This window comes from Pseudomonas sp. GXM4 (assembly GCF_008923895.1).
In the GTDB taxonomy this organism is placed as follows: Bacteria; Pseudomonadota; Gammaproteobacteria; order Pseudomonadales; family Pseudomonadaceae; genus Aquipseudomonas; species Aquipseudomonas atacamensis.
Genome location: NZ_WBRZ01000014.1, coordinates 1 through 44,994 on the forward strand (window position 1 = coordinate 1; position 44,994 = coordinate 44,994).

Genomic DNA, 44,994 nt, shown 5'->3' on the forward strand with positions numbered 1-44,994 from the left:
CCATCCCTTCCAAATCCACAATCATCCCCCGCTGTCCACTGTCAGGTCTGACAGTGGACAGCGCGACCGAAAGCTTCCCAAATACCAGCACTGCGTTGATTTGCCGGTCTCTATCGACTGATCGCTTTACGCAAAAACAGCGTATTCGAGGAGCTGACCATGACTGAAGTCAAAGACACCGCCGTGCATAACCTGGACCCCACTTTCGGCCCCGACAAAAATGGCCTCACCTGGTTTGAACATCCCGATCAGGAAAACGGCTTCGCCAACGCAGTTACCGTCGCGGCGGACGGCAAGCTGCTGATCGCCGCCAGTGCGGGCAACAAGTTCGCCATTGTGCGGTTGAAGCCTGATGGCACACAGGACGCTTCGTTTGCCCGGGATGGCGTGGCGACCGGGGTTTTCGCGCAGGGCTATAAATCCACGGGTGGCAGCATCAGCATCCTCAAGAACAACAATCTGTTGCTTCAGGGTGCCTTTGTCCTACACGAATACGCACGACCACAGCGCTGCTTGGCGATGTTTCGCAATGACGGAACGCCCGAGAGCGGATTTGGCGACAACGGCGTGGTCATCGTCAGCCAGATTCCGTTGGCCGCCCTCGCGTCGTCCGAGGTAGCACCGGAGCAAAAACGCACTACGGCATCCGATTACAGTGGCCATGCCATTGAACTGGCCGACGGAAAACTGATGGTGCTGAGCAATCATCAATATTCCCCCAATGACCAATACGGTCTTTTGATCAGGCTGCATAGCGACGGGGCTCTGGACACTTCCTTTGGCCAAGGACAGGGTTACATCACGATTCGATACCTGGACAATTCCACGTGGGCTGGCTCACTGATCCGGCTGCAGGACGGCAAATTCGCCATCGCAGGTTACATTTCACGTGAAGACCGCTATCGCGCAATGATCGCCCTCTTCGACGCCGCAGGTAAGCCTGTCAGCAGCTTTGGCGATAACGGTTTTGCCCTGTTCGACCGCCTGGACAAGCTCAGTCAGATCAACCAACTGGTGGAAATGCCTGATGGCAACATCCTCGGCATCGGTAGCGCCACCTCGGAGGATCTTGTTCACCGGGGCGTGCTGGTTTGTGTCGACAGAAATGGCAAATACGCCAGCGACTTCAATGAAGGGAGGCCAGTCCTGACGTCTTATTCCGATGCGCCTTTCGGCATCCAATGGACTGCTGGCACGCTGCGAGAAGGCGTACGCATCGTGTTGCTTTCCAGCACCCACGGCGAAGAAGACTCCGAAATCGTCATTGCCCAGTTCAAATCGGACGGCGCTCCGGATCGCGGTTTTGCCGACGACGGTGTGCTGGTGATCAATCTGACCGACGTGCTCGACATGGCGGGAGGCCTTGCTATTCAGAACAATCAGATTGTCGTAACCGGAACATCCCTGCCCCGTGCCGACGGCGTTGGTAGCTTCGCCTTCCGCTGCGCCGATACGCTCTGAATGACAGACAAGAAAAAGCCCCGCCTCTTTCGAGAGCGGGGCTTTTTCACTCAGCCACTACTTACGCCAGTTCAAGCTCGGCATTCGCAGTGATCGCAGGCACGATCGCTTGCCCGCTCAACGCCAGATCAAGCAGTTCACGGTTGGCTACCGCGTACATGGCGTAGTCCGTACCGCTCGCAGCACGGATTTCCACCAGCATGGCGCGCCAGCGTTCGATCATGCTTTCGTGCTGGGCCATCCACAGCGCCAGGCGTGCTTCCACGTCCTGGGAACCGTCGCCCTGTTGCAGGACGGAGATGGTGATCGCCCGTTGCTGCCAGTCGACGTCATCACGGAACGCTTCACGGGCCAGAGCCTGCCAGTTGTTTTCCACCGGCAAGGCGCTGATCTGTTGCAGGTACCAGGTGATGTCCAGCGCAGAGCCCACGGCGAAGTAAGCCTTGGCCACTTCGGCCGGGTCCTGCCCGGTGACGTCGGCGGCCTCGATGATCGGCAGCAGCGTGTACAGGTGCGAGGTGCCCGCAACCATACGCGCCAGCAATTCCGGTACACCGGCTTCGACGTACGCCTGATAGCGCGACTGCCAGTTCTCGCGGATTTCGCCGCTGAGCAGTTCGTCGAGCTTCAGACCCAGCTCTTTCAGGTGCGGACCGAAGTGCGCGACGTCACGGGCAGCGTTCTGCTCGTTGCGGCGGGCACGCAGGAACCAGCGCGTGGCGCGACGGCCCAGACGCATCAGCTCGTCCATCAGCTCCAGCTGCACGTCAGCGGAAACCTGATAGTCCAGCGCTTCGATCTGACGGAACCAGTGCGGGAGGTGGAAGATGTCGCGCACGATCACGTAAGCGCCAGCCACGTTTGCCGGGCTCATGCCGGTCGACTCTTTGAGTCGTTGCACGAAGGTGATGCCCATGTGGTTGACCAGATCGTTGGCGATCTGGGTGCTGACGATCTCGCGCTTCAGACGGTGACGACGCATGGCTTCGGAGAACTTGCTGACCAAGGTCGGCGGGAACGCCGTTTCCATGTCGCGGGTCAGGTAATCGTCGTCCGGCACCAGCGAGCCCAGCAGCTGCTCTTTCAGGTCGATCTTGCTATAGGAAATCAGCACCGACAGCTCAGGACGGGTCAGGCCGTGGCCCTCAGCGACGCGCTCGGTCAGTTGCTCTTCGGTCGGCAGGAATTCGATGGCACGGTCCAGCTTGCCACGGCCTTCCAGATCGCTCATCAGACGCTTGTACTCAGCGATGCGCGCGTAGGCACGGCGCGCCGCCAGGGACAGGGCCTGAGTCTGCTTGTAGTTGTTGCCCAGCACCAGATTGCCAACTTCGTCGGTCATGCTCGCCAGCAACTGGTTGCGTTGCTTGTCGGTCATGTCACCGGCCTGAACCACTTCGTTCAGCAGGATCTTGATGTTCACTTCGTGGTCGGAGCAGTCCACGCCGCCGGCGTTGTCGATGAAGTCGGTGTTGGAACCGCCGCCATTCAAGCCGAATTCCACACGACCCAATTGGGTCATGCCGAGGTTACCGCCCTCGCCCACGACCTTGCAGCGCAGCTCGTTACCGTTGACGCGCAGTGCATCGTTGGCCTTGTCGCCGACATCGGCGTGGCTTTCGGTGCTGGCCTTGACGTAGGTGCCGATACCGCCGTTCCACAACAGATCCACCGGCGCCTTGAGCAAGGCGTTGAGCAGTTCGGTCGGGGTCAGCTTGTCAGCCTGGATGTCGAAGCGTTCTTTCATCTGCGGCGAGATCGCGATGCTCTTCGCGCTGCGCGAGAAGATACCGCCACCTTCGGACATGATGCTGGTGTCGTAATCGGTCCAGGCCGAACGCGGCAGGTCGAACAGACGCTGACGCTCGACGAAACTGGTCGCCGGGTTCGGGTTCGGGTCGATGAAGATGTGCATGTGGTTGAACGCGGCCACCAGTTGCAGCTTGTCGGACATCAACAGGCCGTTACCGAACACGTCGCCGGCCATGTCGCCGACGCCAACCACGGTGATGCTGTCTTCCTGAACATTGATGCCGCGTTCGCGGAAGTGGCGCTGCACGCCGACCCACGCGCCTTTGGCGGTGATGCCCATTTTCTTGTGGTCGTAACCGGCCGAACCACCGGATGCAAACGCGTCACCCAGCCAGAAGCCGTAATCGATGGCAATGCCGTTGGCGATGTCGGAGAACGTTGCAGTGCCCTTGTCCGCCGCGACCACCAGGTACGGGTCATCGTCGTCATGACGCACGACATTGACCGGCGGCACCAGTGCGCCGTCCTTCAGGTTGTCGGTGATGTCCAACAGACCGGAAATGAAGATGCGGTAGCAGGCGATGCCCTCGGCCGCGATCTCGTCACGGCTGCCGCCCAGTGGCAGACGACGCGGCAGGAAGCCGCCCTTCGCGCCCACTGGCACGATGACCGAGTTCTTCACTTGCTGGGCTTTTACCAAACCGAGCACTTCGGTACGGAAGTCTTCTTCACGGTCGGACCAGCGCAGACCACCACGGGCAACGTTGCCGAAGCGCAGGTGCACGCCTTCGACGCGTGGCGAGTAGACGAAGATTTCAAACTTCGGCACTGGCTTGGGCAGCTCAGGGATCGCGTGCGGGTTGAACTTGAAGCTGAAGTACGACTTGTTCTGGCCGATGGCGTCAGTCTGATAGAAGTTGGTGCGCAGGGTGGCTTTGATCAGGTCGAGGTAACGACGCAGGATGCGGTCTTCGTTGAGCACCTGAACATCGTCCAGTGCGGTCAGAATCGCTTGTTCCAGACGCAGTTGCTTGTCTTCCAGATCATCGCTGCCGAGCTTGCGCGCCAGGTAGAAACGGGTCTTGAACAACCGGGTCAGCTCGCGAGCGATGTCGGTGTGGTTGTTCAGGGTGCTGGCGATGTAACCCAGGTCGAAGCCCAGACGAATCTGCTTCAGGTAACGGGCGTAGGCACGCAGAAGTGCTACGTCGCGCCATGGCAGACCGGCGGTCAGCACCAGACGGTTGAACGCGTCGTTTTCGGCATCGCCGCGCACGATGTGCACGAACGCGTCCTGCAGCGTGTCGTTGAGTTGCTGGATGTCGAGGTCCAGACCTTCAGCGGCGGTGAAAGCGAAATCGTGAATCCAGAATTCGCGGCCGTTGGTGTGGCGCAGGCGATACGGGAATTCACCCAGTACGCGCAGGCCGAGATTTTCCAGAATCGGCAGGACGTCGGACAGCGCCAGCGGCGTGTCGGCGTGATACAGCTTGCAATGCAGCTCGCGCTGGCCGGAGACCTGACCGAGCGGCTGATAGAAGCTCATCACCAGCGGATTTTTTTCGTTGAGGCTCAGCAGGTGCTGCATGTCGACCACGGCCGAATGCGCAGCGAAACGCTCGCGGTAGCCGGCCGGGAAGCCTTTCGGGAAGTCGGCCAGCACGTTGGTGCCGTGGGCTTCGCCGAAGCTTTCGACGGTCAGTGCGGCGTAGTCGTCCTGCCAGCTGCGGCAGGCCTGGACCACTTCTTTTTCCAGCAGCAGCGGGTCGATGTCGAGGCGGTTCTTCGGATCGACGCGCAGAATCAGCTGCACGCGGGCCAGCACGGATTCCGAGAAGAAAGTCCAGAATTCGCAATCGGAAGCCTTCAGGCGCTCCATCAGCACTTGCTGGATCTTCTGGCGCACTTCGGTGGAATAGATGTCGCGCGGCACGTAGGCCAGGCAGTAGCAGAAGCGACCGTACGGGTCTTTGCGCAGGAACACGCGGATCTTGTTGCGTTCCTGGATCTGCACGATCGACATCACGGTGGTGAACAGTTCGTCGACCGGGGTCTGGAACAGGTCGTCACGCGGCAGCACTTCGAGGACCTGCGCCAGTTCCTTGCCCAGGTGAGCCTTGGACTGGAAGCCGGAGCGGCGCTCGATTTCTTCGACCTTGCGGCGGATGAACGGGATGACCCGCACGCTCTCGCCGTACACCGATGAGGTGTACAGGCCCATGAAGCGATGTTCCTTGATGACTTTGCCGTCGGCGTCGATTTCACGGATCGACACATAATCCGGGTAAGCCGGACGGTGTACGCGGCTCGGGTGCGCAGCCTTGGCGAACGACAGCAGGGTCGGTTCGCGCAGGTAGGAGACGGCGTAGTCTTCGATGCGCAGGTCTTCGTAGGTCAGGCCGGTGCGCAGCAGTTTGGTCAGGCCGAGGAAGGAGTTCCGGTCGTACTCGATGTGGCCGCCATCGGCCTGATCGGTAACCACAAACTCTTCGTAGCCGAGGAAGGTGAAGTGGTTGCCCACCAGCCATTCCAGGAAGCTCTTGATTTCGTTCTTTTCGTCGGCATCGACCGGATAGGCGCTGTTATCGAGCTGGGTGAGGATGTCCTGCACCTTGGCTTTCATCGGCTCGAAGTCAGCGACGGCTACGCGCACTTCACCGAGCACCTGCTCAAGCTCTTTGCTCAGCACATTCAGCTCGGCCGCGTTGGCGCAACGGTCGATTTCCAGGTACATCAGCGATTCGTGCAGCACGCCTTCGCCGGTGCTGCCTTTTGGCAGGACTTCCAGCAATTCGCCCTTGCTGCCACGACGTACGCTGAGCACGGTGGTCTGCAGGGTGTGAATGCTGTAGCCGCGACGGTTCAGCTCGGTGCGCACCGAGTCGACCAGAAATGGCAGGTCGTGGTGCAGCACTTCGACCGCGGTGTGGGTCGACTGCCAGCCGTGGCGTTCGTAATCGGGGTTGTAGACACGCACTTGCGGTTGCGCGTGATCGAAGCGCTCAAGCAGGCGCCACGCAGAAAGAGTACAGCCAGCGAGGTCGGAGAGACGACGTTGAGTCAGTTCGTCCAGGGAAATGATGCCGAAGAATTGTTCAGCGAACAGCGCCACTTGTGGCAGTGCCTGTTCACTGATGTGCTGCGCCAGTGCCGCTTGCAGTTGGTGCTGGAAGTCGGCTTTGCTGGCTGCGGTGAAGAACGCCATCTGTGGTACTCCGCTTAAGCTTGTTATTGATGGAAAGCGTCGCGTGCAACACCCCTTTCGGGGCTGGTGTCGCCCTGTTCCTGATTCTCGGGCAGAGGAAACAGGGAGACAGGTGGGTGAAGCTGGACGGGACACTCAGGTCACATTCACCTTCCATGAATGAGCATCTGCAAAAGCGACTGCCAGCACTGCCGGCAATGCCTTTACGGGTGCTCATCCGTTGCGCAGCTTAATGGGTGCGACAATGTGTCTGCTTGCGGTGCTGCGACATATTCGGTCATTGGCACGTAAATGCAGGGTTTGGCCTGCATCAACACTAGCAGGCGTGCGCCGAAATGCAGGTTCGAAACCCCGGTTTCACGGGACTTTCGTGCCAGGTCGGTCACCGAGGACGTTACATATCCGGAAACGAAAACGCCCAAGGCCCTGTTATCGACCCTGAGCGTGGCATCCGGTTCAGCGCCAGCGGTTGACGCGAATCAGTCCGGCAGTTCCTCAAAGGCTCTGAATTTGCTCACCGTGGCGCAGTCGTAGCACGTCGTCTGCAGGATCTGCTTGTCCATGCTGGCGTCAATGTTGCTCGAATCGCATTCGCGGCAGAACAGGCGCAGATGGCTGAGCAAGTCGCTGTCGAACGCCACGGCGGAAAAGAACTGCGGGACCAGTTCGTCACGCCAGTACATGCCCGGCGATTTGGAAAATCCGGCGCCGCTGTCCTTGAGCACCACGTCGTAGAGCAAGCGCTGCAAGGCCGTTTGCGGTACTCGCGCATCGCGATGGGCGTTCTTGCGCCAGTTGCGCGCGAGCGCGTCCTGCGCCGTGCTCAGCATGTTGCGCGGAATGGTGTTGGAGGCGTGACTGCGCCCTTTGGAATTGCCGGTGGCATAAAAGTGCGCGGCGTTTCGTACCGCCAAGCGGGCGAAGTAATACAACTGACTCACCGAGAAGTCCTGCAGCAACTGCCCGACCACCTCCTCGGCACGGGCCTCGGCCGTGAAGGCAAAATCTACTTCAGCGGCCAGCACACGGATGTATTGAATGGACGCTTCTCGGGCGAGACTGAAGACCAGCGAATAGATTTCGCTCTTCCAGGCGGCTTTGACGCTGCCCGACAACTCCTGATACAGCACCTGATACAAATTCTCGCGGGCACAGCGCGTTACGCCGTCGAGCGTGACGCTGGCCAGCCAGCGCACCGCGCTGTACTCGCGGATATTGCAGCCTTCGCTGCGATCGAAGGCGTTGATGTCGGAATCGGTGGAAACTGCCAGCACCCCGGCTTCGTGCAGGCCTTTGAGCAGCTCTTCACGGGCCTCGAACGTCAGGGCGAGCAGCTCTTCTCTGGATGGCGCATTCAACGGCGCAATCCATTCAACGGTCGCGCCGTAACCATCATCCAGCAAAGCGAGCAACGTCAGCTTCTGCACAAACCCCAGATTGGCGTAAGGCACTGCGGGGCATCGCGCGCCATATCGAGCTTCCAATTCCAGGCGATCACGCGTGGCCCGGGCGGCAAGCTGCTGCTGGCGCACCTTGAAACATTCTGTGCAGCTGCAAGTCATGTGGCGGGTATTGGTGCCGGGAAGGCTTTGCTGGTGCTCACAGCGTACGCATTTGAATGTACTGCGCAGCGAAAGCGGAGTACCCCTGGCGTGTCGGCGCACCCACATCGGCAGTTTGCAGTAAGGACAGCTGAGGTCGGCACTGATGACCGGGGGCAAAACCTTGAGCAGACTGCGCATCGTTGCAGGGATCTGAAATTCCTCCATCAGCGCGGCAGTTTTTTCGCCTTCGAGATAGCGCTTGTAGATTTCCTCGATCTGTTCATCGGACAGGTGGCGGATTTCTTCGGCGCGATCGAAATATTGGGTCATGGCAAAGTTCCCTTTTTGGGGTTGTCGTAACGCACTCCATTGCGCAAGAGCGCCGAAACTAACGGTAAAAAGGCCGCGATCACAAGCGAAAAATCGCAATTTCGGGTGGATTTTGCGCATCCGGTAATCGCCTTACGCTGGCGTCGGATTTTCCCTTCTCGCTACTCGGAACCGGGCGACAGAAATGTCCTGCTTTGCCACTTTTTACCGATGCAGGCAGCGCAAACCGGTTGAGACTGGCAAAATCGCGCCTTCGAACAGACTCACCGCCGCCACTGCCCAGGATTTCCCCCATGCAAATGACCACCGCCCTACTGATCGTCAACCCGTGCGACGACGAAGAAGACAACATGGCCATGCTGTGCTGCCACAGCGACAAGGGCGAGATGTTCCTGATGAGCCGTTATCCGGATGAGGATGAGCTGGAGATCACCCTGGATGGCGAGCCTTCGACGCTGGAGGGGGTGAAGGTCACGCTGACGTCGAACCTGCTGAAGATCGAAATCGCTGCGGCGGATGCCGATGCGTTGAATGGGGATGATGTGCTGGAGATCGCTTTCAACCCGGATATGGTGGATATGGAAGAGGTTGTTGAGACTTTGAAGAATATTCTCGATGGGACAGGAACTTTTGTAATTAATCTGGAATAACCAGTTCGGCTCGCATGACAAGATAAATGACGACGGCATTTGATCGCCTCTTATGCCATCGTCATTAATTGCACGCTAATTGACACCTCTACAAGTTCTAAACACCTGCAAACCATAATTCGCGCTAATTTTCCGCATAGAACGCCGCTGTGTTTAACAGCACGAAGTTCGATCCTACTACTCCTCAAGAAGCGCCCTACGCAATCATCGGAAGCCGTCTGATTGCGGGTTCAACTCTCCCTTGTTATTACTCGTTGCGCTTGCAAAAAAACATGCAAGCTCGGCGCGCAAAAAAATGCCGACAACGTGATATTCAATGGAGTCATATGTAATGGGTAGAAAATGTTCTGAAATAAACACCTTCGATGATTTGCCTTATGGCTCGGGCCACTTTGAAGGTTTCCTGGCGACGGAACTGGACTTCTTCGCCTCACTGACCCGCTGACTCGGCCTCCCGATCAGCCAATCCTGAAAATGCCGAAAGTCGATCTTTCGGCATTCAAGCCTACGAGGCTCACCATGTCAGAGCGTGAGATTTCATCCAGGGAAGCGTTTGTCCGAATAAACAATGTTATCCAGACACTGGGTTTGAGAGCGCGAGTGCGCTATGTCGATGACGGTAATCTGGTCGCTACTGCCGAAGCTTTGCAGATCATCATTATCAAAGACGAGTCAGAAGTTTATCTGGCAGTTGCATTCCCACGAACCGGCCCCGGCGACCGACATATATCCGCAATCGGCTCCGGCTGTTCTTTGGACATATTTATCGCCATCCAAAGAGCGGTAACGGAGCAATTCCAATCAAACGCCTTATACGACGCCAACGATGAAATCGCGGACCGAAAGGTACTTGATGTGCTTTGTCAATCCGAGAAACTGAAACAGCTGATAGACTTTGCACCTGTTAAAAACTTGAAACTCAATACCCTGGCGCCGCCAAAAAACCTGCTTGCACTCTCTGTTCCTGAACAACTTGCCTTGCTCCGAAAAAACCTGAGCGGTATGAACAAAGTCCTGTTTTTCAGAACAGTCATGGAGTATCCCGGGACCAACGTAGTTACCCAGACTTATATCCCGGGTCTCGAACGATTCAACATAATCAGAAATGGCCAACCCGTAGCTCCTCAGCACATTCTGCTCGGCACCAGGAGCTCGCCAACGGCGTGATCCAAAACGACCACAGGCACATACTCATGCAGACATTTATAAGAACAGCCTGCGAGAAACATCGACTCCTGCTGGTGATGACAATAGGCGCAACCATCACCCTGAAAATCCTGGCCCTGGCCCCTCCTTTGTTATTGGGCAAGATCGTCGATTCACTAAACGATGCCGATCACACAACGCTGCGTACGCTGCTTTATTTCACCGCAGCTTTTACGCTGGCCGGTTGCATTCAGTCGATGACCACCCCCCTGCAAACGCTGCTGCTCTCAAAGCTTGTCCAGCGAATTGTCATGGGTGCTTCCATCAATTGGATGGCGCGGTTGATGGGCAAGGACTTTTCCCAGTTCGGCACGTGGCGAATAGGACAGTTCATCAAGTCGGTCGAGCGCGGAATCACTGCCCACGAACAGTTGCTGATGTTCTTCGTCACTACGGGTTTTCCCCTGTGTCTGGAGTTTCTTATTGTGGCCGGCGCATTCTGGTATATGGGCGGAGCCTGGGTTTTCTGCGCGCTAGCTGGCCTCGGTGGCTGTTATCTCTACGCAACTCACCGGATCATTCGATGGCGCAGAAAACACATCGATGCTGTTAATGACCAGGAGGATGAGCTGAGTGCAACCTTGGTCAATACTTTGAGGGCTGGTAAATCGATAAAGCTGGAACGCGCCGAACGCACGGCCCTGCAACCCTTGAACCGAGCATTTGAGCGCTACGCCAACGCTGCTGTAACCGTAGCAGGCTCGGGCGGACTGTTGAGCGCGGCGAAGATTTTGTTTATCAGCCTGTCCACCGGCGGTTTGTTGGCTTGGGGAGTCATGGATCAGACGTCCGGACAAGCAAGTATCAGCGTCGGTCAGTTGGTGGCCATTTTCTCTATTGCTGGTACGTTCCTGTTGAATGTATCGGCACTGACCGAAGGCTATCGGGTGCTGGATCAATTCTCGGCTGATCAACGGCGACTCAAAGAATTACTTGCAACTGCTGACTTCGATAACGATCGCCGCCATTACTCTGATGCGTTGCATAACCTATCAACATTACGGCTCGAGCCCTGCGAGATCACCCATAACGGTGTTGCGCAGCTATCAATTGCCAGCCAGATCAGCTTCCGACAGGGCCAATCCGTCGCGATCATCGGGCCCAGCGGCGCTGGCAAATCGACGTTACTCGAAGCGCTGGCAGGACTGGATTTTTCGGTGCGGCCCCGGCTGTTCATCGACGAGCTGTGCATAGATCGCTTAAATGCTCGCGTTCATCTGGAAACGGTGCGTTACAGCCCCCAGTCTCCGCAGTTCCTGGAAGGAAGTTTTGAACAGTCCGTACTTTTCGGTGTTGAGCAGTCGAAAACATTGAACGAGGCAATTCAATCTCTCCAGCTTGATGAAATCATTGGCCGAGGTCACATCGCTGAAAACGCCACCAATATCTCCGGAGGTGAAGCGAAGCGGCTTTCGTTGCTGCGACTCCTGAATCGACCGGGCAAATTCAATCTGTTTGATGAGCCGAGTGCTTCGATTGAACCGAAACTCGCCACACCAGTGTGGGATTTGCTATTCAAGACATTCGCTGGACAGGGCTTTATATGTGTCACTCATGATGTTGAACATCTCCATCGTTTTGACCGCGTGCTCGTCATGCAGCGGGGCGCCATCGTTGATGAAGGCAACTGGTGCGAACTGCTTGAGCGCCCCGCCATCAAGGTCATATTGAACAGCTTGCACACGCAGACCTGAATCGTAGCAACGTCCAGAAACGGCCCTACACAGTGCAAACGGAGGCCGATACTGACAAATCGCGCAAATGCCGTTAGTCGCCGCCCCCCACGATGGATTAAAGTAACGCCCCCAGCCCCGGCGTTATCCGAACGCCCCGGCCACCCCCTTTCCAGGAACAGTCACCGATGGAACATCGTGAAGCGCTGCTGGCGCTGCGAACCTTTCTTTCAACGCAGATTCTCGGCCAGGAAAAACTCATCGAGCGATTGCTCATCGCCCTGCTCGCCGACGGCCATATGCTGGTCGAGGGCGCTCCCGGTCTGGCCAAGACCAAAGCGATCAAAGAACTCGCCGAGGGCATCGAAGCCCAGTTCCATCGAATTCAGTTCACCCCCGACCTGCTGCCGGCCGACATCACCGGCACCGAAATCTACCGTCCGGAAACCGGCAGCTTCGTGTTCCAGCAAGGGCCGATCTTTCACAACCTGGTGCTGGCCGACGAAATCAACCGTGCGCCGGCCAAGGTGCAATCGGCCCTGCTCGAAGCGATGGCCGAGCGTCAGGTCAGCGTCGGGCGCAGCACCTATGAGCTGTCGCCGCTGTTTCTGGTGATGGCCACGCAGAACCCGATCGAACAGGAAGGCACCTATCCGCTGCCAGAAGCCCAGCTCGACCGTTTCCTCATGCACGTCAAGATCGGCTTCCCCGACGCCGCTGTCGAACGGCGCATCCTGCAACAGGCGCGCGGCGAGGCGTTGAACGGCGAGACCAAGCCCGAGCGTCGGGTCAGCCAGCAGGCGATCTTCGCCGCGCGCAAGGAAATCCTCGGTTTGTACATGGCCGACGCAGTGGAGGAATACCTGGTGCAACTGGTCATGGCCACGCGCAACCCGGCCAAGTTCGACCCGGAAATGGCCGAGTGGATCGCCTACGGTGCCAGTCCGCGCGGTTCGATCGCCCTCGATCGCTGCGCCCGCGCCCACGCCTGGCTGGCCGGTCGCGACTTCGTCAGCCCGGAAGACATTCAGGCCGTGCTGTTCGACGTGTTGCGCCACCGCATCATTCTGTCGTTCGAAGCCGAAGCCGCTGGCATCGATCAGGATCGCGTGGTGCAGCGGATTCTCGACGTCGTCGCCGTCGCTTGACCCTCATGAACGCCGCCCTGCCCTCCGAACCCGGTATCCGCATCAGCCTCGCCGAGCTGATCGAGATGCGTCACCGCGTGCGCGAGGTGCAACTGTTTTCTACGCCGAGTCAGCGCAGCCCGCTGATCGGCCTGCATCATTCGAAATTCCGTGGCCGGGGCGTCGACTTCGATCAGGTGCGGGTGTATCAGGCCGGTGACGACGTGCGCACCATCGACTGGCGCGTCACCGCGCGCACGCAGGAGCCGCACACCAAGCTGTTCCATGAAGAACGCGAGCGGCCGATTTTTATCATGGTCGAGCAAAGCACGCGGCTGTTTTTCGGTTCGGGGCTGATGTTCAAATCGGTACTGGCGGCGCAGGTCGCGGCGCTGATCGGCTGGGCCGCGCTGGGGCACAACGACCGCGTCGGCGGGCTGGTGTTTGGCGATAACGAGCACTACGAAATCAAGCCTCGCCGCAGCAAGCAGAGCCTGCTGCAATTGCTCAACCGTCTGGTCAAGGTCAATCAGTCGCTGCACAGCGAGCGCGAGCCGGATCGCGATGCCTTCGGCGTGGCCCTGCGCCGCGCGAGGGAAGTGCTGCGCCCGGGCAGTCTGGCCATCGTCATTTGCGACGAACGCGCGCTGTCCGACAGCGCCGAACAACAACTGAGTTTGCTGGCGCGGCATTGTGATCTGCTGATGTTGCCGCTGTCCGATCCGCTGGATCATGCTCTGCCCGCCGCCGGCCTGCTGCGCTTTGCCGAGCGTGGCGCGCAGCTGGAAATCGACACGCTGAACTTCGACCTGCGCCAGACCTACCGCGCCCAGGCCGAAGCGCGCATAGCTCGCTGGGAATTGCTCGCACAAAAGCTGCGGGTGTTGCTGATGCCGTTGAGCACGCAGAGCGAAATGGTCGAGCAGATGCGCGAGTTCCTCAACCCGCAGCGTCCGGGGAAGGGTCGATGAACGGCCTCGAACAACTGCAACCGCTGATCTCGCCGCCGCCGATAGCCTTCTGGCCACCGGCGCCGGGCTGGTGGCTGCTGCTTCTGCTGTTGCCGTTGCTGGGTTTTGCCGTGTGGAAGCTGCGCCGTTTCATTCCGATGAAGAAACGCCCGGTGGTGCGCGCCGAGCAACCGCTGGACCCGGTACGCATCGCCGCGCTCGCCGAACTGGCGCAAATGCCCAAGCCTTACGATGGCGCTCCGGCCGGTGCCTGGCTGCAACAACTCAACGGCCTGCTCAAACGCCTGTGCCGCAACCACTATCCGTACAGCCAGAGCCACACCCTCAACGGGCGCAAATGGCTGGCCTTCCTCGATAACCGCTGCCCGGCTGCCGGCCTGACGCGCTGGATGGTGCTGGTCGAAGGCGCGTACAAGCCGGAATGCAAACTCGACGACAAAGCCATCGCCGGCCTGACCCAAGCGGTCGACACGTGGATTCGCAAACATGTTTGAGTTCGCCTGGCCGTGGATCTTCGTACTGTTGCCGCTGCCGTGGTTGATGCGCCTGGTCCTGCCGGTGGCCGACAGCGGCGAGCCGGCGCTCAAAGTCAGTTTCCTCGCCGACCTCGAAGGCCTCGCACGCCGCCGCGCCCGCGCCAACTTGCCGGCCTGGCGGCAGCAGGCGCCGTTTATCCTGTTGTGGCTGATTTTGCTGATCGCCGCCGCGCGCCCGCAATGGCTCGGCGAACCGCTGCCGATTGCCGCCAGTGGCCGTGATCTGCTGGTGGCGGTGGACGTGTCCGGTTCGATGGATTTTCCCGACATGCAGTGGCAGGACGAAGAAGTCAGTCGCCTGTCGCTGGTGCAGCACTTGCTCGGCGATTTCCTTGAAAGCCGCGACGGCGACCGCGTCGGCCTGATCCTGTTCGGCAGCCAGGCCTACCTGCAAGCGCCGCTGACCTTTGACCGGCGCACCGTTCGCGTGTGGCTCGACGAGGCGCGGATCGGCATCGCCGGCAAGAACACCGCGATCGGCGATGCCATCGGTCTGGCCCTGAAACGCTTGCGTCTGCGCCCGGCGCAAAGTCGCGTGCTGATTCTGGTCACCGACGGCGCCAACAACGGCGGCGAAATCAATCCGCTGACCGCCGCAAAACTGGCCGCCAGTGAAGGCGTCAGAATCTACCCGATCGGCATCGGCGCCAATCCCGAGGATAGCGGCTCGACCGGCCTGCTCGGGGTCAATCCGAGCCTTGATCTGGATGAGCCGGCGCTCAAGGCCATCGCCGAAATCACCGGCGGCCAGTACTTCCGCGCCCACGACGGCTTGGAGCTGCAAGCGATCAAGGACACCCTCGATCAGCTCGAACCGGTGACTCAGCAACCGACTCAGGCACGTCCGGCGCAAGCGTTGTATCACTGGCCGCTGGCGTTGGCGCTGTGGTTGAGCCTGTTGCTGGTCGTCCGCGAACTGTGGCCGGATAACCCGCTGCAACGCCTGTTTACCAAGCAACTGTATTTGCAAAGTCCACTGCCGGACTGGCGTGAGCGCTTGCAGCGTTTGCGCCTGCGGAGGCGCCGATGATCGCGCTCTGGCCGCACTGGTTCCGCCCTTGGTGGCTGCTGCTGTTGCCGCTGCTCGGCTGGCTGCTCTGGCAACTCTGGCACCGACAGAAACGTGCCGGTCGCTGGCAGATGATTCTGCCGCCGGCGTTCCATGCCGCGCTGCTCAGTGGCGGCAGCGGTCGGCAGAGCAAACTGCCGTGGATCGCCCTTGGCGTGGCGTGGTTGCTGACCATTCTGGCCTTGCTCGGACCGAGCTGGGAGCGCGTCGAACAGACCAGCCAGAAACCCGCCGATCCGCTGGTGGTGGTGCTCGAACTAACTCCGGAGATGCTCGCCACCGACTCGCCGCCGACGCGTCTCGAACAGGCGCGGCGCAAGCTGTTCGACCTGTTGCAGGCGCGCAGCGATGCGCAGACCGCCATCGTCGTTTATGCCGGCAGCGCGCACACGCTGGTGCCGCTGTCGGATGATCTGGCGACCAGTCGCAACCTGCTCGACGCGCTCAAGCCGTCGCTGATGCCGGAAGCCGGCCACCGCGCCGATCTGGCCGTGGGCAAGGCGCTGGCCTTGCTCAAGCAAGGTGCGCTGGGACAGGGACGGATTCTGCTGATCGGTTCGTCGCTCAATGAAGAAGAACGGCGCGGTATCCGCCGCGCGCTGAATGGCGAGTCGACGCAACTGCTGATGCTCGGCATCGGCACCGCCGAAGGTGCGCCGATTGCCCAGGAAGACGGCAGTTTCCTCAAGGACGAGCAAGGCGCGATCCGCGTGCCGCAACTCGACAGTCCCGGCCTGGCGACTTTCCTCAACAGCGTCGGCGGCGAGTATCACCCGGCGCGTCTCGACGAGGCTGATCTTGGCGCCCTCGGTTTGCTCAACGGCCCGCGCAGCCTGCGCGACGACGGCCAGACCGTGCGCCTCGATACGTGGGCCGATCAGGGCTATTGGCTGCTGTTGCCGCTGTTGTTGCTGGCTGCGTGTGCCGGGCGCCGTGGCTGGCTGTTCTGCCTGCCGCTGCTGTGGTGCCTGCCGCAACCGAGCTACGCTTTCGACTTCGAAGACTTGTGGCTGCGCCCCGATCAACAAGGTTTGCACCTGCTCAAGCAGAAACGCCCGGCCGAAGCCGCGCAGCATTTTGACGATCATCAATGGCAAGGGGTGGCGTTGTACGAGGCCGGCGACTACAGTGGCGCCGCTCAGCGCTTCGCCGAGGGCAGCGATGCCCGCGCCCACTACAATCGTGGCAACGCTTTGGCAAAAAGCGGCGAGCTGGAAGCGGCGATCGATGCCTACGAACAGGCGCTGGAACTGCAACCGGATCTGCGTCCGGCGCAGACCAACAAGGCGCTGGTGGAAAACCTGCTGAAGCAGAAAAACGCCCCGCCGCCGCCCGAGCCGGACAACCAGCCCAACGAACAAAGTCTGCCCGGCGATGAGCCTTCGCCCACCACCGCGCCCCCTCCGGCGGTGAGCAGTGAAACCCAGAGCGAGGCGCAACCGGCCGAGTCGGCCAGCGAACCGCCGCCGACCGCCCCGCCGCTGCCCGGCCCCAATGAAATCCCCGGCAGCAACGAGGAAGAGGAAACCGACACGGTGCCGACCCTGCGTCCGAGCGAGAACAACCTCGAAGGCGAGCAGCGTCAGGCGCTCGAACAATGGCTGGGCAAGATCCCGGACGACCCGGGCGAGCTGCTCAGGCGCAAATTCTGGTACGAACAGCAACAACATCAGGATCAGGAAAACAATCGATGACCCGCTTCACCGCTCTCTTGCTGCCCCTGCTGATCTGCACGGCCACCGCTCAGGCGGCCGAGCTGACCGCCAGCGTGGATCGCAGTCGCCTGAACTCCGGCGAGACGGTCGAGCTCACCCTCGAAACTGACGACGTCACCCAGTTCGGCAAGCCCGATCTGTCGGCGCTGGAAGCGTTGTTCGAAGTGCGCGGCACGCGCCAGGTCAACCAGCTCAACACCCTCAACGGCGACAACCGCGCGACCACACGCTGGATCATCACCCTGCTGCCGAAAGAGAACGGCAGCGTCGTGATTCCGCCGCTGCAACTGGGCGAAGCACAGAGCCAGCCGATCACCGTGCAGGTGATCGCCAGCGACAACCGCGAAGACAACAACAGCCTCGATCCGGTGTTCATCGAAGCCAGCCTCGACCAGACCAGCGTCTACGTGCAGGCCCAGGCCATCCTGACTTTGCGCATCTACCACTCGGTTTCGCTGTACGACGACAGCAGCCTGAGCCCGCTGCAAATCGCCGATGCGCGCATCGAACAACTTGGCGACACGCGCACCTACGAAAAAGACATCAATGGTCTGCGCCACGGCGTGATCGAGATGCGCTACGCGATCTATCCGCAACACAGCGGCCTGCTGACGATCGCCCCGCAGACATTCAGCGCCACGCTGGTCGATACCGCGCCATCGGCAGACGCCTCGGGGCCCAAGCCCGGCAAATTGATGCGCGTCAGCTCGGCGTCGATTCCGCTGACGGTCAAACCGAAACCGCTGACCTACCCGGTCGATGCACCCTGGCTGCCGGCGCGCAACCTCAGCCTCAGCGAAAGCTGGAGCCCGGAACCGGATCACACCCAGGTCGGTGATTCCCTGACCCGCAGCCTGACCCTGAAAGTCGAAGGCCTCGCCAGCTCGCAACTGCCGGCCCTGCCCGCCACCGACGTCAACGGCCTGCGTCGCTACCCCGATCAACCGGTGCTGAGCAACCAGAGCAGCGACCGCGGCATCATCGGCAGCCGCGAAGAACGCGAAGCCCTGGTGCCAAGCCGCAGCGGCGCGATCGACCTGCCAACCGTCGACGTAGTCTGGTGGAACACCTTCGAAGACCACCTCGAACACAGCAGCCTGCCCGCGCGCACGCTGCAAGTGGCGAACAACCCCAGCCTGCAAATCGACACCCCGGCCGGCACGCTGCAACCGAGTACGCCCGACAACGACACCCTGTGGTGGTGGAAACTCAGCACCCTGATCCTCGCCTGCACCACCCTGCTCGGCTTCGGCCTCTGGTGGCGCGCCCGCTGGCAACCGGCAATCCACCGCGCCGCCCAGACCGGCCCGAGCCCACGCACCCTGCTCGACGACATCAAACGCGCCAGCCAGGCCAACGACCCCCACGCCACCCGCCAGGCACTGGACGCCTGGGCGCGGCAGCAGCCGGAGACGCTGGCAGACATGGCCGCGCGGTTTGTGCCGTTGTCGGACGCGTTGGATGGGCTGAACGGCGCGCTGTACAGCGAGACCGGGCAGCATTGGCAGGGTGAGGATTTGTGGCGGGCGATTCGTACTATTCCCGCCGCCGAGCGCGTGCAGGATCCGGTGAGTGAGAGTGGGTTGCCGCCGCTTTATCCGAAGTAGATTTTGCTTTTAGATTGTGTCGCGAGTTTGATAATCGAATTTCATCTTTACTTGTTCGCCTTCGCGAGAAGACAGGACAAAGCATGTCCAAGGCTCGCCACGCGCGACTGCGTTCTCGTGCAGTTTTTCTACAAGCGCATAGACCTTCGAATGATTGAAATCAGTTTCAGCGTCCCAAATTTCGGAGCCATGTATTTCGACGGCGAGGTCGGACTCCATATAATTCCCTCCCCATTCGACACTGTACCGGAACGCGTCATAACCATGAACGACGCCTGATTCGATCAATTGGAAAATTTCCTGGACGATTTTAATGTCCTCAGTGGTCAATCTTCATTTCCCGTGGAAGAACCCATTTACCCTACTCCGTTGAGAAAGAAATAGATTGCGCACGGTTTCCATGTCCGCCTGAACGGCTTTCAGCTCCTCGCCATCGGCTCCCGCCTCAACCAGACTCTCTGGGCTGCACTGTTCGTACGTAAGGGTCAAAATATCCAACATGTCTGATGCGTAAAGGCTGTCCCCCAACTTCAAACCATGTCGGCTACCTTCCATATAAATGGCGGTTTGCAAAATTGCGTTCGGGCCGGGTGCGTCTTTGCGCATCAAGCGTTCCAGCTCATCCTGAGCATAGGCAAAAGCTTGCTCCGGACGAAACCCAAGCTCCTCCATCGCATGAAAATACAGCCCTTTGGCCATGGCGTTGGCCTGATTGAACAAGCTTTCAACCCGCATTTCTGTTCCCCCGGCGATTCCACCTGCTATCCAAAAATGAGGGCAGATTTATTTCCTTAAATAACTCTGCTCGCCATTTCCATGTCCCATATCCGACTTCTTTCGCATTTCTGCGCTTCTTCTAAAGAATGTCTAGCGAGTTGTCAGCTCCGTTGGCACCTCTATCGAATCAAACAAATAAACATCTTCAACTGAGCAGTCTGGATATATCCATTTCTCCCAATTCGAAATAACCCACTCCCTTGAAATTCCGTGTTCATCGGATGCGCAGCTTTCCAATGGCAAGTGCACCAATACCAAGCCTGATTTATTCCCGGAAGCCACCACCAGTGAATGGCCAAAGCTATCATCTGGTATATCGACCACCATGAAATCCACTATTGACTCATACGGCCAACTGGCAGGCACCCGAAAAACTTGCCCCCTGGCAATAACGGAATCTGAGCATTCGACAAGTTTGATACTATTCATCACTTCATCCTCAAATCATGTTTACCCGAGTCATCTTTAGATTTAGGAACAGGTATCAAATCAAACTGCACCTCTCCTTGATGTTTCCCTCGGCTATTCACCTGTTCCAACCTACCGTGCTGACTGTCAACTGCGTAAAAATATCCATCGGATCCAGCATAAACATCTCTGCCATTCAATTTCGTCAGGAAATTGTCTTTAGGCCAACCCAGGGAATCGGCTAACTCCCTTGCTCTGGTTTTTACAATTGCGACTCGTTCACCTGAAGGGAGGGTAACCAAAGACTTCTCAAATTCCGACGCAGACTGCCCCCACGGCAGGCTATAAACGTTCCCCAACGAAGGGTTTTCTACGATAGGCGTCGTGTACGTACCGTCTCCCGTCTCAACGACAGGGCTTCCGCCCGTGTCGGTGGGCAAAGAGGGCTGCATCACGAAACCGCCGATGCTTACAGGATGCAGGGTGTCAGTATCTACGGCTGGATTCGTCAATATTCCATATTTTGGGTCCAGTAACGTGACCGGGAAGGTCGTACCCAGCATTAATGCCCACAATTCAGCCGAAATGGATAACTGCTGAGATCCGCTATAACCCGCCTCACCGGCAGACGCAACTAGCGCATTAACTGCATCTCGTGTGTTCTCCTGATTTTTTGTTCCGGCGGCAGCCGTAAGAAGCATTGTCCCTAACGCTGCAATTGCACCACCAGCCAAAGCCAAGGGCACAAAATTCAATCTTTCTGGATGAGGATCTTGCAAGCGCCTGAGCAGAACGAGCATGCCAAGAGCCTTGTCAGGATCGCTACCGGCAATTTGAGTAATGCGGTCTATCAACGCTTGAGTTTCGGGACTGTTATCACCATTGGTCATGTTTTTGATTGCAGCATTGACTGCGACCGCTCGAGCCCCCTCATTTTTACTATTTAACTGCCTTACAAAAACACGAAGAAGTGTGACCTGATCAGCAACCTCAAAACCCCGACCACTTAAGATGTTCACCGCACCAAAGAGCAGATCGGTCAGTGAGTTCAACGCCTCAAGACTATTTTCCCCGTACTTCTCGACATCCATTTTCCATTTTTCAAGCGTTTGTTTCGGATTCATCACCGCCTTGACTGAAGAGCTACTCACATATAGATCAGTACGGTGTTCCTCATCTCGAGTGACTTCGTAAGCCTGATTCAGATCTCGATTTAGGCCAAGCGTCGAGTCCTGCCCAGTATCCTTGTCATTACGTACTGTGATAGCGCCGGCACCCACGGTTGCCCGGAGGATCTGCTCGCGATCCTTTTCGTAGTTGTAACCCTCAACCGCCCAACTGGTACTCCCTTGGCCTTCCATACCCTTATTAGGCTTATCTGCCTGAGAACCGCTACTTGAGCCATAGCTACCACTTACATTCAAGTAGTAACCGTGTTCATTATCCTTCCCGGTGATATTACGAAACCCCAGCGTGTCGGTATCTAACTTCAGGTTCCCGTTCTCGGCGGACAAGACTGCCCCATCGATCTGAGTGTGCTTCTCGGTGCGTATATCCACCTTACTCTTGCCGCTGATTACAGTCTGACTTTCAACCCAATTAGTCTGACCTGTCGTTCGCCCGTAACCTACCGAACCGCTTGCTCCGTAGAAGGAACCTGTAATACTAAGATCGAGCTCCTTTCCATTGACCTTTCCAGTATCAGGCACAGAGATGACCGTTAGATCACGACCGACCTCACCAATTACTTCATCTGCGCGGAGTGTGGCACCGGCAATAGTGGTGTCACGGCCACTTTCAAAGTTCAGACTATTCCCTGCGTACAAATAGGCTTCTTGTTGATGAACACCATCGCGTTTCAGATTTCCTGTTCCGTAACTCGCACTTCCGTAGATTCCGAAGCCATCCTTCCCCGCAATCAGTCCTCCCTCGGCACCCCAGTTCCGACGGGTATTTTCGCTATTGGATACATTCTGGGCAGATAGGATTTTTAGATCGTTAGCGGCCTTGAGCGTGATATTCCGGTCGGCGTCAACCTCGGCGCCGACCAGAGTAAGGTCATTTTTGGCATCCAGTTTGACGCTACCACCTGCGTTAAGGCGGGTAACCGTGGACGTCCCCTGACTCGACTCGTCCTTCGCTCCGGAATTACTGACTCCCACACCAATTTTAAACCCGCCGGTCGTTCCGCCCTTGAGGCCGCCCTTGCTCTGCGTATTACTGCCGTCACTGCTATCATCGCCATGCGCAACATCGAACGTAATATTGCGCCCAGTAACATTGATATCGCGGCCCGCTTCGAACTGGCTGCCTCTCACATTGATGTCGTTGCCGGCGTCAAGAATAATGTCATTCCCCGCACCCAGACTGGATGGACGCTTCGTCAGGGAAGTATGTGTATTAGTTTGACTAGTGCTTGATGCCCCGAGGTGCCCATCAAATTTTGGGCCGCTGAAAAAATTATCCAGAGTATCAACACTTTTTAAAACACTTGACCCCTTGCTGACCCTATCTTCACCTTTGCCGGTACCTTTAAGTCCGTTGATCGTATTGCCGATATTATAAGCAATAGTTGTCGTAGTACCGTTGCGTTTTACGCTGTTTTGACGGGTAACTTCATTAGTTTCATCTGCCGCGTCAATATTGATATCTCGGCCGGCTTTCACCCTGATATCGTTATCCGCCAGCAGGCCAGACCCTTGCTGATTGATATCACGATCCGCATTAATTTTTACATCGTGCCCCGCTTTGATATAGCTGCCTGCCGCCGTTCGGGCGGTGCTATTGATACCTTCCTTGATCGTTTCATCACCCACGAACGTGGTAAAGCCATTACTATCAATATCCTGCTTGATACCGTAACTTTTATTCGTTTCCCAACTATTACTACGTTGTTGATTTGCTCCCGCAAGAATATTCACATCACGACCAGCATCCAACGACGCGTTTCGTTCGGCGTTGATTCCGCTTCCAATGATATTAATATCTCGTGCGGACTTCAGGCTCACATCGCGGCCTGCATTGACTTGGCTGCCAACACTCGTGGACGTCGCGACTTCACGCCCACCTTTGTGTGACGCAATCGCGGTTATATCAGCGCCGGCGCCAGGTGTGCCGGCAAAGAGGCCAATGGTGTCCTTGAGCGACAAGCCGATCTTTTTCTTGAATGCTTCTGCACGACTGAAGGCCTCATCCTCACCCGCCGCGAGACTGATATCGCCTGACTGATCAATCAATCCAGCATGCAGTTCGGCGTCGTTTTCGGCATTGACTACGCTGGCATTCATTCGCACATCGTGACCGGCTACGACCACTACGTCGTGCCCGGCCGCCATGGAACTTCCAATCTGAGTCACGTTTGTCTGGAGTTGACTGCTTCCGCTTTTCGACATACCAAACAACCCGGTTTTTGTCTTTTTGCTGTAAGCACCGCTCTCCTCGATACCGGCAAGCATCGCCACATCGTTGCTTGCACCCACGACCAGATCATTACCTGCCTTGAGTTGGCTGCCTATGATCGTTACGTTACGCCCCCCATTCAAACTGACGCTACCATCCTCTTCTTTGGTGGTATTGACTGTCAGATTTCGCCCAGCCTCAATCACCGAGGCAACGTTCTCGCTTTCATAACTTTCCGACTGAGTGGTTTTGCTTCGTCCGAACGAACCCTTTTTCTTCTTGTAGTAATAAGACGAACTCTCATCCTTCGCCGAAGCTACGGTGATGTCCTGCTCGGCATCGAGGCTGATGTCCTCGGTCGCTTTGATGCGGCTGGCAATGATGCCCAGGTCGTTGCCGGCGTTCAGCGCGATGTCGCGGCCGGCGTTCAACACTGATGATTGCTGCGTGATGCTATGGGTTTCGTTCGCGCGTTTTTTGCTGCGTGAAACGTAGTCGCTCTCGTCGGCGGCCGAGGTGATGACGATGTCGTTACCTGAGTCGACGCTGAGATCGCGCTTGGCATCCAGTCGACTGGCCACGATTGCCACGTCGCGATCGGCACTGATCGACAGATCCCGTCCGGACGTTACTTCGGCGCCGTGCTGAGTGATGGTCTGGTTTAGGAAGTTGCTGCCGCGCGAGTCGGTGCGGCGATCCTGGACCGAGGTGATGTTGACGTCGCGTCCGGCATCGAGCGCCATGTCCTGTCCGCTGCTCAGGACACCACCGATGTTGCTGATGTCGCGACCTGCGCCAATGTTGAGATCATTGGCGGCTTCGATCCGCGCGGCGTTGTTCAGTACGTCGCGATGCTGCAGCGTGCCGCCGTAACTGGAATCGTAGCCATACACGTCGCGTTGGTTGATCACATCGCCGCGAGTGGCGGTCAGGCTGACATCGCGCCCGGAAATAATGCCGCCACCGCTGTTGACGATATTGTTGCCGGCCTTGAGCGTCAGACGCTCGCCCGCCTCGATCAATCCTGTATTGGAGAGGTTGTTGCCGGCTTCGGCCGACAGGTTATTGGAGGCGCGAAGCGTGCCGGCGTTGGTCAGGTCCGTACCGGCAATCAGTGTTACGTCGCCGCCCTGGATGAGCGCACCGTTGGGTGCCAGGCGGTTATTGGCCTGGGCCAGATACAGCACCGGCACTAGCACTTTCTCGCCATTCACTTCGTGCTCTTCGAGCCAGACGATGTCGTGGGTCAGGGCTGCCACTTGCTGAGCGGTCAGAGTGACGCCGACGGACAGGTTCAGTTCATTCTTGCTGGCGACGGCGTTATTCATGAGGTACTTGAACATAGCCTCGTCGGAGGTCTGCCCATCGATGAAACGCTGGCCGGTACGGGCGACAACGGCTTGCTGCACCAGGCGCTGTTCGAACAAGCCGTCGCCCAGACGCTTGGCGCTGTTGTCGGGGTCATAGCCGAGTTTATCGAGCAGGTAGTCCGAGCTCATGAACTGCTTGAGCTCAGTGAGCGCCGGGTTGGTCTCGATCAGGTATTTGTGTGGATTGGAGCGCACGCTGGTGTCGGGCAGGCCCTGTACCCGCGGCACGTCGAACGAAACGTTGCCACGATTGGGCAGCAACACGCCGACCGGGCCATCCCCGGCGGCCGCGCTGACATTGATCAGCGTCGCCTGATCGTTGAGATTGAGCGATGGCCGGGCCGCCAATGCCAGTTCGCGGTTCTTGATCGATACAGGATCGCTACCGTCGAACTGAATATCCGTGGCCTTCCTCACTGGCATGCCGCCCGCATGACTTAAGGGCGCAACGGCGATGGAGCCGATTGTCCTCGACGGGCCAGATGCTAGTGTCGGATCGCTGCCGCCTTTACCGCTGAGTCGGAACAGACCGTTGTCGCCGGTTGGCAGCGTGAAGCCAGGCAGTGCCAGCGGGTTGACTTGTTGTTGAGCCAGATCTGGTGGCAACTGCGGGTTCAGAAAAACCACGGTAGGTTTGGCGGAGTTTTTCACCCCGGTGTCCGCGGTGCCTTTGACGGTGCCGCCGAAGTTTGTGTACGGGTTCAGATTGCCGTTGTTGATCGTGGTTTTAGCGTTGATTTCTACGGCCTGGCCGGCCTGGACGATAGAGGAAACGCTTGAGCCGCCGTTGGTGAAAATTCTGCGGTCTTCCTTGAGTTGACCAGCCAGAATGGACGCAGGAACGGCCACCTCAGGGCCCATACCGAACTTGGTATTAATCGCTGATGTTTTTTGTTTATCTAAATCGGTTTCTTCCCAATGAGTGCCACCTTTGTCGGGCTCGTGCACACTCTTCCCATAGCGGTACACGTTTTTCGAGTTTCTCAGGGCATAGGCGGTGAGCTCATTGTCATAGCCATACGCCAGACTTTCAGGCAAGTAAGAGAGCTTGAATATACGCGACCGAGTAAAGCTCCCCGATTGCAATCCCTGGTTCTCAAACGAATCGACATTCAACGTGATATTTTTTCCCGCTGAAACTGTCGAAGCGATATTTGCGAAATCGCCGACATCAGCCGTCATACTTCCTGCAACGGATACCGAGGACTGCGGGCCATTGATCGTGGACTGCGAATCGAAACTTTCGTTGACATAAAAGGTGTTGTTACGCCAATCGAAAGTGATGTCGCCAGAAACCAACTTCTCCTCGCCAATCACCCCTTCTGTCTTGTTATTGAAGCTATTGGCCGACAACGAAAAATCACCGTCGACATTGATCGAAGCCGCGAGGTTATTCACGCTGTTCGCACGGCCACCGCTCATGCCGGCAATTGTCAGATTGCCGATGCTGTAAACATCGCCCGTCTGGTTGGTGAAGTCATTGACCAGCAGGTTCATGTTGCCGCCGCTGAACAACAAGCCGTGATCGTTCACCAGGCTTGCAGTTCTGACGGTCAGATCCTGAGCGGCACCCAGCGTACCGGTGTTGCTGACGCTGCCCGCGTTGATCGTCATGCCGTAATTGGAAGTCAGTCTTCCGCCAGTGTTGTTCAGCAACCCGCCAATGTTGAACGTACCCAGGCCGCCACTGCCGATGCTGGCGAGACTGGTCAGGCCAAGTTGAGCCGCAGTGAAGGTCATATCGCCCAGACTGCTGACACGACCATTACCGCCGTAATTGCCGCTCAACTGAATATCAAGCCCGCCATCACTGGCAATCAACCCCTCGTTCGTCCAGTTCCCGCCACGCCCCACCAGCTGATTCGAAGCCAACAATTGCCCACTGGCCGTCTGCACGAAATTGCCGACATTCACCGTCAAGCGCCCCGCCTGAATCACGCTGCTGTTGGTCCAGCTGTCCGCGTTCAGGGTCAGGCCGCCACGGGTCACCAGTGAGCCGCCGGCGTTCATTACGTTGGTGGTGGAGATGCCGAATTCACCGAGGCCGACATGGGTCACTGTGCCGCCAGCGTTGAGCAAGCTCGGTGCAGCGAGGGAGAAGTCGGTGTTGGCGGTTTCCACCAGGCCGTTGCGGTTGTCGAACTGGCTGCCGATCTGGAAATCGGTTTTGCCGCTGCCGCCGAGGGCGCGCAGTTTGCCGCTCTGGTTGTTGAGGTTGGCGGCGCGAATCGCCAGGGTGCTGGCGCTTTCAATCAGGCCGCCGTTGTTGGCGAGATTACCGCCGAGGCCAATGTCGATGAGGCTGCCGCTGACCTGGCCGGCCGTGTTGTTCATCGAGCCGGCGATGACGTTCACCTGGCCGCGGGCATAGACGCCGCCGCCGCTGTTGTCGAGGTCGTTGCCGCCGGCATTGAGCAGGATGTCGCCGCTGTTGGCGGCGATGCGCCCGCCGTCGCTGTAGATGCCGCCCAGTGCGCGCAGGTCGAGGCGACTGCCTTCGATCTTGCCTGACTGGCCGTTGCGCAGGACACCGGTCAGACGGGTTTGCAGCAGACCTTTGAGGCTCGACAGCACGCCGCCTCGGCTGTCGAGGCTGGCGGCGGTGAGGTTCAGGTCGCCGTTCTGCGCAATGATCTTGCCGCCCTGGTTGTCGATTGCGCCGTTGCCCGTGTTGACGGTCAGCGCGGTCATGCTTTGCACCGCACCGTTAGCGTTGTTCAGTGCGGCTGCGGTGAGGGTGGCGTCGGCGGCGCTGCTGGAAATCAGGCCATCGCCGTCGTTGCGCAGCAGGCCGCTGGCGGTGAGATTCAGTTGGCTGCTGGCGGCGATGGTGCCGCGCTGGCTGTTGTTCAGATCGCCGCCGGTGAGCAGGCTCAGCAGGCTCTGGCTGATCATTTGGCCGCCACGGTTGTCGATGCTGGTCGAACGCGTCAGCACCAGCGGCCCAGTGCTGCCGAGCGCGCCGTTGACGTTGGTCAGCGCGCCGAGCAGGTCGAGGGTGACGCGATCATCGCCGACCAGACTGCCGCCGCTGTTGTTCAACGCGCCGCCGGTGAACGTCAGGGCTTTTTTCGCGCTCAGGTTACCCGAGGCATTGTTCAGGCTCGCCGCCCGGATATCGAGGGCGTCGGCACTTTTGATCAAACCACCGGAGGCGTTGTTGAGTTCGCCGCCGAGCACGGTCAGGGTTTGCTTGCCGTCGCTGGTCAGCGTGCCGGCGCTGTTGTTCAGGCTGGCGGCCTTGATGAAAAGCTCGCCCTTGCTGCCGACGCCTCCTTGGGTGTGGTTGATCAGCGCGCCGCTGAGGTCAATGCTGACATTGCCGAGCTGGCTGGAGATCGCGCCACCGAGGCTGTTATCGATAGTGCCGCCGGCCAGGGTCACGCCGGTCCAGCCTGAGATCAGGCCGCCGTTGTTCTTCAGCTCGGCTGCGGTGAGGGACAGTTGCTGATTGCTGATCAGATTGCCGCCGCGATTGTCCAGACTGTTGGCGCTAAGGCTGAAGCTGTTGACGCTGGAAACCTCACCTTTCTGGTTGTTCAGGTCACGCAGGGTGGCGATGCTCAGCACGCCTTTGCTGTTGATCACGCCGTCCTGGTTATTGAGGTCACGCAGATGCGCAATGCTCAGCGCGCCTTTGCTGCTGATCACCCCGCCCTGGTTGTTGAGGTCCTGCGCGGTGGCGCCGAGGTCGATGGCAAGGCCAGCGGCACCCACCAGCGTGCCCTCCTCGTTGTTCAGGCCGGTGCTGTTGAGGGTCAGTTGTTGCGCGGCGCGGATGCTGCCCTTGTTGTGGTTGTCGAGCAGGCCATCGACGGTCACCGAGATATCGCTGTCACTGAGCAATACGCCGCCATCGCTGTTGTCGAGACTGGCCGCGCGAACCTGCAACGCTGCTGCCGCGATCGTGCCTTTGATCGAGGTCAGGGCCTTGTCGAGGGTCAGGCTCAGTTTCTGATTGCTCAGCACTTGGCCGCCGCTGTTGTCCAGCGATTTGGCGATCAGTTCAAAGGCCTGCTCGCTGGAAATCTCGCCGCCACGGTTGTTCACCTCAGCGAGATTTTTCAGCAGCAACTGTCCCGGCGCATTGATTACCCCGCCCTGGTTGTTCAGCGCACCGCCATGCAGGTCGACGCTGACGCCGGCGTGGCTGCTGAACAGCTTGCCGCCCTGCTGATCGAGGCCCTGAACATCTGCGATCAGCGCATTGCCAGCGCCGAGGCTGCCAGCTGTGTTGGTCACTTTGCCGGCGCTCAACTCAAGCTGATCGGCGGCGTAAATGGTTGCCTGACTGTTATTGAGTTCGCCGGTAGTGATGTGCAGATTGCTTTTGCTGCTGATCACGCCTTTCTGCTGGTTGCCCAGCGCGCTGCTGGTGAGCGTCAACGCTGCATCGGTCAACAACTGGCCGCCCCGGTTGCTGACCGCACCGCGTGTGTCGACGCTGAGCGCTTTGGCGCTGGACAGCGTACCGCCATCGTTATTGAGGCTTTGCGCATCGATCGCCAGCGCACCTTCGCTGAACAGACTGCCCTGCGCGTTGTTCAGCTCGCCAGAGAGGGTAATCGCGAGGTCTTGTTGCGTGGTCAGGCGAGCGCTGTTTTCCAGACTTTTGCCGACCAGCGTCAGGCCGGTAGCGCCGGACAGCACGCCGTTGTTGCGGTTGATCACCTCGTTGACGGTCAACGCCAGATTGCCGCCCGCCAGCATGTAGCCGCTGTCGCTGTTGTCGAGCCAGGCACCGATCAGGCTCACGCCGGCCTTACTCGACAGTTCACCGCTGCGGTTATCGACACGGTCGACGACCAGTTGCAGCGCTTGGGTCGAACCGACCAGGCCCTCGCGACGGTTATCCAGACGCGCCGCCGTGAGCGTCAGGCCCTCGTCGGCGATGACCACGCCAGCCTGGTTGTCGAACAGATCAGTGACGGTGAAATCGACCGCGCCACGCCCACGAATCTCACCGCCGCTGTTGTCGAGGCTGGCGCTGCGCGCTTGGAGGCCAGCAGAGGCGATCAGGCCTTTCACGTTGCTCAGCGCACGGTCGATGACCAGGGTGAGTTTTTCATTGCTGAGCAGCTTGCCGCCGTCATTGTTCAGGCTTTGCGCGCTCAGATTCCAGGCTTTGGCAGCGGAGATTTCCCCGGCGCTGTTGTTCACATCCTTGAGATTTTTCAGCAGGAGTTGGTCCGGCGTATGAATGTTGCCGCGCTGGTTATCGAGCAGGCCATTGTTGAGGTCCAGGGTCAGATCGCCGTTGCTGAACAGCTCGCCGCCGTCCTGCTGCAGCGAGGTGACGGAAGCCTGCAGGGTTTTCTGGCTGCCGATGATGCCGCCGGAGTTATCCAGGTGCGCGGTGGTCAGCAGCAGCGTGCCGTCCGTGGCGAGGCTGCCGCCCTGCCGGTTCTTGAACTCACCGGTGGTCAGGGTCGAATCGGCCTTGGCACTGAGGATGCCGTCGTCGCTGTTATCGAGACTGCCGCTGGTGAAGGTCAGGCCCTTTTGCGAGGCGATCAGCCCGCCCTGATTCTGCACCCCGGCGACGCTGGTCAGTGCCATCGCTTCCAGGCTCGACAGCTTGCCCAGGCGATTGTCGAGGCTGCCGAGATTCAGGGTCATCTGCCCTTCACTGCTGATCAGGCCTTGCTGGTTGTCGAGGGCATTGTCGAACGTCAGGTCCAGTGTGTTCTGGCTGACGATCCGCCCGCCCACATTGCTCAAGCCGATGCCGCTGAGCGTCGCCGCGCCTTTGCTGAAAATCAGGCCATTGGTGGCGTTGATGATCTGCGCGACTTTCAGGCCCAGCGTGGTGTCGGACAGCACCTTGCCGCCCTCGCTGTTGTCCAGGCGTGCGCCATTGATATGCAGGTCGAGTTGACTGGAAAGCGTACTGGCGCGGTTGTCGATCTGGTCGACATTGACAGTCAGGGTCTTGAGCGACCCGACCAGGCTGTCCTGGCGGCTGTTGAGGGTTTTGCCGGTGAGTTTCAGATTGCCTTCGGCAACCAGTTCGCCCGTTTGCTGAGTCAGATTGTCGATGCTGGCGTCGATATCGCCCTTGCCGGAAATCCGTCCGGCATCGTTGGTGACATCCCGGGCTTTGAGGCTCAACAGTCCGGTCGAGGTCAGCAAACCGCCGTTGCTGTTGTTCAGCGTGCTGCCTTCGAAGGTCAGCGCTGCCTTGCTCTCGGCGCGGCCCTTGTCGCGGTTATCCAGATTATCGATCAGCAGCGTCGTCGCTTTGTCGGCGCGCAAAACACCCGCACGGTTGTCGGTGGTCGCGCTGCTGACGGTCAGGGTGTCGAGACCGGAAATCTTGCCGGCGCGGTTATCCAGGCGCGTGGCCTGCACGTCCATCGCACCGTTGACCTGGATCAGGCCCTTGTTCTGGTTGTTCAACTGGTCGCTGATGCGCGTGGTCAGCGTGCCTTCGCTGGTCAGCTGGCCTTGCTGGCTGTTGTCCAGTTGTTGCGCTTTGATCGCTACGGCCTGTTTCGCGCCGATCCGTCCGGTGCGATTGTTGATGGCGCCGAGGGCGGTGATGTCGAGCAAACGGCCAGCGGTGATCAGTCCGGCGACGTTGTCCAGCGAGGTGACCGTGAGCACTACGTCACTCTGGCTGCCAAGTTCACCGTTGCTGTTGATCAACTGACCGATGTTGCCGGTGAGTTTGCCATTGCTGGTGAGCGTGCCTTGATTGTTCAGCACCTGATTGGCAGTGAGGGTCAGGCTATTGTTGCCCAGCACTTTGCCGGCGTTGCGGTTGTCCAGCGTGCCGGCGGTGATGCTCGTGGTCTGGCCACTGAGCAGGCCATTCTGGTTGTTGAGGGTTTGCGCGGCGTTGACGGTCAGGTTGCGGCTGGCGCTGAGGCTCTTGCCACTGTTGCTCAGATTCTGTGCGCGAAGGCTCAAATCACCGTTGCTGTTACGGCTGCCGTCAGCATTGACGCCGGCTTCGATGGCGCCGGCATTGGTCAGTTGCCCACCGGCGCTGAGCACCACGCTGTCGCGGGCGGCGAGGGTCTGGCGGTTGGTCAGGTTGCCTTGGGTCTGTACGTTGAGCGATGTGCCGGCGTAAACCGGCGCTTGCGCGTCGAGGCTTGCGGCTTTGACGTTGACCGCGCCGGTAGCCGAGGTGTCGGCCAGGCTCAGTTGCCCGTTCGCATCAAGCTGAATATCGCCGCCGCTGGCGATCAGTTTGCCGTCGAGTTTCACCCCGACGCCGGCCTCGGTGCCGACCAGTTTGATCGCTCCGGCGTACATGCCGCCGAGGGCCGAGGAGTCGATGGCCAGTTGCGGTTTGGCGCTGCCGTCGTCGGCGCGGGCCGTGGCGTTGAGGGTGTCGGCGTTGACGTCGTTGCGACCGGCGACGATGGTCAGGTTCTGCGCTTGAATCTGCGCATTGATCTTGGCGCTGCGGGTGATGATTTCGAAACGGTCGATATTGGTCGCGTTGATGCCCGCGCCTTCGATAGCCACGCTGCCCTGATCGACCTGAAAGCGATCCAGCCGACCGTTTTCCAGCACTGGTTTACCGGTAGTCAGCGTCACCCGAGGTGCGTTGATGAAACCGCAGCCATTGCAGGTGATGCCATAGGGGTTGGCGACGATGACCCGCGCCGACTGCCCGGCCACTTCGGTGTAACCGCGCAACTGACTCGGGTTGCCGCTGATGACTTCGTTCAGAATCGCCTGCGCCGAACCGCTGTTCTTCAGATTCGGGTTGCCAATGACGTGGCCGCCCAGTTGCGTGTTCGAAGTTTGAGTCGCGCCGTTGTTGAGGATGACGCCTTGTGCGCCGACGTTGTAATCGTGGAACTGGTTGTGCGACACGCCACTGGCGTTGGGCGTGGCGATGTTGACGATCGGCACGCCGTTGCCGGCACGGTCCAGCGTGGTATTCGGGTTGGCCACGACGATGCCGTCGGCCTGCGCCCACAGCGGTTGCCAGAACATGACGTTGGCCAGCATGAACGCCAGTCCGCGCTTGGGCATGCCGAGGAACTCCTCGCGTTTGGCCACGACGGCAGAAGGCTGGCGAGCGAGGAATGCGTACTGGCGAACGTCCATGTAGAAGATCCTGCAACGGGCAATAATCGGTTTGATCAGGTGCCATGCTCGGCCGGACAGCAGCGCGGATGAGCGCAAAGCGTCGCTGGCATCCCTGCAATAGCGCACTAGTATCAAAATAGTGGCGCGATATTAGATGGCCACTATTTTGGCGTCAATTAATGGATGCGTCGAAAAATCGATTTCGATGAGCGGTACGGCTCAAATCCGTAGGCAATGAGCTTGTTAACGGATCTATTTATCAGCGTCGGTTTGCGAGCGCGGGTACGCCTTCAGGGTTACTCACGATTCATCCGAAGCAACATCTGTAAGATTTCAGTCGATCCCTCGTAAGTTTCATCCCGAGTGTTCGATTCCTACGCAAAACACAGAAAGATCTGACTGCTGTCGTTTTCCAGATACACGCACATTTCTCTGTCACAAACAGATACAGGGAAATGTGCTCAATGATGCACCCCGCCAACCTCGCGGCAGCCGCAGCGTCCAAAGCCCCGATCATCGGCCCCGCCGCCTGCCCCTTGCGCAACACCCACGTGCAACTGCTGCCCCTCGCGTACGGCCTTGTCGAAAAACCCTTCGATCCCAGCACCGAGCTCACGCTGCCGTACACCCTGACCACGCGCCCCATGGGCATCCGCCGCCTGCGCGATGGCTGGCTGTACATCGTCGACAGTCTCAGCGGTGAGCTGTACGAATATCGCGTGCTCGACGGCGTGATCAGCGCATTGCTGCATCGCGGCAAAAGCGTCAGCGAGGATCAGCGCAGCGCCATCGAAGAACGTCCGGCGTTGATCTTTTCGCGCAAAAGCACCCTCTACGTGACCTTCGCCGATGTGCAGTTGAGCGCGGCGAAATGCCGACAGGTGCTGGACAGCGCGGAGGAACGCGAGCACTTCATGCAGGCGGTCGATCTCGGCCCGGTGCATTGTCTGATCGGCGGCGAGCATCTGCTCACCGTGGCCCAGGCGAAACAGTGGCTGGCGGAAGTGGCCTGCACAGCGAAACCGCTGGCCGAGGCAGACGCCACGCGGATGCCGGCGGTGCAGGTCAGCGATGCGCCGGAGCACGAACGCGAACCTTATCTGTGGGAAAACCCGCGACGTTTTCGCGAGGCGCATATCGGCGAATTTCTTGGTCGGGTGCGCGGACCTTATCAGGACGACACGCTGTTTCTGCTGGTCAACGACGACCTCGGAGTGATGCGCGATCTGGCCGATTATCAGGACCTGGTGGTCGGCTGGATCGAGCAGTGGAGCAACACCGACAACAACGAGCGCGACTATCTGCTGGCCAGTTACATCGAGTCGCTGAGCCAGCTCGGCGCTCAGGATTTCGACACCCTGGCCAAGGCCAGCGACGATCCGCGCGCCCAGGCATTGTTCGCTGAACTGGAGCAATTGCCCGAGCCGGATCGGGAAAATACCCGGCAGGCGCTGCTCGAGTATTTGAACAAAGGTGGTGAGGTTGTCCCGACCGATACCCAGGCTCGACCTGAACTGCAGCAACAGCGCGAAAAGGCACTGGACGAGTCACTGGCGCTGAACCGTTTCGACGGCGTCGCCCCGGATTTCACCGCACATGCTCGCGTCACCGCCGAGGCGGATCGACGCTTTTATACCCGTGAATATTTTCTCGAAGTCGCCCCGGCCGACTTCGTCGAGCGCCACCTCAGCACACTGGTCGAGCTCGGCAAAGATCAGAGTCGGCGCATGAAAGACGTGCTCGACGGCCCGTTGCTCAGCGGCAAACGCGGCATCAATGACCTGATCGACCGTCCGGCCATGGACGAGGTGCTGAACAGTCATCGCGACAACCTCGGACGCTGGAATCGCCTGCTCGAACGCATCACCGCCGATCGCGCGCAACTGCTGTGCGCCGGGCGTTTCCATCGCTCGGCGTGGTATTTCGACGGCCAAGTGCAGATCGATCAGGCGCTCGCCAGCGAATACGCTTGCCTCAAGGACATCGGCCGTAGCGACGCGGCCAATGAGCAAATGCTCGGTTACCTCGAACAACACCCGCAACTGACCCGCCCGCTGTTTTACACCTTGCCGCTGCGCTTGCAGACCGAACAGGCCGGGCAATATTCAACGCTGTTCAACGCCGGCATGGCGATGTTCAACAACCTGCCGGACTGGCTGGCCAAATTGCAGAGCATCGAGCAGCCGCAGCTGCCGGCCCTCGACGATCTGCCCGCACACAGCCGCGTCCTCGCCGATGCGGTGCAGGACACCTACAGCCCGGCGCTGAACCTCGGCCTGAGCCGGGCGCTGGAAGGCTTCGATCTTGCCGGCGAGAAAATCCCCGACCTCGACGAACTGTTCCAGCGCCTGCCCAAAGCCCTGCGCCTGCGCGTCTTCGACGCCGCGCGAACCAGCGGCGTGACCTTCACTGTGTCCACTCCGGCGGAACAAGCGGCGCTGCAAGCCACGATCAAGGAAGTGCTGCGCGAACGCGACTACCTGAAAACCCTCAACCGCGAACGCAACCAGCTCACCCACAACAAAAACCGCCAGGGCCACAAAACCGCCCGGGCGGTGGAATTGCAGCAGGAAATCGTCCGCGTGCGCACGCAACTGGCGCTGTTCGAAGGCCGCCTCGCGGCAGCGTTAAGCCCGATTGATGAGGTGCCTGATCGCTCGGCGCGACTGTATGGCGCCACACCGGCGAAAGCGGGCGTGACGGTGGTGTTTCCGCCGGCGCAGCACCGGGAATTGCGCGGGTTGTTGGAGAATATTCGCGCGGGGGTGGCGGGGGTTTCGAAGGCGAGTCTGGTGCGGACGGAGGGGATGGGATTGTTGGTGGTGTTGGTGCAGGTGGTGAATTTGGTGGGGGTTTATCGGGAGCTGCGCAGGCAGGCTGTAAATGAAAGAGTGTGGACCTCGTTGATGAATTCAGTCGTTGCAACGGGAGCGGCGGGATTTAGTGCCGCACAAAGTCTTGCTGATACGGCGTTAAAAGTTCGCTGCGCTTCTCTAGTGGCAAGCGTTCAGCTCCATGCCTTGCAGACCGTGCACGTGCAGATGGGGAAATTGCATGTGGGATTGGGTTTTTTTACATATTTGTCAGGGTTGGCTTCTTCTACGAACAGTATTGTCACGCAACGCAAAAACTGGGAACAGGCGGTTCGCAGTGGAAATCATTCGGCGCAAAGCGCAGCTGCATTGGCGACGATGGGAGCTGGTGGCATGACATCAGTTAGTGGCTATGGTTTGACCAACACTGTCCACTCCACATTCAAGGTATTGAAGGCGTCAAGTAATGCCGCTCGTAGAGCTGCTTGGGCCGCTGCTGGCACACGTTTATCCACCGTCTTTTTCCGCTTCAATCTCGCTGGAGCACTTTTTACTGTTCTAGAGCTGGGGGGTAGCTTGCTGTACAGCCGCTACAACATCAGTGCTCACGATAAATGGTTGAAAATCACACCGTGGAGTAGGGATAGCGAGATGCGTGGCGACCACTCACTTGATGACTATCAAAGTTATCTGGCTTTTTTAATTCACGCACCTTACGCGCAGCTTGGCCCAAATCTGTACGACTCTTGGCTGAAGGATCTGTTATTCAAAGCCAAACCCAGCGATATTCACTTAGCATTGCCGACCCTAACGCTGAATGATCTGCTGCGTCCGTTTGGCGGCAACCCAACCTCGCGTTTAGGTATCGGCGCGCACCGCATTTCAATTCCGCTGCACAGTCGAGGAGCACCACGAGAGCAGCGAGATGTCATTAGTGACGAGATTTTAAGCAGCCTGCGCATCGTGAAGTCCAGCCCAGAAGGACTGATACTTTGTCTCCAGTATCCAGCGGGCCTCGGGTCGGAATTTGTTCCCGCGAAAGAAACGCTGGAATTGGCTGTGTGCGTTCAGACATTGAATAAAAAGGGTGAATGGGCATCTCGAACTCGCGTCATTCACCTCGATCCGCGTGGTGAGGGTCATTTTGGGGTTGTTACTCCCCAACAGGTCAAAGAAAAACCTCCAGTTTTGCTGGTTGAGGCTCACCTGTTAGAAAGAGCTGACCATGCTGAATAATCACGATGATCCATTAGCAACTCGCCCGCTTCGACAGCCTAGAAAGACCGGTGACATTGAGGCGTTTCCGAGCGGAAAAATTACCTATCTCGCGCCCTTGCCATTACCAACATCAATGCCAGCTTACGGTCGGCATATTGGTGAACTGAATGACGTTTATATGGATTTCGGTTTAGGGACACTGGAGGTTTTTTCTTGGCAAGTCATTTTAGGCGGACCATTCAGCGGCACATTAATGATCGCGTTCCTATATCCACTGATGGGAGGGTTTATAGGACTTCTGTTAGGTGATAGCTGGGAGTTCATTAAAGAAGTCATTGAGGGTATTTTTTTTGCCATTTACAAATTGGCTTTCTCAACGGGTTTAATTGCCTTGTTTATTGGCCTAGGCGTCTGGCACCACGTCCACAAAACCCGCGCCACCCTCATCCCAACCCGCTTCAACCGTCAACGCCGCGAAGTCTGCTTCATGCCCGAAGGCGCCACCGAACCTGTCTTCGTCCCATGGGAATCGCTGTCCGCCTGGATCATAGAAGCCAAGGGCGCCACCCAGTTCGGCATCCACCGCCAATACGGCATGGGCATCGGTTTCTACCAAGGTGAAACCCTCATAAGCCAGGAATTCCAATGCGCCGGCCTGGAGCTCGCGATCAGCCATTGGGAGGCGATTCGCGGTTACATGGAGTACGAAGTCAACGACCTCAAATCAATTCAGGATTTGCAGGATCTGCAAGGCCCGGACGACCCGCCCCACGAAGGCCTGCACACTTTTCGTAACGCCCGCGCGCGGATGCACCAGCAGATCCGTGACGGCCGCCGCTCGCGGTTGTCGGGATTTTTTTGGTACCTGTATCACGTCATGACTTTATGGACGATTCCCAATCGTCTGGTCGAATGGGAAGTGCGCCGTCTGGAAAGAATCGGCAAGCAGGCGCTGCCGGAAGTCATGCGTGCCTGGTCCGAGCCGCTGCCGAAAGAGCAATGGGCCAAGCCCAGTGAAGAGTTGTTGCGGCTGAGCGAACAAGTGCGGCGGATGCACAAGCGCCAGCCGCATCGGCCGATTACGCAGATTTTCGCTGAGGTTTGCAGGCGAGCTGAGTGCTGATGTTGAGCAGTTTTGTGGCCAGAGGGTGGGAGGTTTTTGCCTGTTTGAGCGCCTTCGCGAGCAGGCTCGCTCCCACAGAGGACCGCGTTGGACGCGGATGTTTCGGTTGATCTTGGACAAAGTGGGAGACCCTCGGGGTGGCGGCCATTTCTCAGTGGTTGCTACCGGGTCGGCCAAGGAAAACCCGATGGTTCTGCTGGTTGAAAATCAATACCTCGGAAGGGCTGACCATGCTGAATAATCACAATGAGCCTCTTGTTGATGCGCAATGTGAGGTGATCAGAAAAGCGGGCGATGTAGAGCCGTTTCCAAGCGGAAAGATCACCTATCTCGCACCGTTGCCACTGCCCACACCGATGCCCCCTTATGGCCCACATATCGGTGAGCTCAATGATGTTTACATGGAATTCGGGATAGGACCGCCGCAAGTGTTCATGTGGCAGGTAACAGTAGGGTTGCCCTTTAGTGCAACCTTCATGATCACGTGCCTTTTTCCCGCAATTGCTGGTTTTATGTTTTTTCTGGCAGGTTCGCGGTGGAATGACATATGCGGCGCCATCGAAGGAGTTTTCGATGCTTTGATTGGTACGGGCTCTTTGACCATTTTTTGTTGTTTGTGTATTAACCTGGGCGTCTGGCACCACGTCCACAAAAAACGCCTCTCCCTCATCCCAACCCGCTTCAACCGTCAACGCCGCGAAGTCTGTTTCATGCCCCAAGGCGCCGCCGAACCGGTCTTTATCCCGTGGGAGTCGCTCAGCGCCTGGATCATCGAAGCCAAAGGCGCCACCCAATTCGGCGTCCATCGCCAATACGGCATGGGCATCGGTTTTGATCACGGCGAAACCCTAACCAGCCTCGAATTCCAATGCGCCGGCCTGGAGCTCGCGATCAGCCACTGGGAAGCGATTCGCGGCTACATGGAGTACGAGGTCAACGACCTCAAATCGATCCAGGACCTGCAAGACCTGCAAGGCCCGGACGACCCACCCCACGAAGGCCTGCATACATTCCACAATGCCCGCGCGCGGATGCATCAGGAGATCCATGAAGGCCGCCGCTCGCGGTTGTCGGGGTTCTTCTGGTACCTGTATCACGTCATGACCTTATGGACGATTCCCAACCGTCTGCTCGAATGGGAAATTCGTCGGCTGGAAAGAATCGGCAAGCAGGCGCTGCCGGAAGTCATGCGCGAATGGTCCGAGCCATTGCCGAAAGAGCAATGGGCCAAGCCGAGCGAAGAGTTGTTGCGGATGAGCGAGCTGGTGCGGCAGATGCACAAGCGCTACCCGCATCGGCCGATTACCGAAATATTCGCCGCTGTCGGTGCAAGCAGACACACGACAAGGCAAGGGGCGTGATTTGCCAGTAAACTCCCCTCCTCTCGCCGCCCTTTGTTCCTCGCGGCCACCCTCTTGATCAAAATGCGGAGTCCACCTTGCGTCTGTTCCACACCTCCGACTGGCACCTTGGGCAAAACCTGCACGGCCAGGAGCGCGATTTCGAGCACGCGTGTTTTCTCGAATGGCTGCTGCGCCAGTTGCACTTGGCGCAGCCGGATGTGCTGCTGATTGCCGGGGACATCTTCGATACGGTCAATCCGCCGGTCAAAGCGCAGGAACGCCTCTACGATTTCATCGTCAGCGCTCACGAACAGCAGCCGCTGCTGACCATCGTGATGATTGCCGGCAACCATGATTCCGGCTCGCGGATCGAACTGCCGGCGCCGTTGATGCGGCGTTTGCGCACTCACGCGTTGGGACGGGTGCTGTGGCTGGATGACGGGCAACTCGATGCCGAGCGCCTGCTGCTGCCGCTACCGAATGCCCAGGGAGAAATCGCCGCGTGGTGCCTGGCGCTACCATTCTTGCGCCCGGCGGAAGTCACTGGCGCGCATCTGGGTGACAACTATCTGCGCGGCATCGGTCAGGTGCATGAATGGCTGATCGCGGCGGCGAATGCCAAGCGCCAGCCCGGGCAGGCGTTGATCGCTATCAGCCACGCGCACATGGCCGGGGGCTCGGTGTCGGAGGATTCCGAGCGCAGCCTGATCATCGGCAATGCCGAAGCGCTGCCCGCCAGCCTGTTCGGCGAAAGCATCAGCTATGTCGCCCTCGGCCATTTGCACAAGCCGCAGAAGGTCAACGGCGAGGAGCGCATTCGCTACAGCGGCTCGCCGATTCCGCTGTCGTTCTCCGAAATCGGTTATCAGCATCAGATTCTCGATGTGGTCCTCGACGGTGAAACACTGGTCAGCGTCGAGCCGAAACTGATCCCGCGCTCGGTCAATCTGCAGCGCATCGGCCCGGCGCCGCTGGCCGAGATTCTGCTGCAACTCGCCGATCTGCCGAACATCGATCTGCTCGCCGAAACTCAGCGCCAACCATGGCTGGAAGTGCGCGTACGTCTTGACGAGCCGCAGCCGGATCTGCGCCATCAAGTGGAAACCGCACTGCAGGGCAAAGCCGTGCGACTGGTGCGCATTGCCGCTGAATACGCCGGCAATCGTAACGCCGATGGCAGCGATGACGGCAGCACGCTGATCGAACTCGACCAGCTCACCCCGCAGGAACTGTTCAGCCGCGCCTGGCTCGACAATTACGGCAGCGAGGTCGACGAGCAGACGCTCAAGGACTTCGCCGAACTGCTGCAGGACGTGCAACTGGAGGGCGAGCAGCCATGAAAATTCTCGCCATTCGTTTGAAGAACCTGGCCTCGCTGGCCGGGCCGTTCGAGATTGATTTCACCGCTGAACCGCTGGCCAGCGCCGGCCTTTTCGCAATCACCGGCCCGACCGGCGCTGGCAAGAGCACGCTGCTTGATGCGTTGTGTCTGGCGCTGTTCGGCGCCGTGCCGCGCCTGAACAACACCGGTCGCGATGCCAAAGTCCCGGATGCTGACGGAGAGATCGCCACTGGCGACCCGCGCACCTTGCTGCGTCGTGGCACTGGTGAAGGCTATGCCGAAGTGGATTTTGTCGGCGTCGATGGCCGCCGCTATCGCGCGCGCTGGGAAGCCAATCGTGCTCGCGAGAAGGCTGGTGGCAAACTCCAGGCCAGTCGGCAGAGCCTGCGCGACATCGATCAGGATCAACTGCTCGCCAGCCAGAAAGGCGAATACAAAACCCAGCTGGAAGCCGCGCTGGGCCTGAACTTTGAACAGTTCACTCGCGCTGTGCTGCTGGCGCAGAGTGAGTTCAGCGCGTTCCTCAAGGCTGACGACAACGACCGCAGTGAACTGCTGGAAAAACTCACCGACACCGCGCTGTACACCCGCCTCGGCCGCCGCGCCTTCGACAAGACCAAAGAAGCCCGCGAAGCGCACAAGCTGTTGCAGGATCAGGCTACCGGTGTGACGCCTTTGGCGCCGGAAGCTCGTGCCGAACTCGACGAGCGTTTCAACACCGCGCAGCAACAGATGAAGGCGCAACAGGCGCAGCTCAAACAACTTGAGCAACAACACAGTTGGCTGAAGGATTTGCGTCAGTTGCAGGAAGCGCAGCAAGCGGCCAGCGAACAACTGCAAACCGCGCAACAGCAATGGCAGGCCCTGGCCGGCGAGCGGGTGAAACTGACGCGTCTGGAACAGCTTGGCCCGCAACGCCATCAGTTCGCGCGCAAGGCCGAGCTCGATGCGCTGCTGACACCACTGGCGGCGCAGATTGCCGCGCACACCCAACAACACGCGGCACTCGGGGAACGCCAGACGCAGCTGGAACAGAACCTCGACGCAGCAAAAGTCGCCCTGAGCGAAGCGCAACAACGCCAGAGCGAAAATGCGCCGTTGCTGCGTCAGGCGTTTGAAGAACAAAGCACCCTCGCCCGCCTGATCAAGGACACTGCCAGCAGCGCCGAAGCCCGACAAACCGCCGAGCAAGCGTTCAAGGATGGCCAGAGCGCGATTCAGGCCTTGCAGGAAAAACAGGCTGAGGTCGCCGAGCGTTTGCAACGCATCGCCACCGAGCTTGAGCAGAGTGCCCATCTGGCGCCGTTGAGCGATGCCTGGAGCGCCTATCGCGACCGTTTGCAACAGTTGATGCTGATCGGCAACCGCTTGAACAAGGGCCAGAGCGAACTGGCGTCGCTCGAACAGAACGCCGCGCACAGTGCTGAGCAACTGGCCTCGCACAAACAGCAACTGGAAGTGCTGTTCAAAGAGGCCGGCGCAGAGCCGGACGCAGTCGCCGAACAGATCGGCCTGCTCGGCACCTTGTTGCAGGACAACCGCAAGCAGCTACGCGCGATCGAAGACCTGTCGCGCCTGTGGGCGACTCGGCAGGATCTCGACAAGCGCAGCGCCGAGTTGCAACAACGTCAGCTCGACGCGCAGCAGCAACGTGAACGTCTAACCCAGGACGGTGTGAAAACCAAGGCCGAACTGACCGTCGCCGAGCAGACCCTCAGCGTCACTCGCGAGCTGCTTGAACGTCAGCGGCTGGCGCGCAGTGCCAGTGTCGAAGAGTTGCGCGCGCAGTTGCAGGACGATCAGCCCTGCCCGGTCTGCGGCAGCAACGAGCATCCCTATCACCAGCCCGAAGCGCTGTTGCAAAGCCTTGGCCGTCACGATGAAAGCGAACAGGCCAACGCCCAGCAAGTGGTCGATCAGCTCAAGGAAAAACTGATTGAGCTGCGCGGCGAAGTCGGTGGCGTGATCGCGCAACAGAAAGAATTGCTCCAGCAACAGGAACAACTCGCGGCGCAGCAACAAGCCCTGGCGCCGAGCCTCGACGCGCATCCGCTGGCCGCGCAACTGTTCAATCAGGACGCCGACAAACGCGACGCCTGGCTCAGCCGCCAGACCGAGCAGTTGAATCAGAGCATCACTCAGGACGAACAACGCCAAAGTGCGCTGCTCACCTTGCAACAGGACGCGGCGCGCTTGTCGCAACAATTGCGTCAGGCCGAGGTAGCGCATCAGCAAGCGGCGCAACAGCTGAGCCATCAGCAGCATGAACTCAACAGCGACCGTCAGCGCCTTGAAGAAGAACTCAGCGCGTTCGGCCCGCTGCTGCCCGCCGACACGCTCGAAGCCTTGCGCCTGGAGCCGGCGGCAACGTTCATGCAGCTGGACCGGCAGATCGCCGAACGTTTGACCCAGCTCGAACAGCAAAAGGAAGAGCTGAGCGAACAGCAGCAACGCCAGCAGACGTTGGAGAAAGAACAGGATCGCCAGCAGCTGCGCACTCAGCAGCTGCACAGTGCCGAACAGCAATTCACGGCGTTGACCGAGCAGCAGCAAAGCTGTCAGGAAAAACTCGCGCAGTTACTTGGCGAGCACAGCAACGCCGAGCATTGGCAGCAGCAGTTGGAACACGCGGTGGAACAGACGCGTAGCGCCGAAACCCGTACCGCTGAGGAGCTGCAAAGCGTGCGCACGCAGCTGGTGCAAATCGCTGCAGAGCTCAAGTCTCAGCAGGAACGCCTGCAAGCACTGCAAGCTGAAGACCAGGCACTCGCCGGCAAGATCGCCGATTGGCGCGCCAGCCATCCGGAACTGGATGACGGCGGCCTCGAAGACTTGCTGCGCTTCGACGACGGGCAAGTCGCCACGCTGCGCCAGACCCTTCAGCACAACGAAAAAGCCATCGAACAGGCGCAGGTCCTGTTGCAGGAGCGCGATCAGCGTCTGCTCGATCACCAGACCCGGCAGGACGGCAATCTTGATGCCCAACAGCTGGACAGCGCCCTCGCCGAGCTGCAAAACCAGTTCGCCGTCAGCGAGCAGCAGTGCGCCGAACTGCGCGCCGAACAGGCGGAAGACCAGCGCCGGCAGAACGCCAATCAGGCGCTGGCCCAGCAGATCGCCGACGCCTATGCCGAGTACCAGCGCTGGGCGCGACTCAGTGCCTTGATCGGCTCGGCCACCGGCGACATCTTCCGCAAGATCGCCCAGGCCTACAACCTCGACCTGCTGGTGCATCACGCCAACGCGCAGCTGCGCCAACTGGTCAAACGCTATCGCCTCAAACGCGGCGGCAGCATGCTCGGCCTGCTGGTGATGGACACGGAGATGGGCGACGAACTGCGTTCGGTGCATTCGCTTTCCGGCGGCGAGACGTTCCTCGTATCACTCGCCCTTGCGCTGGGTCTGGCCTCGATGGCGTCGAGCACGCTGAAAATCGAATCGCTGTTTATCGACGAAGGTTTCGGCAGCCTAGATCCGGAATCCTTGCAATTGGCGATGGACGCGCTCGATGGCTTGCAGGCGCAGGGACGCAAGGTGGCGGTGATTTCCCATGTGCAGGAAATGCACGAACGGATCCCGGTGCAGATTCAGGTGCGGCGCCAGGGCAATGGTTTGAGCACGCTGGAGGTGAAATGAACACGCTGTATTCCTTCCGCCGCTGCCCTTACGCGATGCGTGCGCGAATGGCCCTGCGTTATGCGGGCGTGCCGGTGGAGATCGTTGAGGTCAGCCTCAAGAACAAGCCGGCGGAAATGCTCGCGCTCTCGCCCAAGGGCACCGTGCCGGTGCTGAATGCCGATGGCGTGGTGATCGATGAGAGTCTGCAGATCATGCGCTGGGCGTTGGCGCAGAATGATCCGGATGATTGGTTGTTCAAGGATGATCCGGGAGCTGACGTCATCATGGACATGCTGATCGAGACGAACGATCAACGATTCAAGACTTCGTTGAACCACTACAAATACGCTGAGCGTTATCCAGAGCAACCGATGGAGGTCTATCGCATGCAGTGCGAGATGATCGCCCACTATCTGGATCTGACGCTCGCAGACCACGACTATTTGCTGGGTCACCGGCTCAGTCTCGCCGACATCGCCCTGCTGCCCTTCGTCCGGCAGTTCGCTCATGTTGATCGCGAGTGGTTCGCGCAGACGCCTTATGTTCGCTTGCAGGCCTGGTTGCAGCGCCTGCTCGAATCCGAACTGTTCACCTCGATCATGAAGAAGTAACCCTCTCTCCCTCTTGATCGTTCCCACGCTCCGCGTGGGAATGCAGCCGGGGACGCTCTGCGTCCCATTGGAAC

Annotated in this window: 22 protein-coding genes; 16 read left to right on the forward strand and 6 right to left on the reverse strand. The window is 59.0% G+C overall.

All coding sequences use genetic code 11. The features are described 5' to 3' along the window. Positions 1 to 159 precede the first annotated feature (159 nt). Positions 160 to 1,461 (forward strand): hypothetical protein, encoded by a 1,302-nt coding sequence (locus tag F8N49_RS04175; RefSeq protein ID WP_151550874.1) that lies wholly within the window; start codon positions 160 to 162, stop codon positions 1,459 to 1,461. A 61-nt stretch (positions 1,462 to 1,522) separates the two neighbouring features. Here F8N49_RS04175 and F8N49_RS04180 read toward each other — a convergent pair whose 3' ends face one another. Both F8N49_RS04180 and F8N49_RS04185 read right to left on the reverse strand, forming a co-directional pair. Further along, positions 1,523 to 6,418 carry an NAD-glutamate dehydrogenase gene (locus tag F8N49_RS04180; RefSeq protein WP_151550875.1) on the reverse strand — a complete coding sequence of 1,632 codons (4,896 nt, stop codon included), beginning with the start codon at positions 6,416 to 6,418 and terminating at the stop codon, positions 1,523 to 1,525. Between the two features lie 479 nt (positions 6,419 to 6,897). Beyond that, on the reverse strand, positions 6,898 to 8,292 hold the full coding sequence (locus tag F8N49_RS04185; protein WP_151550876.1) for a hypothetical protein: 1,395 nt from the start codon (positions 8,290 to 8,292) through the stop codon (positions 6,898 to 6,900). Between the two features lie 293 nt (positions 8,293 to 8,585). On the opposite strand from F8N49_RS04185, the gene F8N49_RS04190 reads away from it, so the two are divergent. The 9 genes from F8N49_RS04190 to F8N49_RS04230 all read left to right on the forward strand — a co-directional run bounded on the left by F8N49_RS04190 (position 8,586) and on the right by F8N49_RS04230 (position 18,846). Continuing rightward, a complete protein-coding gene (locus F8N49_RS04190) occupies positions 8,586 to 8,942 on the forward strand; it encodes a hypothetical protein (RefSeq protein WP_122601928.1) in 357 nt (118 codons plus the stop codon). A 474-nt stretch (positions 8,943 to 9,416) separates the two neighbouring features. Then, on the forward strand, positions 9,417 to 10,109 hold the full coding sequence (locus F8N49_RS04195) for a YcaO-like family protein (protein WP_151550877.1): 693 nt from the start codon (positions 9,417 to 9,419) through the stop codon (positions 10,107 to 10,109). Positions 10,110 to 10,135: 26 nt separating this feature from the next. Beyond that, the gene (locus F8N49_RS04200) at positions 10,136 to 11,842 is read left to right on the forward strand and encodes an ATP-binding cassette domain-containing protein (protein ID WP_151550878.1); all 1,707 of its coding nucleotides are present in this window, start codon (positions 10,136 to 10,138) and stop codon (positions 11,840 to 11,842) included. Between the two features lie 167 nt (positions 11,843 to 12,009). Next, positions 12,010 to 12,969, forward strand: coding sequence for a MoxR family ATPase (locus F8N49_RS04205; protein ID WP_007913915.1), 960 nt, complete (start codon positions 12,010 to 12,012; stop codon positions 12,967 to 12,969). Between the two features lie 5 nt (positions 12,970 to 12,974). Continuing rightward, a complete protein-coding gene (locus tag F8N49_RS04210) occupies positions 12,975 to 13,919 on the forward strand; it encodes a DUF58 domain-containing protein (protein WP_016774988.1) in 945 nt (314 codons plus the stop codon). Further along, the gene (locus F8N49_RS04215) at positions 13,916 to 14,413 is read left to right on the forward strand and encodes a DUF4381 domain-containing protein (RefSeq protein WP_042606790.1); all 498 of its coding nucleotides are present in this window, start codon (positions 13,916 to 13,918) and stop codon (positions 14,411 to 14,413) included. Before F8N49_RS04210 ends, F8N49_RS04215 begins: the two co-directional genes overlap by 4 nt. Then, positions 14,406 to 15,485 carry a VWA domain-containing protein gene (locus F8N49_RS04220; protein ID WP_151550879.1) on the forward strand — a complete coding sequence of 360 codons (1,080 nt, stop codon included), beginning with the start codon at positions 14,406 to 14,408 and terminating at the stop codon, positions 15,483 to 15,485. The genes F8N49_RS04215 and F8N49_RS04220 overlap by 8 nt, the downstream gene beginning before the upstream one ends. Continuing rightward, positions 15,482 to 17,218, forward strand: coding sequence for a tetratricopeptide repeat protein (locus F8N49_RS04225; RefSeq protein WP_122750530.1), 1,737 nt, complete (start codon positions 15,482 to 15,484; stop codon positions 17,216 to 17,218). Before F8N49_RS04220 ends, F8N49_RS04225 begins: the two co-directional genes overlap by 4 nt. Further along, complete coding sequence (locus F8N49_RS04230; protein WP_122698113.1) at positions 17,215 to 18,846, forward strand: BatD family protein; 1,632 nt, start codon at positions 17,215 to 17,217, stop codon at positions 18,844 to 18,846. The genes F8N49_RS04225 and F8N49_RS04230 overlap by 4 nt, the downstream gene beginning before the upstream one ends. Positions 18,847 to 18,855: 9 nt before the next feature. Here F8N49_RS04230 and F8N49_RS04235 read toward each other — a convergent pair whose 3' ends face one another. The 4 genes from F8N49_RS04235 to F8N49_RS04250 form a co-directional block, all read right to left on the reverse strand. Beyond that, positions 18,856 to 19,176, reverse strand: coding sequence for a hypothetical protein (locus F8N49_RS04235; protein ID WP_151550880.1), 321 nt, complete (start codon positions 19,174 to 19,176; stop codon positions 18,856 to 18,858). A 3-nt stretch (positions 19,177 to 19,179) separates the two neighbouring features. Beyond that, positions 19,180 to 19,581, reverse strand: coding sequence for a hypothetical protein (locus tag F8N49_RS04240; protein WP_151550881.1), 402 nt, complete (start codon positions 19,579 to 19,581; stop codon positions 19,180 to 19,182). Between the two features lie 132 nt (positions 19,582 to 19,713). Beyond that, positions 19,714 to 20,052 (reverse strand): Imm45 family immunity protein, encoded by a 339-nt coding sequence (gene imm45 / locus F8N49_RS04245; RefSeq protein ID WP_252876441.1) that lies wholly within the window; start codon positions 20,050 to 20,052, stop codon positions 19,714 to 19,716. Then, the gene (locus F8N49_RS04250) at positions 20,052 to 32,870 is read right to left on the reverse strand and encodes a hemagglutinin repeat-containing protein (RefSeq protein ID WP_151550882.1); all 12,819 of its coding nucleotides are present in this window, start codon (positions 32,868 to 32,870) and stop codon (positions 20,052 to 20,054) included. The genes imm45 and F8N49_RS04250 overlap by 1 nt, the downstream gene beginning before the upstream one ends. A gap of 449 nt (positions 32,871 to 33,319) precedes the next feature. Between F8N49_RS04250 and F8N49_RS04255 the strand changes: the two genes are divergently transcribed. From F8N49_RS04255 to F8N49_RS04280, 6 genes are all read left to right on the forward strand, one after another. Then, positions 33,320 to 36,901, forward strand: a complete 3,582-nt coding sequence (locus F8N49_RS04255; RefSeq protein ID WP_372241002.1) for a toxin VasX — start codon at positions 33,320 to 33,322, stop codon at positions 36,899 to 36,901. Beyond that, entirely contained in the window at positions 36,891 to 38,006 is a 1,116-nt protein-coding gene (locus tag F8N49_RS04260) for a SoxR reducing system RseC family protein (protein ID WP_256205772.1), read from the forward strand. The genes F8N49_RS04255 and F8N49_RS04260 overlap by 11 nt, the downstream gene beginning before the upstream one ends. 200 nt (positions 38,007 to 38,206) lie before the next feature. Beyond that, positions 38,207 to 39,367 (forward strand): hypothetical protein, encoded by a 1,161-nt coding sequence (locus F8N49_RS04265; protein ID WP_256675395.1) that lies wholly within the window; start codon positions 38,207 to 38,209, stop codon positions 39,365 to 39,367. A 77-nt stretch (positions 39,368 to 39,444) separates the two neighbouring features. Next, entirely contained in the window at positions 39,445 to 40,689 is a 1,245-nt protein-coding gene (locus F8N49_RS04270) for an exonuclease SbcCD subunit D C-terminal domain-containing protein (protein WP_071172689.1), read from the forward strand. Beyond that, positions 40,686 to 44,327, forward strand: a complete 3,642-nt coding sequence (locus tag F8N49_RS04275; RefSeq protein WP_151550884.1) for an AAA family ATPase — start codon at positions 40,686 to 40,688, stop codon at positions 44,325 to 44,327. The genes F8N49_RS04270 and F8N49_RS04275 overlap by 4 nt, the downstream gene beginning before the upstream one ends. Beyond that, entirely contained in the window at positions 44,324 to 44,920 is a 597-nt protein-coding gene (locus F8N49_RS04280) for a glutathione S-transferase (RefSeq protein ID WP_110603686.1), read from the forward strand. Before F8N49_RS04275 ends, F8N49_RS04280 begins: the two co-directional genes overlap by 4 nt. Positions 44,921 to 44,994 lie beyond the last annotated feature (74 nt).

Coding starts and splice junctions, on each gene's coding strand:
- F8N49_RS04175 (WP_151550874.1), top strand. CDS start 160: ATGACTGAAGTCAAAGACACCGCCGTGCATAACCTGGACCCCACTTTC.
- F8N49_RS04180 (WP_151550875.1), bottom strand. CDS start 6,418: ATGGCGTTCTTCACCGCAGCCAGCAAAGCCGACTTCCAGCACCAACTG.
- F8N49_RS04185 (WP_151550876.1), bottom strand. CDS start 8,292: ATGACCCAATATTTCGATCGCGCCGAAGAAATCCGCCACCTGTCCGAT.
- F8N49_RS04190 (WP_122601928.1), top strand. CDS start 8,586: ATGCAAATGACCACCGCCCTACTGATCGTCAACCCGTGCGACGACGAA.
- F8N49_RS04195 (WP_151550877.1), top strand. CDS start 9,417: ATGCCGAAAGTCGATCTTTCGGCATTCAAGCCTACGAGGCTCACCATG.
- F8N49_RS04200 (WP_151550878.1), top strand. CDS start 10,136: ATGCAGACATTTATAAGAACAGCCTGCGAGAAACATCGACTCCTGCTG.
- F8N49_RS04205 (WP_007913915.1), top strand. CDS start 12,010: ATGGAACATCGTGAAGCGCTGCTGGCGCTGCGAACCTTTCTTTCAACG.
- F8N49_RS04210 (WP_016774988.1), top strand. CDS start 12,975: ATGAACGCCGCCCTGCCCTCCGAACCCGGTATCCGCATCAGCCTCGCC.
- F8N49_RS04215 (WP_042606790.1), top strand. CDS start 13,916: ATGAACGGCCTCGAACAACTGCAACCGCTGATCTCGCCGCCGCCGATA.
- F8N49_RS04220 (WP_151550879.1), top strand. CDS start 14,406: ATGTTTGAGTTCGCCTGGCCGTGGATCTTCGTACTGTTGCCGCTGCCG.
- F8N49_RS04225 (WP_122750530.1), top strand. CDS start 15,482: ATGATCGCGCTCTGGCCGCACTGGTTCCGCCCTTGGTGGCTGCTGCTG.
- F8N49_RS04230 (WP_122698113.1), top strand. CDS start 17,215: ATGACCCGCTTCACCGCTCTCTTGCTGCCCCTGCTGATCTGCACGGCC.
- F8N49_RS04240 (WP_151550881.1), bottom strand. CDS start 19,581: ATGCGGGTTGAAAGCTTGTTCAATCAGGCCAACGCCATGGCCAAAGGG.
- imm45 (WP_252876441.1), bottom strand. CDS start 20,052: ATGAATAGTATCAAACTTGTCGAATGCTCAGATTCCGTTATTGCCAGG.
- F8N49_RS04250 (WP_151550882.1), bottom strand. CDS start 32,870: ATGGACGTTCGCCAGTACGCATTCCTCGCTCGCCAGCCTTCTGCCGTC.
- F8N49_RS04255 (WP_372241002.1), top strand. CDS start 33,320: ATGCACCCCGCCAACCTCGCGGCAGCCGCAGCGTCCAAAGCCCCGATC.
- F8N49_RS04260 (WP_256205772.1), top strand. CDS start 36,891: ATGCTGAATAATCACGATGATCCATTAGCAACTCGCCCGCTTCGACAG.
- F8N49_RS04275 (WP_151550884.1), top strand. CDS start 40,686: ATGAAAATTCTCGCCATTCGTTTGAAGAACCTGGCCTCGCTGGCCGGG.
- F8N49_RS04280 (WP_110603686.1), top strand. CDS start 44,324: ATGAACACGCTGTATTCCTTCCGCCGCTGCCCTTACGCGATGCGTGCG.